Source organism: Pseudomonas putida (assembly GCF_001941965.1).
Classification (GTDB): domain Bacteria; phylum Pseudomonadota; class Gammaproteobacteria; order Pseudomonadales; family Pseudomonadaceae; genus Aquipseudomonas; species Aquipseudomonas putida_L.
Map to the genome: position 1 here is coordinate 57194 of NZ_MKZO01000020.1, position 53968 is coordinate 111161.

Consider the following 53968-nt stretch of genomic DNA (forward strand, 5'->3'; position numbering starts at 1 on the left):
ACACCCATACTCGCGCCGGTTGCGCGGTGGCGGCGCTGGAGTGCGGGTTGTTGCCGGTGAACCAGATGTCCATGGAGTTCTACGGCAAGGTCGCCTACCACGACTACGAAGGTGTGGCGCTGGACATGGCCGAGCAGCAGCGGCTGGTGGCCGACCTGGGCAACAAGCCGGTAATGATCCTGCGCAACCATGGTTTGCTGGCGGTCGGACGCAGCGTGAGCGAGGCGTTCATGCGCATGTATTACCTGGAGAAGGCCTGCGAGATCCAGCTGGCGGCGCAGGCCAGTGGCAAGCTGGTGCTGCCGCCTCACGAGGTGTGCGCGCATACCGAGCGGCAGTTCAATGACCCGGGGCGGCCGCTGGAGGAGGGGCAACTGGCGGACCCGGACGGGATGCAACTGGCGTGGACGGCGCTTTTACGGTTGCTGGAAAAGGTTGCGCCGGGGTATCGCGATTGAACACAGGCCGGTCGCGCAGAGAACCGTTCTTGAGCTCGGCGCGCCACCTGTGGGAGCGAGCTTGTCGGAGCGCCGAACCGTCGCGAAGGACCGCAAAGCGGTCCCAAAGCCATCCACCTAAGTGTGTCAGGAAGGGCGCGTACTCAGGTTTTACGACGGCTTCGCGGCCCTTCGCGAGCAAGCTCAGGGCCGGGGACACTGCCGGATCCGGGGTGGGGCTGAGGGCCTCATCGCTGGCAAGCCAGCTCCCACAGGGTTCTAGGTCAGTCGCAACATTTGTGCCCGGCGTGGACCTTGTGGGAGCTGGCTTGCCAGCGATTGCGGTAGTGAATTCACCATCTCAATCGCAGGTGAACCCGCACACAGGTCCCATGTAAATCAAAAAGTTACGATTTGTTCTATGAGAGCGGGTAACCCCGTTCCCACAAGGACCCTGCTAATGTGTTGTTCCACGAGGGCAGGCCTGTACAGGCTCAGCCGAGCTCTGCCAGTTCCCTGGGCGTATCGAACGCCACGAACAACTGATCCGCCGTAATCGTCCCCAGATCCAGCCGCATGTTCTGCTCCAGCATCGCGAACAGTCGGGTGAACACCTCGTACACCTTGCAGTGATCCTCATGCCCGGCAAACGGATTGTCGATCTTCTCGGCGATCAGCGAACTTTCCTGCACCGCGTCATACACCTCGCGCAGGGTGATCAGCTGCGGCGCGCGCGCCAGCGTCACGCCGCCTTGCGCCCCGCGATAGGAGGTGAGGATGTTCGCCTTGACCATCTGCGACACCAGTCCGCGCACGCGGGTAGGGTGCACCTTGACCCACTTGGCGATGGTTTCGGTACGCAGCTTGTGCGGTGCGTTGGCCGCGACGAACGACAGGATGTACGAAGCCGTGATAAGGCGGGTCGACTGGCTCATGGAGGAAAAAGCTCCCTGCGAAAATGGAAATTCTACACCGTTGAACGCCCGTCATCGGACGCTGGAAAACAGCTTGTCGGGCCGATAATGTATTTGTTACGGTAACAATTACAAATAAGCAGCTTCGACGCAATCCGCTTGACCGAATAACCATTCTTCACGGTTCACAGGGGGCAGTGCAATGAGCGATAAGAACAACAAGAATCCTCAAGCGATGTTCGACAGCGGCCTGCCGCGTCGGGATTTCCTCAAGTACAGTGCCGCCGCTGCGGCCATTGCCGGGGCCTTCTCCCTCGGCCTGCCGTTGCGCGGCCATGCCGTCGAAGCGACGCCGAAACCGGGTGGCAGCCTGCGCCTGGGCCTGGCAGGGGCCAGCACCACCGACTCCAAAGACCCGGGCTCCTGGGTCGACACCTTCACCTTCATTGGCTTTTCGGCGGTCTACAACACTCTCACCGAAATCTCCGTCGAAGGCACCGCCATCCCTGAGCTGGCCGAGCGTTGGGAATCCAGCCCGGACGCCAGGGTCTGGACCTTCACCCTGCGCCAGGGCGTGACCTTCCACAATGGCAAAAGCCTGAGCGCCGACGACGTGGTGGCTTCGATCCAGCACCACCTGGGCGAGAAATCCACCTCAGCAGCCAAGACCGTACTGGGCGACGTCGCCCACGTGCGTGCCTCCGCCCCGGACACCGTGGTATTCGAACTGCACGCAGGTAACGCCGACTTCGCCTACGTGGTCGCCGACTATCACCTGGTGATCATGCCGGCCAAGGACGGCCAGGCCGACTGGCAGGCCGGCGTCGGCACTGGCGGCTACCGCATCAAGTCCTTCGAGCCTGGCGTGCGCATGGACCTGGAGCGCAGCCCTGACTACTGGAAGCCGGGCAGGGCGCATTTCGCCAGCGCCGAGCTGCTGGCCATCAGCGACGGTGCCGCGAGGGTCAACGCGCTGGTTACCGGTAAAGTCGACGTGATCAACAAGGTCGACCTCAAGACCGTGGCCCTGCTCAAGCGCAACCCGAAGCTTGTGATCGAGGAAACCAAGGGCGCCCAGCACTACACCTTCCCGATGCTCTGTGACAGCCAGCAGTTCCGTGACAACAACGTGCGCCTGGCCCTCAAGCATGCAATCAACCGCGAAAACCTGCTGGCTTCGGTGCTCTACGGCTACGGCCAGGTCGGCAACGACCATCCGCTGCAGCCGGCCAACCGCTTCATCAACCCGGCGCTGGAGCAGCGCGCCTACGATCCGGACAAGGCGCGCTTCTACCTGCGCCAGGCCGGTATGGACAGCCTCAAGGTGCGCCTGCAGGCCTCCGATGCCGCCTACAGCGGCGCGGTGGACGCCTCGGTGCTGTTCAAGGAGCAGGCACGCCAGGCCGGAATCGATATCGACGTGGTGCGCGAGCCGGCCGACGGCTTCTTCTCCAATGTCTGGATGAAACAGCCCTTCACCACCTCGTTCTGGTACTCCAGCCTCACCGCCGACCGCATGTTCAGCATCGGCTACGCCAAAGGCGCGGCCTGGAACGAGACCCACTGGGACAACCCGCGTTTCAACCAGTTGCTCAATGCCGCTCGCGGCGAGATGAACGAGCCGCTGCGCCGCGAGATGTACAACGAAATGCAGGCGCTGTGCCGCGACGATGGCGGGGCGATCGTGCCGTTGTTCGCCAGCTCCGTGGCCGCCCGTTCCAGCCGCGTGGCCCATGGTCCGCTCACCGCCCCCTACGGCGAGCTGGACGGCCTGCGGGTGATCGAACGCTGGTGGCAAGCCTGATCCGCGAGCGCATTCAAGGGCTGACCCTGCATCCAGTCGAGGAGTTGTACGGTGAACAATCTTGGCAAACTGCTTGTGCAGCGACTGGCCCTGGGCCTGTTGTCGCTGTTTGCGGTCTCGGTGGTGATCTTCCTGGCAGTCGGCATGCTCCCGGGCGACATCGCCCAGGCCATGCTCGGCCAGTCGGCGACTGCGGAAACCGTGGCAGCGTTCCGCGCCCAACTGGGGCTGGACCTGCCGGCGCTGCAACGTTTCATACAGTGGGCCTGGCGCCTGCTACACGGTGACCTGGGCGTTTCCCTGGCGAACCAGCGGCCGATTGCCGAACTGGTCGGTGCGCGGTTGGGCAACACCTTCAGCCTGGCCTTGCTGGCGGCGCTGGTATCGGTGCCGACCGCGCTGTTGCTGGGCATGCTCGCGGCGTTGTACCGCAACAGCTGGTTCGACCGGCTGCTCAATACCAGCGCCCTCAGCGCCGTGTCGTTCCCCGAGTTCTTCGTCGCCTACATCCTGATCCTGGTGTTCGCGGTGAAGCTGGAATGGTTGCCGGGCATCTCCAGCCTGTCGCCCGACGCCTCGCTGGGCGAGGTGCTGGAAGCCTCGGTGCTGCCGGTCGCGACCCTGAGCCTGGTGGTCATCGCACAGATGATGCGCATGACCCGCGCCTCGCTGATCAACCTCCTAGCCAGCCCTTACATCGAGATGGCCCGGCTCAAGGGCGTAGCGCCGTCGCGCATCATCTTCAAGCATGCACTGCCCAACGCCCTGGCGCCGATCGTCAACGTGGTGGCGCTGAACCTGGCGTACCTGGTGGTGGGCGTGGTGGTGGTGGAGGTGGTGTTCGTCTACCCCGGCCTGGGCCAGTTGCTGGTGGACTCGGTGGCCAAGCGCGACATCCCGGTGGTGCAGGCCTGCAGCCTGATCTTCGCCGGCACCTACATCCTGCTCAATACCGGCGCCGACGTGCTGTCGATTGCCAGCAACCCACGCCTGATGCATCCGAAGGGGTAGACCATGAACCTGATCACACCTTTGCTGCGCGCACCGCTGAGCGCCAAGTTCGGCCTGCTGGTGATTGTTGCCTACGTCGTGGTAGCGCTGTTCGCACCGCTGCTGGCGCCCTACGGCGAAACCCAGGTGGTGGGCGACGGGTTCGCGCCGTGGAGCCCGGAGTTCCTGCTGGGCACCGATAATCTCGGCCGCGACATGTTCAGCCGCCTGCTCTATGGCGCCCGCAATACCCTGGGTATCGCCTTCCTGACCACCACCCTGGCGTTCCTGCTGGGCGGCCTGTGCGGACTGGTGGCGGCGATCAAGGGCGGCTGGATTGACCAGGGGCTATCGCGGGTGGTGGACATCCTGATGGCCATCCCGCAACTGATCTTCGCCTTGCTGCTCCTTAGCGTGGTCGGCACCACGGCCACCTCGCTGGTGCTGGTGATCGCGCTGCTCGATGCCACTCGGGTGTTCCGCCTGGCGCGGGCGGTGGCGATGAGCGTAGTGGTGCAGGACTTCGTCGAGGCCGCGCGGCTGCGCGGGGAAGGGCTATGGTGGCTGGTCAGCCGGGAAGTGCTGCCCAATGCCGCGGCGCCGCTGATCGCCGAGTTCGGCCTGCGCTTCTGCTTCGTCTTCCTGTTCATCAGCGCCCTGTCGTTCCTGGGCCTGGGCATCCAGCCGCCAACCGCCGACTGGGGCAGCATGGTGCGCGACAACGCGGTGCTGATCACCTTCGGTGACGTCAGCCCGCTGCTTCCGGCCCTCGCGGTGGCGTTGATCACGGTGAGCGTGAACTTCGTCGTCGACTGGGTGCTGCACCTGTCCAGCGGCCTGAAGGAGTGCTGAGCATGAGCAATGATACCTTGCTGGAAATCCGTGGCCTGAAGATCGAAGGCCACTATGAAGACGCCTGGCACCCGCTGATCAAGGGGATCGACCTGACCCTGAAGCGCGGCGAAGTGCTGGGCTTGATCGGTGAGTCCGGGGCGGGCAAATCCACCCTGGGCCTGGCATCGATGGGCTATGTGCGCGATGGCTGCCGGATCACTGGCGGTAGCGTGTGTTTCGATGGCATCCAGTTGCTGGAGGCCAGCGCCGAGACCCTGCGCACGCTGCGCGGCCTGCGCATCGCCTATGTCGCGCAAAGCGCCGCAGCGTCGTTCAACCCGGCGCACCGGCTGATCGACCAGCACGTGGAAACGGCGGTGACCAATGGCGGTATCGACCGCGCCAAGGCCAAGGCCGAGGCGGTGGAGCTGTACCGCATCCTGCGTCTGCCAGACCCTGAAAACATAGGTCAGCGTTACCCGCATCAGTTGTCGGGTGGCCAGTTGCAGCGGGTGATGACGGCCATGGCGATGGCCTGCCATCCCGACCTGATCATCTTCGACGAACCGACCACCGCGCTGGACGTCACTACCCAGATCGAGGTGTTGGCAGCGATCCGCGATGCGGTGAAAACCTTTGGCAGTGCAGCGCTGTACATCAGCCATGACCTGGCCGTGGTGGCGCAGATGGCCGACCGCATCATGGTCCTGCGCCACGGCAGCCTGGTGGAGGAAGCGCAGACCCGCACCATGCTCAGTGCGCCGCAGGAGGAATACACCCAGTCGCTGTGGGCGGTGCGTAATTTCCATACCTCGGCCAAGGCGTGCCCGGGCAATGAGAAGCCGCTGCTGGAAGTACGCAATACCGACGCCGGCTACGGCCATCAGCCGGTGCTGCACGATGTGTCGCTCAAGCTATATCGCGGCCAGACCCTGGCGGTGATCGGCGAGTCGGGCAGCGGCAAGAGCACCACGGCGCGGCTGATCAGCGGGTTGCTGCAGCCGACTGCCGGGCAGGTGCTGTATGACGGCGAGCCGCTGCCGGCGGACTATCGCCAGCGCAGCAAGGAGCAGTTGCGGCGCATCCAGATGATTTACCAGATCCCCGACACCGCGCTCAATCCCCGCCAGCGCATCGTCGACATCATTGGCCGGCCGCTGAGTTTCTACCTCGGGCTCAAGGGCAAGGCGCTGCGCGAGCGGGTGGCCGAGCTGCTGCGGATGATCGACCTGGAGCCGGCCAAGTACATGGACCGTCTGCCGCGGGAACTGTCGGGCGGGCAGAAGCAGCGAATCTGCATTGCCCGCGCCCTGGCGGCGGAGCCGCAACTGATCCTCTGCGACGAAGTCACGTCGGCGCTGGACCAGCTGGTGGCCGAGGGCGTACTGAAACTGCTCGACCGCATCCAGCGCGAGCTGGGCGTGGCTTATCTCTTCATTACCCACGATGTGGCCACGGTGCGCGCCATCGCCGACGAGGTGCTGGTGATGCAGCGGGGCAGGGTGGTCGACCACGGCAGCCGCGAAGCGATCTTCCGCCCGCCGTTCCGTGACTACACCGGTTTGCTGTTCTCCTGCGAACCAGAGATGGACCCGGACTGGCTCGACCGGCTGTTGGCGACGCGTGATTCCACTTCCCCTTTGGCGACGGTTTGAGGATTGCCCATGAAAGTGCTGATCGTTCACGCTCATCCCGAGCCTCGATCCTTTACTGCCGCGCTGCGTGACCAGGCGGCGGAGACCTTCCGTGCTCAGGGGCATGACGTGCAGGTGAGCGACCTGTATGCGATGGGATGGAATCCTGTGGCCAGTGCCGACGACTTCAGCCATCGGGAAAACCCCGAATACCTGGTATATGCGCTGGAGCAGCGGCTGGGGGTGAAGGACGGTTCCATCGCCGCCGACATCCAGCAGGAGCTGGACAAGCTGCTATGGGCCGACTTGCTGGTGCTGAATTTCCCGATCTTCTGGTTCTCCGCGCCGGCGATGCTCAAGGGCTGGATCGACCGGGTGCTGGTGTCGGGGGTGTGTTATGGCGGCAAGCGTTTCTATGACCAGGGTGGCCTGGCCGGCAAGCGGGCTCTAGTGACGGTGACGATCGGCGGGCGTGAGCACATGTTCGGCGAGGGCGCGATCCATGGGCCGCTGGAAGACATGCTGCGGCCGATTCTGCGCGGGACGCTGGCGTATGTCGGGCTCGAGGTGCTGGAGCCGTTTGTGGCGTGGCATGTGCCGTATATCAGTGACGAGGCGCGCAAGGCGTTTTTACGCAGTTATCAGCAGCGGCTGGAACGGTTGTCGGATGATTTGCCGATGAGTTTTCCGCGGTTGGAGCAGTTTGATGAGGGGTTGTATCCGTTGGCGCGTTGATGATGGCTTGGCGGTGCCCTGTGGGCAGGTTGAGGCAGACTCGGCCTGCTCACCGGTGTATCAGGACTCGATCAAGGCGTAGTAACCGGCTTGCAGGTTCGAGCGGTCATTCGTGGCGGTGATTGTCGCGTTCGGGTTGTTGGTGGTCAGGGTAGCCGTGGTGACGCCGTTGATCACTGCGTAAATATGGACGGTGTTGCTGATATCCTGCAACTGGCTTTCCGTGGAGCTGTGAACCACTACGCTCTGAAGTGGTTTGCCATCCTTGCGGAGGACAAAGGTGACCGGGCTCAGGCATGTTTTCTGGAATACCAAGCGGTCCGGCACGCTAGAGGAGTGCGGCACAACATCGAACACGTAAGTACCTTGCACACGCTCCTGCCGTACCTGAGCCAGGAAATCTTGGCTGTCGGAAACTAAAAACGGAGCCGAGGTGTAGGTATTGCCCTCGATCAGCGTTGTTGCGATGACTTCGTACAGATTGTCAGTCGGGACGCTCAGGCTTGCGTTCGGGGTGGTGGCGGGCAGATGTGCAATGATTAGCTGGCCCTTGCGCACGAAGTATTCGGCATCGAAGTCGGTGATGTTGTGCAGTGTGATAGTCATGAGAACTCCGTGTAAGGTGAGTTTAATGGTCGTGCTTGAACTGCTGGTGGTCGATCCTGACATGGTTTTCAAACCGGGTAATCAGGGATGAGAGCGCTGGTGACTGATTGTTTGAGTGCCAACCCTGTACTACCTGTCAGAAAGTCGAAATGAGTAAAAATGATCAGAAAAATGTGCTGTGAATTCCGAGGTACCATTTTGGGTTGCAGTATCTACGGTTGGGGGTAAGGTCGGGCTCGGGATAACTTCGTCCCGACCTAGGAGCTTTTATGCAACTGAAGAAATGGTTTTCGGTGGTGCCAGTCGTGATCGGTGTCATGATCACGTTGGCACTTCTGCTCGTGCAAACTCGAGTGTTTGACGTCATCGCGTGGGATTACAACGTCTGCCACTTGGTGTTCGGTTTCACCTCCCCGTTCTTCCTGAGCTACCTGGGGATACCGGCGGGGAAGGTTGAAGTGCTTCCGCTGCGTGAGGTGATCACCCGTATTGCTGAAGTTCCGTTGATCAACTGGCCTCTGCAATCCCTGCTTGCCATCAGTCGTGGTGTGAAGCGTGACTTCATTGAGGGGCTGCCTTGGACTCCTTTGATGGGGGTTGCGCTGACACTTTGCCTTTCGATTGGCAACGAAATGATTGTTGACCCTGCAACGAACGGTATTCCGTTCACGTCTGCGTATAGCAATTTCGTTGCGGACGTCCTCGGTATGGTTCTGTTCCTTTGCGTGGCACAACCGTTCGTGCGTCGCGCCAAGCAAGCGGCATCTGCGCTGGTTTGATTGGAAGGCCGCCCAGGGATGATGGGCCGCATCCGTTCTAGGTTCTCTCTGAAACGGAGAGAAACCGAACTTCAGTGCCGCGAACGCTGAGATTTATGTAAGGTTTTCAGCCATCTATGGAAAGGAATCCTGTGATGGATAAGCGCTACGAACTTTCGGATGAAGCATGGAATCTGGTCGCAGATCTGTTCACCTTAACCACACCAGAGGCAGGCCGCGGTCAAGTGATCGCCTGATGCTCGATGGTGTGCTGTGGTTGCTGCGCTCCGGTGCTCCCTGGCGCGACATGCCCGAGTGCTTTGGGCCTTGGCGAACGGTTTATCACCGCTTCGTGGCTTACGTGGTCTCGTCTGGCGCGCTGAAGAACCTGGGCCTGTCCTGGAAAAACGCCACCTGGCGTACCGACCTGCCGAACACCCGCTCGCAGGATGAAAATCGTGTGACTCTCAGCTACTCGATTCCGATGTTGTAAGTTCAAGAGCGAGCGCTGTCTGGAACGACGCCGGGCGGCGCATTTATCTGGATCAGGTTTTCCGACGGGAGAGTCGGTCGATGGCAGGCCGTCCGGATGATGCGCTCATCACTCGACGAAGAATAATGCCAATCCTCTCTGGAAGTCTCCTTGCAGTTGGCGTGCATGTTCGCGCCCGTCGCGTATCGTTCTGATGGCTTGATCCAGCGATATGAAATGTTCTCCATCCTTTTGCTTACTAGGTTCTGTCTGAAATTGAGAGAAACCGAACTTCAGTGCCGCGAACGCTGAGATTTTTGTAAGGTTTTCAGCCATCTATGGAAAGGAATCCAGTGATGGCTAAGCGCTACGAACCTTCGGATGAAGCATGGAATCTGGTCGCAGATCTGTTCACCTCAACCCACACCAGAGGCAGGCCGCGATCAAGTGATCGCCTGATGCTCGATGGCGTGCTGTGGCTGCTACGCTCCGGTGCTGCCTGGCGCGACATGCCCGAGTGCTTTGGGCCTTGGCGAACGGTTTATCACCGCTTCCGACTTTGGCGAAACCGGGGAACCTTCGAGCAGATGCTCAAGCGATTGCATCTGAAGCTCAATGATCAAGGGCTCATCGACCTACAGACCTGGATGATCGATTCAACTGCTGTTCGTGCCACTCGCGCCTCATCAGGTGCAGGTAAAAAAGGGGGCTTGATGAACCCGCAGATCACGCTTTAGGCCGAAGTCGGGGTGGTCTTACCACCAAGATTCATATGCTTTGCGACGCCAACGGCGTGCCTTTGCGCTTCCTGCTTTCTGGCGGTCAAGCCAGCGATATCAGCTACGCAGAGCCATTGCTGGAAGATGTCTGTATCCCGACGAGCAAACGCGGCCGGCCTCGTAAGCGCTGCCGCTGGCTTCTGGCCGACAAGGGCTACGATGCTGATGCACTACGCCGCTACTGTGACCGGTATCGAATGCAGCCGGTCATTCCTCTGCGTGCGATGAAGCGCAAACCCAAGCCTGGATTGCCCCGCCTGTTTGATCGCCCCAAATACCGTCAACGGAATGTGATCGAGCGCATGTTCGGCTGGCTGAAAGAGAACCGCCGAGTCGTGACACGCTTCGACAAGCTCGCAAAAGGTTATGGCGCGATGGTCTCGCTGGCTTGTGTCATGCGGTGTCTGCGACATCTGTTTTCAGACAGAACCTAGAACGCTGCCAAGGAGGGTAAGGTTTTTACTGCAGCCCTACGATGCCCAAAAGGTCTGATGTGCTCGCAGAAGCACGCACTCACAGATCTGCCCTTCAAATCCTTAAGTGCTTGGTGGAGATCTGGAGCTGTGAGCTTTGGGTGTCGGTGCTTCGTACCTATCTCCGCCATCGATGCTTTCGTGGTATTTACCCACCGAATATGGCATATAGCCGCTATTGGATTTTGGCGCAGCGTCACTGTTGCATCGATTGGATTATTAGCGGTCATTCGCCTGCTCAGCGGGACACGGAAGGCCATTGCATGGGATCGGGTAGATGCTGGGAGCTATCAAAAATCGCTTAGGGCTGGTGTGGGAAGCGGTTGTGGTTGGAGGGAAAGCTGCGTGGGAAGTGCTGTCTACCCGGCGCCAGGGGGACGACGTTGATCCTTTCTTTGAGCCCTTGACCCCCATCATTGTCACAGATGGCCGATCGGCTCGTTATGAACGCGAGCTGCTACGTGCCCTGGAAAACCCCGATGTTCTGAACATCGCGCTCACAGGTAGCTATGGCGCCGGTAAGAGCAGCGTGCTGAAGACGTTCTTCAGCAATCATCCACAGTTCAACCACACCTATGTGTCTCTAGCGACCTTCAGTAAACCCACCTCGGGTTTGACACCTCAGCCGAGTGGTCAACCTTCCGAGCCTGACTCGGAACCTGAGGGCCCGGCTGCTAATGGGGGCGAGCACACACCAGGCGATGTCGACCTCGTCAATCGCATTGAAGAGACCATCGTCCAGCAACTGCTCTACGCGGTGCCTGCAGCGAAAGTACCCAAGACTCGCCTGAAGCGGATTGCCCAGGCCTCAACCTTCAGCATCAGCATGCGCACCCTCGGGCTTACTCTACTTGCCGTCTGCGCCTTGAGGCTCTATGTGCCCAAGCTCGCGATGATAAAAACCGTGTCACTGGAATGGTTGATCAAGGGCTTGATGGTTCTTCCCGAGTCTGCAGCACTGGCTGGCGTGGTCATTGGTGCTGTCTATCTCTTGTACTCGGGGTTGAGGTTCATGTCCCTGTTCACTATCGATGGTCTGACTCTCAAGGGAGGCAAGCTTGAGGCGACTCACCATGGTTCGGTGCTTCATAAGAACGTCGACGAGATCATCTATTGCTTCGAGCGCAGTGATATCAATGTAGTGGTCATTGAAGACCTGGATCGCTTTGACATCCAGGACATCTTCTTCAGGCTGCGAGAGATCAACTTCATCATCCAGCGATCACCTCAGGTCAGGCGTTCTGTCCATTTCGTCTACGCCATCCGTGACGAGCTGTTCACGGTCACGGACAAGACGAAGTTCTTCGACCTCATCATCCCCATCATCCCTGTGATTAACTCCGAGAACTCCAGGGAAAAGCTGGTCGAGCTCATGAAGGCGCGCCAGGTAGCCGGCAAACCACTGGATGATGGCTTGAACCTCAAGCTCATTGAGACGGTTTGCTACTACATCGACGAAATGCGGCTGATCAAGAACATCGTTAACGAGTATGACGTCTACGCAAATGTACTGGCCAAGGACGGACTGGAGCTAGATCCCAACAAGCTTTTTGCCATGGTTGCTATTCGAAACCTACACCCTAATGCCTATGCTGACTTGGTCAAGCGAAGGGGCGCGATCTATGGGGTCATCGAGGGCTATGCGGCGTGGGTAACAGACGAAGTCAAGCTGCTCGAAACGGCAGCTAAAACCCTCAAAGATCAGCGCGCGAGGCGCGAGGACGAGGTGGCTGACAACCTGCAACAACTGCGTACCTGTGTCTGGTACGAGCTTATCAAACTTGGGAATAAACCCTCTGCAAGCCAGGTTCGACTCGATACAGGTGCCACTTTTTCGCTAGTCGACTTTGTTTCTGACTCCGCTTTTTCCCAGGTTGAGGCGTCTAGGACGGCGGTAATGATGACACCATCTCCCTGGAGCGAAGGCGGGCAGGGGTTCCATACTAGAAAGGCGTTACAGCAGGCTCGATACGATGAGCGCCTGAAACGCTTCCAGACCTCGCTTGATGAGCTGGATGAGCAACTTGAAACGAACCGTAGCAAGGTGCAGCGTCTCAAAACAGCGGGTTTCCGACAGATCGTATCCATGGGGTACGGCAGTGAAGTGGCGAAGCGTCTGAAGGGGTTGGAGCTCATCGTCTTCCTGGTTCACCGCGGCTTCTTCGACACTGACTATGTCGATTACCTCGGCTATTTCTACGAAGGCTCACTTACTCAGTCGGACAAGAACCTCATAATGGGAATGGTTCGGGGTGAGGAGTACGACGTAACCACCCCAATACACAATCCGGAGCTCGTGGTCAGGAAGCTGGATCTGGAGTCGGTAGCTAGCGGGCGCGGTATCATGGTCGATCTCATCCATGAGCTACTGCACACGCACAAGGATGACGCGGCTGCCAGGAAGGACAAGCTCCGCTTAATCCTTCGAAGTGGTCGTGACTACACGGAGCGATTCGCCGAGGCCGTTGCGTCGATTATTCCTCGGTGGCAAGCCACGGCACTTATGAGAGCCATGTATGGCGCAGATCGCGACCTCATCCTTTTGCTGCTGAACCATGATCGGTTTAAAACCCCCGTCTTGCGCCAGCAGTACCTCGTTGCTCTTCTGGACGTTCTGACACCCAAGGAGATGCAAACACTCGACGATAAGCCTCGCGTGCTGAGGAAGGCCATCAGTGAGCTTCGTGAGGCATCGGTTGTCGCCGCGAAACTTGCGAGCAACCAGAGCGGATGGAAATGGGTCAGGGAGCTGCCGGCGAAATTCTCCAACCTTGATTCAAGTGCCGCAGCTGCAGATCTACGGCAACTGGTGGAGTGGGGGTGTTTGGCACTGAACCTCAAAATGCTGCATTTGCTCTGCCAGACACTGGATCCGGGTAATCAGAGCGATAGGGTAACGTACCAACGGCTCAGCAAACTGGAAATTACTGGCCTGGACAGCATGATCGAGGAGGATCCGGACGGTTTCGTGGCGCAGCTCGTAAGCCAAGAGAGGGCGCTCGAAGAGACACCGGAATCGCTCGTGGCCTTGTTCGGACTTTGCCAGAGCGAACCCTACACACTTGAGGTATTGCTCGAACAGACATCTTGCAGCGTGACTGACCTTGACGCGGTACCGACCTCGTTATGGTCGAAGATCCTGATGGCGGGACGTGTTCACCCTGTTGGTGATGCGGCTTGGACGTACTTCAATCGTGCGCTTGTAGCTGATAAAGAATCCGAAGACTTCGTCGATTTGGGTGAGTCGGCACTGGCTACATTCGTTGATTTCCTCAAGTACAACGCTCAAGACCTGGCTGAAGAATTATGGCAGGACGCGAGTCGCAACGAGGGTTTGCAGACTTTCCTCATTCGCGCGCCGCAAGTCGACAATGCAACCCTTCGCACGCTTTTCTCGAAGGTCGTGTTGAGCCCAGGCGTTGTCATGGACACCGCGACGCCTCGCAACCGGTGGATCATGTTCGTCAATAGTGACATGGTCGAGTATCGGGCAGATATCAGGGCGTTCATTGCCGAACATGCGTTTACGTATCTAGGCGCCTACCTCATCCGCCGGTGGAGCCTTGCCCGAGAACAGATGGATATGTCGGCATTACCGGTGTCGTTGGCCCTTGAGCTGAGCAACGCAGAAGTGTGCTCGCCAGCTGAAGAGATCGAGATATGGTCGGGCATTCCCGAGGATGCCTACGACACGTGCGAAGGTGCCGTTGAAGCATTGGCTAGAGCGTGTGTTCGCGCGACACGTGATGGATTGCGATTCCCGATGGCTTACCTCCCGACAATGCTGAAGCTGCTCCCGGCCGGGACGCTCTCTAGAGAACAAAGGATCAACATGCTGATCCATGCACTCTCGATGGGCTGCAGTTGGCTGGAGACGGTTGTCGTGTTGCCGCTTGCTGGCGAGGATTATCTGGCGTTACTCAAAAAGCGGCGCGTGAACTTCCCGGCTCATGATGTAGATCGCCGACTGATCGATGCCCTGGCTGCAAGAGGTTTTGTGGGGGCCGTTAAACCTGAAGCCAAGCGGATTGTGGTTTGGAGCAAACGAAACTGAGACCTAGTTTTAGGTTGTCATCTCGTTCCTGGCACAAGACCCCGGCGCCCGGTCAACCAGGGCGGCATGCTGAATCCGCAGCCTGATCGCCCTGTGGGCACCCAGACAGCTCTGCTGGATCCTCGAAGGGCAGCTAAAGTGCGTAATAGCTCACAGTTTTGTGTTGCGGCAGAGTGAGAGTAGAGCAATGGATTGCGATCAACTGTTGGACGACCTGCGGGATTACATGGCTTCGGAGCAAGGGACTGCGGAGGCCGCAATCCAGTTTCTGTTCGAGGGGCTAGCCAGAGATAGTGAGCTGGAGGCTCTTAGTTCGCACCTGCAGTTGTCCGAGCATGCGGCTTTGAAATCTGTGATCAGCAGAATCGCTACACGACAGGACGTACTCCACCAACTTCAGGAGCGGCTTCGTACGCTGCGTATGGGGCGACTTAGCAGCGGGGGATCAGCGGCACGGGTCAGGAACAAGGGCTCGCTTTTGAGAGAGCTCACCGGCCTAGTAGCAACCTCTGACCTTAAAGCTGCTGAGCGTTTGCTCTTGGATGCGCTGGAGGACGGCCAAGACCCTGACTATCTGACACTGTTGGGGCGGGTCTACACACTCCAGCACCGCCCCTTAGAAGGGGCTAGAGCTATGCAATCAGCTGACGCTATTCGGCGTCAGCAAGGCGCGTTCGTCCTTGATCGCACCATGAGTCCAGACCATCACCATCCAAGCGCAGCCGATTTGGATTTCATCCAGGAGAATGCGCGTCAATTTGCCCCTCTGGAAGAAGAGACCGTTGAGCTACGGCATTTTCAAACTGGCAACGCGAGTGTCCGGGTGGATCCGACCATTAGACGGAATGGTAGTGATGTGGGTTACGCCGGCAACGCGGTACAGCCGCACCGAACGACGGGCACAGAGGAACCCAAGCGCCGACTCAGCTTGAACCCAACGAGGGTTAAGACGCCTGATAGCGATGGCAGTACACAAACTGACAACGCCAGCATCCGGGTCGATCCTGCCATTAGACCGAGTGGTCGCGATGTGGGGGGCGTCTGCAGCGGGGAGCAGCCATATCAAGGGGCTGGTGCGAAGGAACCCAAACATAGACTGAGCTTGAACCGAGCGAGGGTTAACACGCGCGATAGCGATAGCTGTACACAAGGTCACAGTGTCGACAGGCCAGATCCTACCCCATGGTCGACTTCATCAGTCGATAGTACTGAAAAAGCACCCTTGGAACTTCCCACTGAGCCAGCTCCCGAGGCTGAAGCAGATGCCTCAACAGAACCATTGAGCCGTTTCTTCACCGACGTGCCTGTGACTGGAGCATTGTCTGATTCCCGTGACCTTGATGCGTTCTGCCTAGACCAGATTGACGGGGGGGATGACTCTGTTGGAATGGGGGCCGACCCGTACTCGGAAGATATCGACTTTGACCCAAACCTCGCAGCGGAATTGGCCGAGCTAGAACTGTATGGCACCACGAAAGGACGGGATGACAAATCCCAAAGAAACAGTGACTACGGGCAGGATTCTGAGGACGAGTTCGCTTTCTATGAATTCGACCCAGACACCGTGTTCGATAACGACAAGTACCAGGTCGAGTCGGCAGGGGGCGAATTAGAGGATCGGATAACGCGTGAGGAGCGTGCGAAGCAAAAGGCCGTAGAGCTCGTGTACAAGTACGATTGGCCGCACGGAACGCTTCCCCTGATTCAACAGATTTACGTCATGAGTGGGTGGGGCGCGACCCGGGTGGCATTGGAGCGAGCAATCGATGAAGGGCTGACTCCTGAGGAGCTCGTGCTCGCTGCGCACATTAAGGTCATATGGGCTGACAACGATCTGTACTGGATCGCATTCGATAGTACCGGCAGCACACGCCTGTCCTACCACGCGTTGTCTTGGCGTACGGCGCTGATGATTGTCCGTTCATTTGAGTCGATACCACAGGTGGAAGAGATCGATGTACTCCTGGAGCAGCTTTTTGAGTACTGGTACGAAAACGTTACGCTGAGACGGGTATTCAAAGCCTTCGCAAGGTACCTGTGGTACCGGTTTGGTGATATCGATGGCGTCCTTCCCGCACGTCAGTTGGGGGATTTTGACTCGCCCTATCAACGCCCCGAAGAAGAGTACAGCGATCTCGGTATTCCTAATGATCTGGGAATGGGAGGTCTCCGGAAGCTTCAGGCATATGGCGTACCGCAGATCAAAGATCCGCAAGAACCGAGCTGCTACTTCAGCGATCTCCCCCTTAAAGTGGAGGAAGGTGAAGACGTCGCGTCGCCTCAAAAACAAAGCGATCTGCCAGCTGAACTGGATGGCAGTGATGCTCGCTCCGATGTCCAGGCAGACACTCCTACCTCGGAGCTTGCAGAGCAGGAGACTCGCGGATGACCAATACAGTAATGGTCAACGCTGCTATTCAAAAAGGCGATACAGGCCTGTCCTCAGTTGGCCAATGCCAAACCACTCGTAAATTGGACTCACAGGGAGTACCTCATGACGCCGCTTAGACTTACTCACGTGCAGGGATGTTGGGTTAAGCGCTTTAGCCCCAGTGGCCAAGAAGAGATTGGCGTTGTCAGGATGGCAATCCCTGAGACTGGCAAGACCCAGGTTCACTGGATTCGAGCGGGGAGTGCGAGCATCGTTGATTCTGATGTCCTGCAGTCGGGATTTGTGAATGGCCAAGACGTTCTCGACGCGACGCCCGGGACAGGTGTTCGTTCGCTAGGCCTGGGAGCGATCATGCAGCTCAGAGACCTAGCTGGCAGCGAGCAAGCGCTCGTGGATTTTCCTGAGAAGGGAGAGCGACACTGGCTGCCGTACCAATACCTACGACAGGTTAAGGGCGTCAAACATCGGTTTGTGACCGCTCAGATGGGCGCAGAGCCGGATGCTGAACGTGTGCGACTGCGATTGCTCGCTCATGCGATCAAGGTTTGGAATGAGAACACGGGATCCTTGTCTCACCTGGAAATTGACCCCCTGCCTCATCAAATCAACCTGGTGCACCACATCCTGGCATCCAACAACCTGAGCTGGTTGATCGCGGATGACGTAGGTCTGGGCAAAACGATTGAAACGGGCATGCTGCTTCACGCACTGCTCCAGCGAAAGCGTGTGAAGCGCATCCTGCTGATCACGCCCGCGGGGTTAACCAAGCAATGGCAAGACGAGCTGTACTACAAATTCAAACTCGAAGACTTTGAGATTTATCATGAGGATTTCTTCGTCAATGAGCCACGCCAGTGGAAGATGCACGATTGCGTGATCGGGTCGTTGGATCGCCTCAAACAGCCTGATCACCTCGAAAGTCTGCTCCAGGCAGAGCCTTGGGATTTGGTCATCTTCGATGAAGGTCACCGACTCAGTCGCCGGCAGTACGGCCTGAAGTTCGACAGCTCCGAGCGCTACGATCTTGCAAAAGCCCTTCGGAGCCGCACAGAGCACATGCTGCTTCTCAGCGCTACTCCTCACCAGGGTATGCAGGACAAGTTCGTAGCATTGCTTGAGTTGCTGCGCCCGGAAAGGCGGGAAGAACTTCAAATGCTCAGCCTCAAGCCCGAGATTCTGCGTGACATGGTTTACCGCAATCACAAGGCAGACGTTACAGATGCAGAGGGACGCTTCATTTTTGAAGGCAAAATTACCTCTGCGCTGCAGGTGTCCAGCAGCCAGGAATCGATTGACTTCGACCAGACCCTGCAGCACTACCTGCGCAAGGGGTATGCCGCAGGCGAGGCTTTAGGTCAGACAGGTAACGCTATTGGTTTTGTGATGACGGTGTATCGCAAACTTGCCGTGTCCAGTGCTGCCGCGATCCACCAGGCTCTTCGGAATCGGCTTCAGCGATTGCTGGACAACTTTGGCGGCGACACGATACCCAGTACACCGGATGATCAGCGCTATGTGGGTGAGTGGGAAGAGCAGGTCAGTGGTGAGGCAGAAGAGTTCTTCGCAGGGGAGATTCAGCTCCTCAAGCAGCTCATCGATGACGCTGCGGTACTCATGACGAATGATTTGAAGCTCACGGAGTTTCTCGACAAGGTCATCGGGCCAATCAATAAGAAAAACCCTGAAGAGAAGGTGCTGATTTTCACAGAGTACCGAACCACACAGCGCTATCTCAGGGATGCATTGGCGGCCCGGTTTGGTGATGACAAAGTAGCGCTCATCAATGGCTCCATGCAGCACGTTGAGCGTCGAGAGGCGATCGCTCAATTCGAGACGCAGGGTCGGTTCCTCATTTCCACCGAGGCGGGTGGTGAGGGTATCAACCTGCAGAGACAGTGCCACATGATGGTGAACTATGACCTGCCCTGGAACCCCATGCGTCTAGTCCAACGGATTGGTAGGTTGTATCGCTACGGGCAGAAGATGAAGGTCGTGGTGTTCAACATCCAGCAGTCCGATAGCCTTGATCAGGAAATCGTTGACCTGATGTATGAGCGTATCGATAGCGTTGTTCATGATTTGGCCGAGGTTCAGCATCATGAGTTCAACGAGGGTCTGAAGGATGAAATCCTCGGTGAATTGGTGGATCTCATCGATGTGGACGATATCCTTCAGCAAGCAACGAAGCTGGGCATCGAACGCACCAGTGAGCGCATTGACGCGGCACTGGAGGAAGCCAAGCGAGCTGCGGAGAAGCAGAGAGAAATCTTCGCCCACGCTGCGACGAATGACATCAACGAATTGGGTGATCAGGTGGCAATCACCATCGATCATCTCCAAAGCTTCGTCACAGGCATGTTCGGCCAGCTCGGTATTGAAATTTCTGTTCCTAACAACGAACCGCGCCTCTTGCGAATTCGCTTGCCTGACCTGGTCATGCAGGAGCTTGGACGCAGCAGAAGAACTTCGTCGCGTATGGATGTCACCGTTGACAGGGAACTCGCTGCTCGTCGTCCAGAGATCCAGATGTTGGATTTGACCTCGCAATTGATGCAATACCTGCTTGCCAAAGCATGTTTGTATGACTTTGATGGCCTGGCAGGATCTGTTTGCGCACCGAGCCTAGGTAAGGAAGATGGCGCATTGTTGGGAGCGATGCTGCGCTGGCAAGGCCCGCAGGGGAATCGTGTGCGTCAGGAGTTTGTAACCATTCTGGCCGGGCAGGGGGGAGTCAAGGTGAACGCTCCAGAGGCTAGTAACTGGCTGATGACGCCCGCGCATTTCAGCTCTCAAATAGCTTCGGTACCTGCGTCCAAGGCTCTTTTCCAAGCTGCCCATGAGGTGGCCAACAAAAGGCTGGCCGAGTTAAGCAATCAGTTCCTGATACCTGAAAACCTCGATTGGGCAGGTGCTGCCTGGACGTTTCCTAGTTGAATGCAGGATTGATGTTCTGCGCAATCCTGTGAACGGGCGGCCGGCGTTTTCACGGTGCCGGCCTCCTGCGCCACCGCCAATAGCCCAACGGATCATGGCAACAAGGTCTTCCTGTTCGACCTGGTCAGTCGGGTCGAGATGTACTGCGTCTCTCCAGAATCTGGATGGCCTGATAGCTACGAAGTGGACAAGGGCAGCCTGACCGTCTTCCTCCGTGGGGTTAGCCGGAGCCAGGCCCGCCAGTTATCTGAGGTTGCAAGATCAGTCTTGAGTGTCTATTTCAACCATCCTCCTTAACGATCCGCCTTGCCGCGCAGCGGTGATGTATTCTGCGCGTAATAGACACGTTTGGGAGATTGAGTGACCTGAGCAACGCTCCTAGAGCCACACTCATACAAGCTCTTTCTGTGCAAGGTAAGCTAAGAGGAGGAGGGAAGCGATGGTGCAATCACTCGCTCACCTAATCGTAAAGGCACGCATCGACCGACGCACTTGGCTGAACGTTAACTGCTCGATTTTCAGGGCGGTTTCTGTGGCCGTATTTGTAATTGGGCTTTTGACCCTTATCGCGTGGCATATCTGCATCCCTAATCCGTCAGCCCAGAAAAAATATTAATTTTGATCGACTCAATAACCAGTAGTGAGTTACTGACGTTATCACACCAGTCCATGATTCGAGCCGCACGCAAGATCCTTTCTTGATCGCCACCCGAAATGTGGATAAATGGAGTCCAACTGGGATTTGGCTGCACACTCATGGCTCCCGCGTCCAGCCTGGCCCGAGAATAATTACCTGTCCAGCTCGCCGGCGGAGCAAGACAAAACGCGTAAAACTCATGCGCATCAAGCGGGGTTAGCGAATAAAAGCTCTTGCATTTTATGTAAATTGACCACAGTAGTAGCTTCTCAAACGCCACCAGCTTTAACCGATCGGCACTGCATGAACGATAAATTCGAAGGATCTCAAGCGACTCCATCGCAATATTGAAAAAACGTCTTGGAAAGCAGCTCTTAACATAGGCCTGTCCTTGAGACTTGGAAAAAACGAGTACTTCCCTACGTCTCATCCCGAATAATGGAGGAGGGCACTCCTGAATGTGATAGCCGGCGTCTAGATCCGCAGGGGCTTGGTGCTGAACGTCCTCACGGGCCATCGAAAACTGCTTACGCTTCCAGCCCAATCGGTACTGGCGCGAGTTTTCGCTCTTCGAGTTAGGAATGGAGGCTGGCGGATCGAGCTGGCTTCGATGAAAACCTACAGCTCGATCAAGCAACCTGCTTGGAGAACACTTCAAGCCAGGCATTTTGGGAAGTCTATACATTAGCTTGTCTAGCAAGGCTTGGGTAAGTATTGGGTCGATTTCTCCCGGAGATGGGATGGCAGTTATGCCCAGGCTCCGCCTGTATCTAACAATCGCATCTACGAGGGCTTGAGGTACGGGGATGTTATAGCCCCGTAGATGACCTCGCATGATAAAGCGCGGATTTTAGTGCATGGTGTCAGGTTGGCGAGATATTGGAGATACTCCACGGCCTGAGAATCGTCAAGATCACTGAAAGGCGCTCTTGGTGGTTTGTAGAGATCTGAGGTCGACAGCCTGGGTTGTATACCCAATTCCGGGCTCAAGAATTTGAAAAACCGGTTAATCACGTACCCCAGTTCAGGCTCTGTAATCGACTGTCCAAATGGTTTCCAGTCCCCGGCATGACACTCGGCGCCTCCATTGGTAACAAATCGAGCTTTACGAACACCAATCCAAGGCTCTGGCGGCGTTGCGCAGAAGGCGCTGAAGTCCCTGATATCTTTTGCTCCTTAGGCCGGACGGAAGGCTCTGGGCGTAGCGGCAAAAATGATCATAGGTTTCGACTGCGGCGATGTTTGCCGGGAACGACGCCAGGTATCCATAAATCAGCGCCGATTGGTATGCGGTGCGCCCATCGGCTTCGATACTGTCGTTGACAGAGTCTTTAGTACGGCATGCTGTTTTACCGCGGTGTGTGAGAATTGATCTCGGGGTCACCTTGACGTCCTTCATGGGGCCGGTTAGGTCGATGCTTCGGCCCAATGTAGCCAAGTCTCTAGCTTTAGCAATTCTGCAAGACAAACGAATGGCGCAACGCGCTATTTTTCCGTTTTGGTTCCAACAGCGATGACCAGGCCAGCGCAATGCGGCTCCGAGAAACTGACAGATTTCAGTTGTTTAAGTTCGCCGGAGATGGAGGTCGTAACATTTTTCCGCTTTGGCTCCGGCAGGCCAGGAGGCAAAAAAACGAGCTCACGCCGCTGGGGCATTCCGTTTTGGATTCGACAGTGGCCAGCCGCAGTTCTTGTTTTACCTGAGCTTAGGCGGGCAATGCATTGGGAAGGTGTTGTTTCCGGTGAAGCGACAGAGTTCCGTTTTGGATTCAACGTCCACAGTGTGAGCGAGGAGGAGGTTTGTCGACTGGAAGCCCTGAGGGTTGGAGTCTGAGTGATATGATTTAACATAATATACATTATACGAACCATCATACTAACTCTCGGCCCCCAGTGGAGGCTAGAATTCAGCCTCCATACCTCGCCAAGGATTGCCCTCCATGCCCCATCACCCGTCCGCCAACCACATCATCGATCTCTACGACCGCCACGCCAGCACCTGGGATCGCCTGCGCAGCACGCATTTCACCGACCGCAAATGGATCGAGCGCTTCTGTTCATCGTTGCCGGCATCTTCACGCGTGCTGGACCTGGGCTGCGGTGCCGGCCAGCCCGTTGCGGGCTTTCTGATCGAAGCGGATCATGCTGTTACCGGCGTGGATTCCTCAGCGCAAATGATCGCTCTGTGTCGCGAACGCTTCACCGGGCACACCTGGGTGCATGCCGGCATGCGCACCCTGGAATTGGGCCGTCAGTTCGCAGGCATCCTGGCCTGGAACAGCTTTTTCCATCTGCACCCCGACGATCAGCGCGGGATGTTCGGGGTGTTCCAGCGCCATGCGGCTCCTGGTGCGCTGCTGACGTTCACCAGCGGTACCGGACTGGGCGAAGCCCTCGGTCAATTCGAGGGCGAGACCTTGTATCACGCCAGTCTCGACCCGCAGGAATACGTGAGTCTGCTGCAGCAGCACGGGTTCGAGGTACTGGAGCATGTCGTCGAGGATCCACAGAGCGGCGGCCTGACGGTCTGGCTGTGCCGCGCCCTCCTGCCCTGAATTATCACTAATATATATAACTACACTAAATGACTATTTAGTATAGTTATATATGAGTCGCCTGGAAACGGCTCCCGGAGCCCTGCTTTTTCAAGCGGTTACAACCCCGTCTCGTCATACCGCAACAACCGCCCCGCATTCCCCAACACCAGCAAGGTGCTCAGGTTATGTAGCAGCGCCGCGATCATCGCCCCCGCCGCACCCAGCAAGCCAAACGCCGCCGCTATCACGATCGCCAGGGTCCAGCCGAGCCCTATTACCACGTTCCACTGCAAGGTCCGGCGACATTCTCTGCTCAACCGGACGCAAGTCCCCAACCGCCGCAAATCGCCATTGATCAGCACGATATCCGCCGCTGCCAGGGCAATGTCCGCGCCCCCTGCCCCCATCGCCACGCCAACCGCGCCGGCCTTGAGTGCCAGGGAGTCGTTGATGCCGTCGCCTACCACCATGGGCCTGAAACCCGCCTGCAGCTCCTGGTTCACATGATGCAGCTTGTCTTCCGGCAACGCCTGGGCGACCACGCTGGTGATGCCGGTCTGCTCCGCTACTGCGTCGGCAACGCTTTGCCGGTCGCCGGTCAGCAGCAATTGCCGGTGCAGGCCCAGCTCGCGCAGTTGTGCCAAGGCCTGCGGAGCTTCATGACGCAGCGTGTCGGCCAGCAGCAGCCAGGCGACGAAACGCTGGTTCAGCGCCAGGCCGGCGATCGGGCCGTCATGCTCGGGAACCGCCGGAATGGCAATGCCCAGTCGCTCGAACAACTCCGGACGCCCCAATGCAGCCTCCCCTCGCTCGGTCATAGCCACCACGCCGAACCCCTGGCGCTCGTGCATATCACGCAACACCATCAACTGATCGTGCGGCACCAATCGCGCCAATGCACGGCTGACCGGGTGGCTGCTGGCCGCGCCGAGGCCGGCAGCGAGTCGGGTGATTTCCTGTTCCGTGAGTTCCGTGTCTGGCGCAACGATCTGCCGCAGATGCAACGAGCCATGGGTCAGGGTCCCGGTCTTGTCGATCACCAGCGACGACAGGTCCGCCAGTTCTTCGAGGAAAGCCGAGCCGCGAATCAGGATGCCATGCCGCGCCGCCACGGCGATGCCGGCAATCGCCGTAGCCGGGGCCGACAGCACCAGGGCGCAAGGACAGGCCGCCAACAGTACCGCGAGCATGGCCTGGGCATCGCTGGTGACGAACCAGGTCGCCGCGGCGATCAGCAATACCAGCAACAGATAGCGCCCGGCATAACGCTCCAGCAGTCGGGTGATCGGCGGCTTGGCCTGCTCCGCGCGCTGCATCAGGGCGATGACCTTGCCCAGGGTCGAGTCGTCGCCGACCCGGCTGATACGCACCTTCAGCAGACCGTCGAGGTTGATTGCGCCGCCATGGATATCCGTACCCGGGCCGACTTCCTGGGGCAGTGCTTCACCGGTGATCGGCGCGGTATCGAGGCTGGCCTGGCCCTCCTCCACCCGGCCGTCCGCCGGCACCCGGTCGCCGGCGCGCACTTCCACCAGGTTGCCCGGTACCAGGCTGGCGTTGTCGACCTCACGCACCTGGCCGTCGGCATCGAGCAGGCGCGCCTGGCTGCGGGTCAAGCGGCCAAGCGCCTCGATGGCTTCCTGGGAACCCAGCACGCTGCGCTCTTCCAGCACGTGTCCGAGGATCATGATGATCGGCAGCAGCGCCGCGGTGGCCAGGTCGCCAGTGGCCCAGGCACCGAGCATGGCCAGGGCGATCAGTTGGTCGGTGATGCCGTGCAGGCTCGGGTGCAGCAGGCTGTGCCAGGCTGACCGCAGAACCGGCACCGCCACCAGCAGCGAGGCCACGCCGAGCAGGACCTGGGCCACGCTGTCCTGACCCGGGGCCAGCCAGCGCCAGACCAGCCCGAGACCGAGCAGGCCCAGGGCAATCATGGCCAGGCTCAGTTGCCGGGCGGCCTGGCGGCGCTCGTCGCCGGACAGCAGGCCGGTGCCGAGGTGCAGGTGGCCATGGCCATGGTGATGATGATCGTGGCCATGGTGGTGGTGATGGGCGCTCATGGGAGTCCTTCAATCAAGGTTTTGGGCCGTCGAGGATCAGACGACCGCTGTCCTGCGGATTGACCGTGGTCACCGAGCCGGCGCGGGCGAGGATCGCCGGCACCCGCTCGCGGTACAGACGCAGCATCAGGCCGGGATCGTCCTGGCGACCGAGGCCGACGATGGTTGCCGTGTCGGCCTGGGCCCGGGACAACCGCTCGCGTGCCTCGGCTTCTGCCACCTGGACGGTGCGGTCGGCGTTCTGCGTGGCCTGTTGCAGTTGCCGGGCCGCATCGGTACGCGCGCTGGCTACGGCCTGTTCGGCCAACTGGCTGGCGGTAAGCACCGCGTTGAAGGCGTTGACCGCCGGCTGCGGCAGCGCCGATTGCACGTCGACCCGGACCACTTCGATCCCCAGGTCGGTACCGGCCGTCTTCAGCGCGGCCAGGCTGCGGTTGATGCCCTGTTGCAGATCACCTCGCAGGCGTTCGCGGCGCTCGGCCAGCTGGCTGTCGGCACCGACCAGCTCGGGCCGGGCGACGAGGATGGTGTCCATGTCCCGTGAGGCACAGATCTGCACGGCATTGCGCTCCACCAGGCGATCGAGTGCCGCCTCGACATGACTGCCCTGGCGGGTAAAGGCGTAAGGCTCGCTGACCTGGTAGAACACCCGCACATCGAGCTGCACGATGCCGGCGTCCCCGGTCAGCAGATAGCCGGAGCCGGCGGTGGCATCGCCGGCCAGCTTCACGTCGTGGTCGGCCTTGATCGCTGCTTCCGAACGCAGCAGCAGTTCGACCCGGCGCTCCGTCACCCGGCCCGCCGAGGGCAACATCACGACCTGCTCGAACGGCCGCGGCCAGGCCAGCAGCAGGCCGGCATTCTGGATGCGCTGCTCGGCGCCCAGGCGCAGTACCACCGCACGGCTTTCCGGGCCGATTTCACGGACGTTGCCGAACAGCCAGCCCAGCGCCGCCAGCAGGGTCACCGCGTACAGCGCGACAAAGCCGATGCGCCCGGCCTGCAGCCAAGGGGCGCTAGCGCCCTGCCCGTCCTTACTCATGGGCTCGTCCCGCAGCCGCCGGGCCATCCACCAGCACCCGGAACGGCGCGGCATCGGTGCGCAGGACCAGGCGCGTGCCGGGGTTGACCAGATTGTCGAGGGTGTCCAGCGAGCGCAGCAGGTTGTACAGCTCGGGCGCACCGGCGTAGGCCTTGCCGTAGATCTGCGCGGCCTGGACCTGGGACTGGGCCTGGATGTCCGCTGCCTTGACGCTGGCATCCGCTTCTAGAATGCGCGCATCGCGCTCGGCCGCGGAACGGATCTCGGCGGCCTTGCGCTTGCCTTCGGCGGTGCGCTCGGTGGCGATGGTTTCGCGCTCGGCGCGCATGCGATCGACGGTGGCTTCAAGGGTCACCTTGGGCAGGGTCAGACGCTCGATGCCGACCTGGACGACCTTGACCCCATAGGTGTCGCGCAACTGCCGGGTGATCTGCTCACCAAGACGTTGCTCGAACGCTTCGATACGCACCTTGCTCGCATCGACATTGACCAGGTCGGCCAGTTCGAAGCCGCTGGCGCTGGTTTCCAGGGCCGAACCGACCAGGGTGCGGATCTGTCGGGCCGCTTCGTCGGGCTGATTCTGCACCGCGCGCATGAAGCGCTGGATACTCTCCGGCGTCGCCTCCACCTGCCAGGCGATATAAGCCTGGACAATGATCCGCAGGCCGTCCTTGGTGCCGACATCCTGCAGGCCACTGGAGGTGGTGCGCAGGCGCAGGTCCACCGGCACCGTGGCTTCGAACGGCAACGGCCAGCGCCAGGCCAGGCCGGGGTCGAGCAGGACCCGGGCCGGATTGCCGAAGCGGGTCACCACCGTGGCTTCGCCGGTACGCACCTGGACCAGGCTGGCGGTAGCGAGCATGGCCAGGACCAGCAGGCCGGCCACCAGCACCCGGCGCCAGGCGGGACGAGCGGCGGCTTGCTCATGGGCGTGGTGACGAGGCTCGTGGGCATGATCATGGCCGCAGTCATGGCCGTGCAAATGATCGGGGTGATCGTGACTCAATGGGCACGCTCCTGGTCAGGTCGGCTGGCGGACTTGGCCGCGTCCAAGGGGAATGAATAGCTGCGCAGGTCCAGGGTCGGGGCCTGCTCTGCCGTGAGACGGTGGTCGATGACCAGGCTGTTGGCCTTGCCCAGGCCCTTGCCCAGGTGATCCAGGTATTGCTCGAGGATGAAGGCCTGCCCGGCCTGCTGCCAGGCGCTGCGTTCGGCGTTGAAGCGCAGTTCGGCGATTCGTGCCCTGGTTTCGGTTTCATGGGCACTGGCGGTGGCCTGGTGATCAAGACTGGTGGCCTGCAGGCGCGCCTGGCTGTGCTGCTCGGCGGCCTTGCCACGATCCCGGGCGATCAGGGCCTGGGCGGTGATCTGCGCGGCCTGCACGCCGTGATAGGCATTCGCCGCGCCGGCTGGCGGGTGGATCGCTTCCACCGAGGTGACGAGGATCTCCACCCCGCTGTCCAGGCGGTCGAGATCGGCCTGCACAGCCGTGCCGATATCCTTGCCGATGGCTTCGCGCTCGGCGCCGAGCACGCCGTCAAGGCTGCGACTGGCGAAATCCCGGACCAGCACGCGGTTGGCGATGTTGCGCAGGAGTACAGCGACATCGGTGCTGTGGTAGGTCGCGGCAAGGGCCGCGGTATCGCTCAGGCCGATGCGATAGATGAAGCGCACATCCATATTGACGATCTGGAAGTTCTGCCGGCCGCCATCGTCGCCGGCAATCACCTGGGCGTTTTCGCTGATATGGCTGGCATCCCACAAACGGTTCGCAGCCGCTGGTGCCGGGCCTTCCGCAGCGGCCAGCGGGTCGGCCAATGCGGCATCGCCGGTGGTGGCCAGCTCATGGACCTGGCCATTGTCGACGACGAGGACCTTGCCCAGCGGCCAGGGCAAGCCGACATGCAGGCCGGGCTGCCAGACCTCCAGCGGATTACCGAAGCGCTCGTAGATTCCGCGATTGTTCATCGCCACTTCCGTCACGCCGGTCAACAACCAGCCGACCAGGGCGACCAGGCCCAGCACCGGCAAGGCGGCGCGGCGCATGAAATCGAAGGCCCAGACCTGACGCAGGTCGATGCCGAAGCGCTGGTGCAGTTCATGTCGCAGGAACGCCAGCGGTCGCGGCGGCCATTGCAGCAGGCCGCAGAGCATGCTGTGGGCCAGCAAGGCGGGTTCCTGTGCGGGGCGCCGGGGGCTGAAGACCGAGAAAATGGCGCGCAGCAGCAGTTCAATGGCCAGCGCCGCCGGCAGCAGGCCGGTCAGCACCGCCAGGCGTGCCGGCCAGAGTCGCTCGCCATCGGCAAACACCAGGCAGGCGATCGACAGCAACTGGACGGCCACCAGCAGACGGGTCTGCGCCGCCAGGGCAGCGGCCTCCGGCCAGACAGCCGGGTTTTCGTTGACCTGATGACGCTCCACCACCAACAGGCCAAACGCCACGAAGGCCAGCACGCCTGCGGCGAACCAGTGCAACTGCCCTGCCGCCGTCGGTGCCGGCAGGTCGAAACGCCAGGCGCTGGCGACGATCAGCAGCGCCAGGCTGGCAAGGCTCGCCAGCCACAGCGCTTCGCTGCCGAGGCGCTGCAATTGGCGCTGCCCGGCCAGGCCGATGCGCAACAGACCACGCTCCAGAACGCTCAAGGGCGGGTCTTCGGGATCTCGCGTAGCGGTCCATAGGGCCAGGCGCTGTACACCATGGCCAATGCGTTCGGCCCGCCATTTGGCCACGGCCCAGGCGGAGCGCCCTGCGGCAGCCAGCAACAACAGCGCCGCTGCGTTCATCGCCAGCAGCACAACCCACTGGCTCGTCGGATTGAATACACCGATGAACAGCGCCCCCAGCCAAAGCACGGCTGCGCCCATGGCCGCGCCCTGGACCAGACGGGCCAGACGCCGGGTATGCAGGGCGGCCTGTTGAAAACGGGGCGTTTCGTGGAGGTCCGGATTCGTGTTGGCTGGGTTGACGCTCATGGCAATGCGGAAACTCCGGAAGGCTTGTTTGACGGGGCCTGAAGGCGGATACACGGAGCCGTAATGTTATAGCGGAGCTTGTGAAAAAGTCGTGTGAATGTAACCGGGTATTTCAAATTTCATCCAATGGCTCAATCAGCGTAGATCCATAAATCGCTGGTGAGCCAGCCGCGCCGAAAATCCTGGTTACAACTCTTTTTTGACATCTCCTTCACCGCTCTGGAACACACCGCTCCCTAAAGTGCAGCCATTCCCGTAGTGCTTGTCTCGGAGTGACAGCCATGCTGCAAGGCGTTTTACAAAATCCCGCTCTCCCTTCCCGTCCCAAGCGACGTCCGTCCCTGTCACGAAAACTGCTGGTCCCGGGCCTGTGCGCCCTTCTGCTTCTGGCCGCGTTCGCCACGTGGCTTTCCACGAGGACACACGTCATGAGCCTGGGTAGTGAGCAGCAACTGCTCGACAGTGGGGTTTATGCCGATTGGGCCAAGGGCAAGGTGATCGTGCTGATCCGCCATGCCGAGCGCTGCGACCGTTCCGATAATCCCTGCCTCGGCGACCCGAGCGGCATCACCATCGAAGGCAGCAAGGCCGCCGTCGACGTGGGTACCGGCTTGCAACACCTGGGCCTGGACAACAGCGAAATACTGACCAGCCCCGAGTACCGTACCCGGCAGACCGCACACTTTATCTTCGGCAAGGAGATCGCCAGCCGCGACTGGATCGGTGAGTGCGATCACGATTTCCCCCATGCCGCCCTGCAAAGCAAGCGACCCGGGGTCAACCTGGTACTGGTGACCCACAGCGGTTGCATCGACCACGTCGAGCGCCAGCTCAAGGTCCCCGGCGGTGAGCGCTCCAGCGAGTACGCCAGTGCCCTGTTCGTGTCGATGAATCGTGACGGCAAGGCACGGATCCTCGGCCAGATGAATGCCAACGAATGGCGCAAAGTCGTCGCCAGTGCGGGGAAATAAGAATGGGGACGGCTTCGCGAAAGGATTTCTACCTGATCAACCTGGGCGTGCCGCTGCTGCTGGCGGCCGCGACCTTCCTGCTCTTCGACCTGACCCGCCTGGACCGGATGATCAATGACCTGTTCTACAACCCGGTGACCCAGCAATACGTGCTGCAGCACAGCGAGCTGTTCGAGAAGGTCACCCACAAGTGGCCGCGGATCCTGCCGGACTGGACCGGTGAGGCGGCGATCATCGGTACCCTGCTGTCTTTCCTCTGGCCGTTGCTGGCCAGGCGTCCACGGGCCGTCCGCCTGCTGGACATGGCCCGGATCGCCCCGCTCCTGCGCTTCACCGCACAGCAGCGTCGCGACCTGCTGTACGTGGTGACTGCCTTCGCCTTGAGCACCACGCTCATCCACTACCTGAAGAGCCATACCGGCGTGTATTGCCCGGTCGAGACCACCCTGTACGGCGGCGATCAACCGCACCTGGAGTGGTTCAGCCACTTCTCCCTGGTCGACAAGGCCGGGCCCGGTCGTTGCTGGCCAGGTGGCCATGCGTCCAGCGGCTTCACCTTGCTGGCGCTGTATTTTGTCGCCCTGCGCCACCGCTGGCCCCATGCACGCAAGCTGCTGCTGGCGATCCTGCTGATCGGCACGGTCTACGGCAGCACCCGGGTACTGCAGGGCTGGCACTACATGTCGCACACCTTCTGGGCCGGGATCGTGGTCTGGCTGGCGAGCTGGGTCACCGCCCTGTTCTTCTATGGACGCCTGGCCTTGCAGGGACAACAGGGTTTAAACCGTCATCCGCTACCGGTAAGCTCTGCTGCTCTAGTGCAAGCTTTCCAGGGCAGCGACCATGACCAGGCCCCTACTACTGCTGCTGGCCGCCACGGCCTTCAGCCCGATCGCGCAGGCCCAGCAGATCCAGCGCCAGCTGGGTGATTTCGACTTTCGCCTGGGCACCTCCAGTTCCCGCAGCATGGCCCAGGGCCTGATTTCCCCCAGCCCCCTGGGCGCCTTCCATGGCGGCCTGGATGTCAGCCATGCCAGCGGCTGGTACTTCGGCCAGTACGCGCCGAGCATGGGCTTCACGGAAAACTCCACCCTGCGCCTGGACAGCTACCTCGGCACCCAGCAACGCTTCAACGACAGCCTTGGCTACGAGGTCGGGCTGATCCACTACAGCCAGCCGAACGTTGCCGGCAACGACAGCTTCGCCTTGTATGGCGGCCTGTCGATCTTCGGCAGCCGTATCGGCGGCGCCCTGCGCAACAACCCGGACAACCGCACCGGCACCCTGTTCGCCGATTTCGGTCAGTTGCCGCTGCTGGATGCCGGGATCACCCTCAAGGTTGCCCACCATCAACTGGGCACACCGTTCACCATCGGCGACGGCAGCCAGGTCCAGGGTTTCAGCGACTGGTCATTGCAACTGTCGCGGCCCTGGCTGGGCATGGACCTGGACCTGATCTACAGCAGTTCGGACCTGAGCGGTGGCGGTTGCGAGGCCTATTCGGGGATCAATACCTACTGCGACAGCATGATCACCTTCAAGGCCCAGCGCAGTTTCTTTTGAGTCAACCGGCCACGGTGTCATAGGACACCACGCGATCCCGTCCACCCTGCTTGGCCTGGTACATCGCCTGGTCGGCCTGGCGCAGCAGGTGCTGGTAGTCCGGATGGCCGCTGTAGGTCGCCACGCCGATACTCACGCTGACCCGGTGCTTGCGCCCCTCGGTGAGGTTGAGCGGTTCCTCGCCGATCTTGCGCCGCAGTTTTTCCGCGACTTTCAACGCGTTGGCATTGTTGATATCCACCAGGATCATCAGGAACTCCTCGCCGCCCATGCGGAACACATAGTCCCCGGCACGGCTGTGGCTGCTGAGGATTTCCGCGGTCTGCTGGAGAACCAGGTCGCCGGCATCGTGGCCGAAGGTGTCGTTGATGGTCTTGAAGTGGTCGATATCCACCGACAGCACCGAGAAGCTCTGCCCGGTCTTCTGCGCGATGGTGATCTCGTTGCCGATCACCACCGGGAGGAATTTGCGATTGAGCATGCGAGTCAACACGTCGCGCCCGCTTTCCAGTTCATTGGCGCTGTTGAACAGGCTGTCGAGGTTGAACATCAGGCTCTTGGTCTGGTCGCGTATCTCCCGCAGCAGGCCCATGCGCGCCGCTTCGTCGCCCTTGGCGGCGAGGAATTGCGGGAGCAACTGGTCATCCATATGGCGGATGATCGCCAGGATCTGCTCGCTTTCCTTGGTGTTCTGGAAGGCGTAGGCGCCCTTGTGGCGGAACCACAGGCCGAAGTCAGACGCGGCCAGGCGCGGCAGGTTGACTCCGCTGGAGCCCATGGCCAGGTCGAACATCAGGCTGTTTTCCCAGTCGAGCAAGGCGCCGCGCTGGCGTTCGCGCTCGGTGGTGATGTTCTGCAGCACCGAAAACAGCCGATAGCCTTCCTCGTTGCGCGAGTTGCGGTCGTGGGAGCGGCTGTAGGCGTGGCTCATGATCTCCATGGCCAGGTCCATGGTCTCGCTGGACAGGCGCAGGATCTGCGCATGTTCCTCGGCGGCCCAACCCTGCTCGACGATCAGCTGGAACAGCTGCTTTTTCAGGTAGCGCGCACCGCTGAGGACCAGGTGCAGCGGTACGTCGATCCGCGCATGCACCTCGCCGACCTGCTTCTGCAGGGCGACCAGAGGCAGGAAGTCGTCGCCGGCGCCGGCCGCATAGACCTTCACCAGCCAGGCCTGCATCGAGCGGCCCAGGCGGCTTTTGACTTCGTCATGGGAGAGGATCAGCGAGGCGTTGGGGTCCGCCAGCATCTGTTCGTAGAAGCGTGCGGCAAGCATGACCTTGTGGGTCTCGACCAACTGCTTCAAGGCTTGAGTCAACGCAGGCGGGAACTGCGCGACCATGGAATGCCATTCCCTGGCTTGTACTTCTGGAGAAACGCTTGGCATGTCTGGCCTATTTTCAGTTCAGCAGAAAGCGTGACGCCCCTTCGGACCTGAAGGGGCGTTCAGTTGCTGGCGGGGCTTGCTGCACTCGCCAGGGGCGCATTCTATTGCACGTTGAACATGAAAGTCTTTGAACCAGGGGCGGATAGCGGATTAACGACCTTCATGCAGGCAGCAACGACGCGGGCCTGCCTTCGCTTCCCGCTGTTCCTCGGCGACCGATTCGCGCCACCAGCGCTTGCCAGGGTGTGGCGCGTACATGTCGAAGCGTTCGCCCATGCCCGGCGTGGTCACGCTCACGCCCTGCTCGGCGGCGTGCGCCAGCACGGTTTCAAACGGCTCGTACCAGGCGTGCATGGCCAGGTCGAAGGTACCGTTGTGGATCGGCAGCAGCCAGCGCCCGCCCAGGTCGACATGGGCCTGCACGGTTTGCCGGGGATGCATGTGCACGTAGGGCCAGTGTTCGTTCCAGGCACCGGTCTCCATCAAGGTCAGGTCGAACGGGCCAAAGCGCCGACCGATCTCGGCGAAGCCATCGAAGTAGCCGGTGTCGCCACTGAAGAACACCGTTATCTGCGGCGCTTCGATCACCCACGAGCACCACAGGGTGCGATTGCCGTCGCGCAGGCCGCGGCCGGAGAAATGCTGGGCCGGGGTGGCGGTCAGGCGCAGGCCGCCGGCCTCGGTGCCCTGCCACCAGTCGAACTGACGCACCTTGTGCGCCGGTACGCCCCAGGCCAGCAGGCGGTCGCCGACGCCCAGCGGGGTGACGAACACCTCCACCTTGGGCGCAAGGACCTTGATGGTGGCGCGGTCGAGATGGTCGTAGTGGTCGTGGGAGAGGATCACGCCACGAATCGCCGGCAGTTCGGCAAGGCTAATGGGCGGTGCATGGAACCGCTTGGGGCCGGCGAAGGTGAAGGGTGAAGCGCGCTTGGAAAACACCGGATCGGTCAGCCACCAGCCACCTTCGAGCTTGAACAGCAAGGTCGAGTGGCCGAGGCGGTAAAGGCTGCCATCGGTGGCCTGGTCCAGGTCCTGGCGGGTCACGGGCTGTACCGGCAGTGCGACCCGCGGCACGGTGGCGCGCGGTTTGTTGAACAGCAGGTTCCACAGCACTTTGGCGTTGGGCTCCGGCGAATTGGCCGGACGCGGGGTCAGGTTGTGAAAGCGTCCCTGCCGGGCCTGGGGCGATTGGGCATGCTCGGGTTTCAAGGGCGGAATCCTCCGGGGGCAAGGTTTCCAATCTACCCGGGCTACCGACGGATTCAAGTGAAGGAAGATTAACCGGCGGGGATCAGGCAAAGAGCCTGGAGAAACAGGCAAGTCACAATGGCGCTGAAGGTGCCAGCGACGAGGTCATCAACAGCGACACCCCAACCGGGGTAATATCCCCCCATGCAAATCGACCTGTTCACCCCTGCACCCTCCAGCGATCCCCAATGGCTTGGCCAGCAGGTGGCCCTGTTGCCCGGCTTCGCCCTGAGCCAGGTCGAACGCCTGCTCCCTGCCCTGCGCCAGATCGTCCTCGCCGCCCCCTTCCGCAACATGACCACCCCGGGGGGGCGGACCATCTCGGTACGCGTCACCAATTGCGGCGACCTTGGCTGGATCAGCGATCAGCGCGGCTACCGCTACAGCCCTGTCGATCCCCTCAGCGGCCAGCCCTGGCCTGCGCTGCCGGAGGTGTTCATCGACCTGGCCCGGTGCGCCGCGCAAGCCGCCGGCTTTGCCGATTTCACCCCGGACGCCTGCCTGATCAACAGCTACCTCCCCGGCAACCGCCTGACCCTGCACCAGGACCGCAACGAACGGGATTTCAGCCAACCAATCGTTTCGGTGTCCCTCGGCCTGCCGGCGATCTTCCTGCTCGGTGGCCATGAGCGCGCCGAGCGCACCCGGAAAGTCGGATTGCAGCATGGCGACGTGATGGTCTGGGGCGGTGAGGACCGCCTGCGGTTTCACGGCGTCCTGCCGCTGCAGGACGGTCGTCATCCCTTGCTCGGTGCGCGGCGCATCAACTTTACCCTGCGCAAGGCAGGGTGAGGCTGGGTCTTGATCGAGGCAGCGAGCCTGACGCACTACCTCCGCTCATCCGACAAAGGCGTCGGCTTATCCGGCTCCGGTACGATGCGCCCCTGCTCTGGCTCGTAGGGTTCACGCTTGATGTCCTGCTGCCGCTTGGGGTCACCGTTGACATTTGGATCGGTCACCGGGTCATGCTCGCGCTGCGGGTTGGCCAGTGGGTCTTTCCACAGTGGATCGTCATGGGGTTGCGGGGTGTTCATGCTGTCATCCTCCATTGTCGGGCCTGTTCATTCGAGAGAGGCCCCGCAGGTGAAGTGCCCGACAGCCGATCAACGGAGCAATCCTGCTAAGGTGTGCCCCACCGCCCGATTTGCGAGGTACCGATGCGCATCCGCCCTGCCCGCCCCGACGACGCCACCTTGCTTCCCGCCATCGAGCGTTCGGCAGCGCAGTCGTTCACGGTGATCGACTGCCTGGCGTGGCTGGCCAGGCATGACGTGCTGAGCCTCGAGCAGCACCTGGGCTTCATCGCCAGTGGTCTGCTCTGGGTAGCGGTGGATGGCGACGACCAGCCCTGCGGCTTTCTCTGTGCGAGCGCCCAAGGCGGTGATCTCTATATAGAGGAGCTGTCAGTGGCTCGGCCCCATCAAGGTCGGGGGCTGGGACGACAGTTATTGAAGCATGCAGAACACCGGGCACGCGCCTCCGGCTACAAAGCCTTGAGCCTGACCACCTTCGCCGCGGTGCCCTGGAACGCGCCCTTCTATGCCCGACTGGGCTTCCAGCGCCTGGAAGCCCGGCAAGCGAGCGCCTTCCTTCATGAACAACTGCGCCATGAACAGGCGCTCGGCCTCCCGGACCGTTGCGCCATGCGCAAGGTGCTGTAGCCGTTACTCCGCAGCCGGCTTCTGCTGTGCCGCCTGCAAGGTGGCAACGCTGGCTTCCAGCGCCTTGACCTGCTTGGTCAATTGCCGCCGTTCGCCATTGACCTGCTCCAGTTGCGCCGTCTGCGCCTGCATCTGCCGCTGCAGCTCCTCCCGCGCGCCCTGGGACTGGGCCAGGTTGGCGCTGAGGGTGCGGCCTTCGAGGACATGCTGCTCGCACTGATCCTTGAGCTGCTGGGATTCACGCTGGATATGCCGTGCCTCCACCAGCAGGCGCTCGTTGTCGCGGTTGAGCCGGGTGGTTTCGTCCTGTTTGACGATCAGGGTCTGCTGCAATTGGCGCAGCTCGACCTGGAGTTGCTGCACCTGTGCCTCGTGCCGGCGCTGATCCTGCTCGCGCTGCTCGCGACTGGCGGCACGGTAGTGCTCCAGGGCATCGCGGGCGTGCTGGTGCTTGTCTTCCAGCGAGGCGATCTGCTCGTCCTTGTCGGCCAGACGCACGTTCAGTTCGCCGACCGCCTGGCTCAGCGTGGCATTGCGCGTGTGTTCGCTCTGCAGGGTGCTGCGGGTGGTGGCCAGCTCGGCGGACTCGGCTGCCAGCGCCGCACCCTGGATCTGCAACTGCTGCTGCGCGGCGGCCAGGGCTTGCTGGCTTTCCTGGAATTGCGCTTTGAGCGCGGCGTTCTCCAGATCGAAGGACTTCTGTGCTTCGTCGATCTTCGTGTCGCTTTCTTCCTTCAACTGCTCGGCCAGTTGCCGGACCAGTCCGCTGATGGATTCGCTGAGGTCCGGCACGCTGGTGGTAACCGGCGGCTTCTGGATCTCCAGCTCTTTCAGATAGCGATGAATGGTGGTTTTCGAGCCGGTGTTTCCGAGTTCAATACGCACCGCGTCGATGCTCGGGTTGTCACCCCGGGCAAGGATCGCCTGACGGGCCTTGTGCACGACCGCCTTGTTGATACCACCACGCGCCATGTTGCTTTTTCCTGCAATTTCATAATGTGGTACGTATTCTGTATTTACATACCAAAATGGTCAATGGAAAAGCGTGAAATCGCTGAAATATAAGATTAAATAATCACGACTTATCAAATCTAAAGGCTGTTCTGGACGAATTAAAAGGCAAAAAAGGTGTACAGACGCCCTCACCCGGCCACAAAAGTGGTCAGGGGCGTGATGAGCAATCAGGGGGTATTGAGAGGGATGGCCCGGCAGCCATTGCGGTAGCCGGGCGAGGAGCCGTATCAGCCAGAGGGAGGGTCAACCGTGATAGCGGCTCAACGCACGCCCATCAGCGCTGTGCGCACGGGCAGGCCGGTGTAGCCTGGATGCTCCTTGAGGAAAACCCGCATGGCCTGTTTTTGTCGGTCGACGACACACAGGCCAATGCTCGGTCGTGGTACCGAGCAGGTGCCCAGCGCCAGAGCGCCGCAGTTCTTCAGCCCATAGCGCGCGGTCGGTACCGCCGGGTACGGACAACCATTCACCAATTCGCCCAGGTAATTGACCTTGCCCTGCTCTACGGTAAAGCGCAGCGGGTCGCCAAAAGCCCCCAACGCGCCGGCCCGAGAGCCGAGCCCACTGACCTCGTAGTCACCGGCGGGCAACCAGGCCGAGTAATAGCCCTTGGCAGCCCAGCCAAAGGACTTGCCAGTCCGCACGTCACGAAACTCCAGCCAGGTCCCGTATGGGCCGGTGTCGGCCAGCGCACCCGTCACAAGCCCGGCGTTATTTGCCGAATAGACCTTCGAGTCCAGCGCCATTTCTTCCGGCATCTGCGCGCAGCTGGCAATCAGCAGCACGGAACACAACATCAGTGCGCGATGCATCTTCAACATTCATGACCTCAAGCGGTGTCGGGTGGATGGCAGGGTTGATAGCTAATGGCTACTATACCCGCCTCCCGCACTCCCTGGCAGAAAGGATTCCAGCGCATCATGTCCACTCTTCTCCCCTTGCGTACGTTGCCAATGATGGTCGTGGCCTCGATGTTGCTGAGCGGCTGCAGCATCACGGGTAACTATCCCGAAGTTGCCGAGCCCGACGCGGCGAAACTTCGCTTCATCAGCAAAATGCAAAGCGCCACGCTCAACGTGTTCGATGCTCAACACTGCATGGGGCGCAATACCGGCCTGCTTAACAACGCACTCACCGCCAACACCAAGCGACGCGTTGGCATGGCCGTGCCCCCTCCCGATGATGCCAAGGCGTATATCGAGATCCGTATGACGCCGGGGCGCGAGCAGTACCTGGCCACCAACTCGCTGGGTTACGGTTCGGTCTGCGGTACAGGATTCAACCTGACACCACAGCCTGGCGCGGAATACGAGGTCACCTTCAACTGGTCCGGCAATCATTGTGTGACGACGCTTTCCAGCCTGAACAAGGTCAATGGCGAGGTTTCGAGATTCCCGTTGCCGGTGGTTCGCGACGGCCTGCCGAGCTGCGCAGGTAGCAATGCCATGTTCCCCGTGACACCCCAAGGCCAACCCGACACCCCGCAACGCACGGCGATGATCGACCAGATCATCGCCGACAGCCTGATCGACGCCATGCAGCCCAAACCCAGCGACAACAACCAGGTGCTACGCGCCTTGCTGGAGAAAGTGTCGGTCGACGAGCGCAAGAAACGGCTGGGTTTCACATTGCCGCAAGCCTATTGGGATGAGTACACGCGCAACCTCAAGCAAACCGCCGACGAGTCGACCGACCGCAAGGCGCGCATTCTGCAGCGCTACAAGGAGGAGTACCGTTCGCGCCTGAGCCAACTCGATACCGAGCACCTGCGCAAGCGTCTGCCGGAGGGTGACGATACCGATGCGAAGACTACGCTCAGTGACAACGCGGCCATGCTGGGCTACTACAACGAGCTGGCGAACGACATCCTCAAGCGGGACCTGAACATGCATATCGCGCGCATGGCCGATCTTGATCGCCGCTATGATGTGTGCGCTCGCTTCGCCAAGTGCTGGAAGAACTGAGGGTTTCAGGGCTTTCTTGACAATAAAAGACAGAAATCCCGAAAGGCCTGCAGCCGCCTTTCGGGATGCTCACTCAATGAGTGCGTGCGATCGAAGCCCGAATCTCGCGAACCTGCTCAGCCGTTACCACCGAGGCATTGTTCGACCAGCCCTGTCGCAGGAAGGTCGCCAGTTCCGCCACTTCGGCATCGTCCATGCGCTCGGCAAAGCCAGGCATCGGCAGCACCGACGGTGCTCGCTCGGTGGACGGCGTCGCGGCGCCGGCGAGGATCACGTGCAGCAACGCATCGGCGTTGGCCGCGTTGACCACCGAAGCCCCGTCCAGACGCGGGAACACGCGCTGTGCACCTTCGCCCGAGACGAAGTGGCAAGCACCGCAGTTGTCGATGTACAACCGCTCACCCAGGGTGAGGTCCTTTGCGGCGGTCAACTTGGCGGTGGTCGCAGCACTGCGTTCGGCCAACTGCTGGTACGCCGGGCCTTTCGCCGGTGTCAGCGACTTCAGGTAGGCCGCCATGGCCTGCAGGTCGGCGTCGCTCATGTGCGAGGTGCTGTTGGCGATCACGTCGGTCATCTCGCCAGCCACCGAGGCCTTGGCATTACGTCCGCTGCCCAGGTACTCGACCAGTTCTTCTTCGCTCCAGTGCGGCATGCCACGCAGGGCCGGCACGTTCCAGCCGTTGAGCTCGGTACCGGTAAGGTAGGTAGCTGCGGACTGGTCCAGGCCTTTTTCCTGCAGGGTCAGCGCACGCGGAGTGTGGCACGAGCCGCAGTGACCAAGGCCTTGCACCAGGTAGGCGCCGCGGCCGATCGGGGTGTCTGCGGCGCTGGCCACGACCGCTTCCGGGGCAGGCGAGAACAGCGCACGCCAGTAGGCCAGCGGCATGCGGATCGACAGCGGCCAGGGGATGTCGTTGGCCTTGTTCGGCTGTTCGACCTCCGCCACGCCCTGCATGAAGTACGCATAGAGCGCCTCGGTGTCTGCATCGCTGACCCTGGCATAGGACGGAAACGGCATCGCCGGGTACAGCGCGCTGCCATCGTGGCCGATGCCGCGACGTACCGCACGCTCGAACTCGCCGTAGGTCCAGTTGCCGATGCCGGTCTGCTTGTCCGGGGTGATGTTGGTCGAGTAGATAGTGCCGATTGGTGAGGCGATGCCCAGCCCGCCGGCGAACGGCTTGCCGCCGTCGTGGCTGGTGTGGCAGGCCACGCAGTCACCGGCACGGGCCAGATAGGCGCCCTTCTCGATCAATGCCGGGGTGATGGCCTGGGTCAGCCTGGCCTCGGCGTCGCCGGAGCGGTTGAGCAGGCTGGCGACGATCCACGCCAGCACCGCAGCCAACACAGCGAGACCCAGCACTACCGGGAGGATGGAACGGGATTTGTTTGTCATGCTCTCGCTCCTTACGCCTGCACCAGCGGGCCCGGGTTTTTCAGATACAGGTCCTTGATGGCCTGGGCCGCGAACAGGGTCAGTGCGCCGATCATCGAGGTCGGGTTGGCCTGGAAGTTCTGCGGGAAGGCGTTGCCGCCCGGCACGAACACGTTGTGCACGTCCCAGCTCTGCAGGTAGCGGTTGAGCGCGCTGGTTTCCGGCGAGTCACCCATGATCGCGCCGCCGACGTTGTGGGTGGACACGTACTTGGTGATGTCCCAGTGCGAATCCATGCCCAGGAAGCTTTCGCTGTAGCTGTCCGGGTTCAACTCCCTGGTGATGTCCAGGACGATCTTGCGCAGGTGCTGCTGGAGCTTGAGCTCGTTCTCCTTCCAGTCGAAGGTGATGCGCAGCAGCGGCTGGCCCCACGGGTCCTTGTAGGTGGGATCGAGGTCGACATAGTGGTCGCGGTACGACATGCAGCCGGTGGAGATGCTGATCTTCATCGAGTGGCCGTACCAGTCCTGCATGCCCTCCTTCCAGCCCTGGCCCCACTCCGGGGTGCCGGACGGCAACGCGGTGCCGATTGGCGTGCCGGTGGCTTGCGAGCTGTGGATCTTGGCGCCGCCGATAAAGCCCAGCGATGGGCCGTCGTAGTTGCCAGGCGAGACGTCGTTGAACATCTGCCCGGTGGCACCGGCCGTGGCGAACGGGTTGAAGTGCTTGTCCTTGAAGAACAGCGTGGCACCGCCGTTGCTGAGGAACGCGTAGTTACGGCCAATGGTGCCCTTGCGGGTGACCGGGTTGTACGGCTGGCCGATGCCCGACAACAACATCAGGCGCACATTGACGAACTGGAACGCCGCCAGCACGACGATCTTCGCCGGCTGGAACACTTCGTTGCCCTGGCCATCGATGTAGGTGATGCCTTTGGCGGTCTTGCCGTCCGCGTGCAGCTCGACGCGCAATACGTTGGCATTGACCCGGTAGTCGAAGTTGTCCATGCGCTTGAGCGCATCCATCACTGCGGTCTGCGGCGAGGCCTTCGAGTAGTTCAGGCACGGGTACTTGCTGCAGTAGCCGCAGTAGTTGCAGGGCGCGATCTGGTTGCCGTACGGGTTTTTCCAGGCCCGCGACACATTGGCCGACGGGTTGGGGAACGGGTGGTAGCCGAGCTTGCGCGCGGCATCGGCGAACAGCTTGTTGTTCAGCGTGTCTTCCAGCGCTGGCAACGGGTACGGGTTGGAGCGCGGGCCTTCGAACGGATCGCCGCCGACCAGGATCTGGCCGTTGAGGTTGCCGGTGTTGCCCGACAGGCCGCAGATCTTGTCGAACTTGTCCAGGTACGGCTCGATCTCGTCCCAGGTGAACGGGAAGTCGCCGATGGTCATGTCACTTTGCAGGACGCCCGGGGCATACGCCTGGTCGGCGTAGGTCTTGAGCTTGATGTCGGTCGGTGTCGGGCGGATCAGCACGCCGGTCCAGTGCAGGCCCGAACCACCCACGCCCGTGCCGGGCACGAAGGCGCCCCACTGGCGGGTCGGCAAGGCCGTGCCGTTGAGGTTATGGCGAACGGTGAGTGCGCCATCCTTTGGTGTGACCATGATCTTGTTGCGCACGCCGTAGGCGTATTGGTCGGCCGGCTTCGGATAGGCGAAATCGGCGTTGCTGCGGTCTTCACCGCGCTCGAAGGCGCGCACTTTCAAGCCTGCCTGGGCAAGCTCGATGCTCATCAGCGAGCCGGCCCAGCCCAGGCCGACGACGGCGACGTCGACTTCGTCATTGGTAATGTGTGGCATAAGAAACCTTGAATGCTGTAACGCGAAGCGAAAGGATCAACCGCGCTGGCCGGTCAGGCTGACCGGGCCGAGGGGGTACGGGACGTTGTGCTGGGCAACCCATTCCAGGTAGCTGGCCCGGGCACCGGGGAAGCCGATGGCGATCCACGCCTTCATGCCCTTGTTGCCACCGTAGATAGGGTCGGCGAGCCAGCCCTGGCGGGTGTGGTTGAGCAGTTCACCAAAGAACAGCCTGGCCTTGAGGACTTCCTCGCCATGCGCGGCGAAGTCGACCTGGCCGGCTTGCAGTTTCTTCAGCACGTCATCGCGCTTGCCCAGTTCGAGCAGGGCGAAGTGCTGGCCATGGGTGGCCTGGCACCAGCTTTCCAGTGCGGCAATGCCTTTGCGGTAGATCTGCTGCGGGGTATACGGCAGCTGATAGCCAAGCGTGGCCGGCGCATTCAGGTCGAACGGCCCTTCCAGATAGATCTCGCTGCCCAGGTCACCGGCCAGTTGCTGGTCGATGAAGATCGGCACGTTGGTCTCCAGTGCACCAGGGCCACGGCCATCCGCAGGGATCAGGCGATCGCAGGCGGCGAGGATGAAGGTCCATTCCGCCGGGGTGAAGAAGATCGGGGTGTAGCTGTCGAGGCTCGGCGCCGCCATTTCCGCCGCCATCGCGGCACTGAGGCCGTTGACGGTGATGCCCATCGCGGGCAAGGCGATCAGCGACGAAAGCAGGAACTTCCGTCGCGAAGTCGGTTTGGTTAACAACATGCAGGTCTACCTATGGCTAATCACTCAAACCCGTGAAATCCAGGGGACGGCAGGTTGTGCCCTGCTCTACTGCGACGGCTTGGAATGCATTGCAAGCACTCATCCGCGCATACGCATATCAGTTGTCGTACCTCACGGGAAAGGGAATGGTAGCAGCCTATCGATTAGGTAACAAATTATTTCATGGGTCGTGTCAAGGGTACGAGTGTCGCAGGGGCGTGATGTCCTTCAGGTTTCAGGCCCTGTCTGAAAACAGTTGTGGTAGACACTTCGCCGTTGGCTAGACCGGCAATTCCGTGGTGAGCTTGATCTTCTCCATGGGCACTTCGGTTTTCACGTTCTGCACCATGCTCAGGCTTTTCAGGTGGCTGATCTGAAAATCGAAACGGGCCGCATAGCGGCCCGTTATGGCAACGAATCGTCGGCTCACACGCTCATCGCGGGATAGTCGGTATAACCGACCGGACCGTTGGCATAGTCATACTCAGGGCGATGGGCGTTCAATTCAGCGCCGGATTGAAGACGCTCGGCAAGGTCCGGGTTGGCGATGTACATCCGGCCGAATGCAACCGCATCGATCAGCCCGCTGGCGATCAGCTTCTCTGCCTTTTCAGGGGTGTAGCCGCCGGCGGCGACGATGATGCCCGGGTAGATTGCCCGGATAGCCTGGCGGAACTCATTGCGCAGCGACTTGCCCCCCGCCCAATCCGGCTCGGAGATGTGCAGGTAAGCGAGCTTGCGCTTGGCCAATTCCCCTATCAGATAAAGAGCGGCCTCCTCCTGGTCTTCGCCGTTGTCCACGCCATTGAACGGCCCCAACGGGAAGATACGAATTGCCACACGGTCCGCGCTCCAGGCGGCGATGGCGGCATCGACAGCCTCGAGTACGATCCGGGCCCGATTTTCATCGCTGCCGCCATATTCGTCGGTACGGATGTTGGAGCCCGGCGAAAGGAACTGGTGCAGCAGGTAGCCATGAGCCGCATGCAACTCGATCAGATCGAAGCCTGCTTCTCCGGCATTCCGAGCCGCTTGTGCAAAGTCAGCGATGATCTGCTGAATTTCGTCGCGCGTGAGCTCTCGTGGTGTCGAAGTCTCGACTCGGACAACCTCACCCTTTTCATTGCGGATAGAGGTCCGTGTCTGCGCAGCAAGTGGTGAAGGTGCGACGGGCTGTTGATTTCCAGGCTGCAGCGAGCTGTGCGAGACCCGTCCGGTGTGCCACACCTGAACGGCGCTGTGACCACCGTGATCATGAATGCGCTTGTTGACCGATTGCCAACCACGAATTTGCTCCGGGGTATGAATGCCCGGCGCGCCAGAGTAGCCCTTGGCCTGGAACGAGATCTGGGTCGCCTCGCTGATGATCAGGCCTGCGCTGGCACGTTGGCCGTAGTACTCAGCCATCAGCGCCGTTGGGATATCACCTGGCTCGGTGCTGCGCAAACGGGTAAGCGGTGCCATGAAAACCCGATTTCGAAGGGTGAGCGGCCCAATCGCGAGAGGTTGAAAAAGCTGTTGCAGTGACATCGTGAAATCCCCGATCTGTGGGTGCCAATAAATTTCGAATGGGCACCTTACAGAAGCGATTCGGGAATGGGCCGCTACAGTCATGGGCTCATTAGTCCCCGCGTCGCTGACGATCTTGATCCTGAGGGTGGGGAGGTTTTGGTCAATTGTCGCCCCTCATAGGGGAAGCACATTCCCCTTTCCTGTCGATATCCTTCTCATATGTTGCACGCGCGACCAAATCGCCATTCCCTGATTCAAGGAGCATTTCATGACTGCATTATCCGTCCTCGACCTGGTCATGATCGGTCAGGACAAAACCTTTGCCACTGCTCTCGACGAGACCAGACGGCTGGCTCAATACGTCGAGCAGGAGGGCTACACCCGTTACTGGATCGCAGAGCATCATGACCTTCCCGGCATCGGCTCGGCGGCAACTGCGCTGATCATCAGCCAGATTGCTTCAGCCACCCAGACGCTGCGAGTGGGGGCTGGTGGCATCATGCTGCCGAACCACTCACCCCTGGCCATCGCCGAGCAGTTCGGCACGCTGGACACACTGTTCCCCGGGCGTATCGATCTTGGCCTGGGCCGGGCGGCCGGTAGCGCTGGGGCCGCAGTGCAGGCGCTTAGGCGTGGTGCACCCGAGCGTGACTTCGAGCAGGATGTTCTGGAGCTGACTGACTATTTACAGGACAACGGCCAGCGACCTGCTCGAGCGCTCTCCGAGCCACGCGCCGTACCGCTGTGGATTCTGGGATCAAGCCTGATGGGTGCAGACCTGGCGGCTCGCCTCGGCCTCCCCTACTCGTTCGCCTCGCACTTCGCCCCGCGTTATTTACATCAGGCTATCGCCCACTATCGCAAGCATTTCACGCCGTCCAGGTACCTGGCCAAGCCCTACGTGATGATAGGCGTCAACGTGTTTGCTGCGGACACCGACGAGGAAGCGAACTACCTGGCAAGCTCTCATCGCCGCTGGATGCTCGATCTGCACATGGGGCGTCCAGGCCTGCTGCAGAAACCCGTCGAAGGTTTCATGGAAGGCTTGTCAGCGCACGAGCGGGAAATCGTCAATGCGGTACTCGCGTGCACCGTGGCCGGCGAGAAGGCCGTCGTGGGGGATTGGATGCGAGCCCTTGTCCGGGAAACGGGTGCGGATGAGTTGGTGATCGATGCGCGGATCTACGATGTGCAAGCGCGCATGCGCTCTCACGGTTATGCCGCACAAGCGCTTGGTGAGGAACTGGAGATGAACCGATAAAAGTAGGGTCATCCAGATCCGAGCAGTGGATCGAGCAAATAGCTAAGATTCGCCAACAATCAGGGAACGGTATTCCCGCTTACAGTAATCGTCCACACCTACTCCGCTACGGCCCGGAACACCCTATGGAACCCAACCGCCTCGGTGACATCTCCGCTTTTCTTGCCTCGGCCAAAACCGGGAGTTTCACCGCAGCTGCAACGTCGCTGGGCCTGACGCGTTCGGCCGTCGGCAAAAGTATCGTGCGGCTCGAGTCTCGCATGGGCTTGCGTTTGCTCAACCGTACGACCCGCAAACTCAGCCTCACCGATGAAGGTGCGGTGGTCTACGATCGCTGGCGGCAAATCCTCGACGATCTGGAGGAAGTGGACGCGGCCATGGCTCAGCGCAAAAACCAGCCCACCGGGACTTTGCGCCTGACCGCACCACTGTCGTTTGGGCAACGACACATCCTGCCGGTGATCGACCACTTCCTGAAACAATGGCCGGCGCTGCGTGCAGATATCCTGTTCAATGACCGTTTCGTCGACCTGATCGAGGAAGGGATCGACGTCGCTATCCGGATCGGCGGCCTCAAGGATGACTCGCTGATCCTGTCGCGGACCATTGGCTGGCAGCAGTTCGTGACCTGTGCTTCACCGGCTTATCTTGAGCAGCGTGGGATACCTCTGGCGCCAAGGGACCTTGCCGAACACGACACGATTCTGGTTTCTGGTAGCCAGCGCCCTACTCCCTGGCGGTTTCAGACTGACGATGGTCTCTACCTCCATGAAGGTCCGGGGCGTTTGCACATCGACAGTTCAGAAGCGCTGCGGGAAGCGGCACTATCAGGCTTCGGGTTGATCCACCTGCCGACCTACATCACGGGTGAGGACTTGCGGGCAGGAAAGTTGGTAGAAGTGTTGCAGCCCTACCGTGCCGAGCCCGATCCGATTCGCCTGATCTATCCAAGCAAGCGCCATCTCTCGCCACGCACCCGAGCGTTCATTGATTTGTTGGTAGAGCGCTGGTCCGCCGGTGTTCCCTGGGTGTGTGATTGATCGTAACGCTTACAGATAGCTCAGTACTAAAACACAACGCGGACTATGTGAAACCGCTCCCACATAGTCCGCGTCATGTCCTCTCAACCGGCCGGAATCACCAGCGTCAACTCCTGCGCCTTGCGCGCCCGCCACACATTCACCTTCGCCGCATACCCCGCACGCATCTTGCCGCTGATCGCCATCACCTCGTCAGGCCCGGCCACCATCTGCCCGGAGATATCCAGGATCACATCCATCGGCTTGATCCCCGCCTTCGCCGCCGCGCTGCCTGGCGTAACCGCAACCACCCAGGCACCCCTCCCCTTTCAATAAACCGCAAGTGCCCTGTTTATCGGGCTTTGCGCGGAAAGCTAAAGCAAGCATAGGCGTTTTGCTACTACCTGTTTTCTGGCGCCTGAAAACCGCTGTGCAGATCCTCCAGGGCAACATCCACCGCCTGGATGAGCAGGTCCGCATGTTCCTGGGTAAAGGTCAGCAGTGGGCGGATCTTCAGGACGTTTTCCAGCGGGCCGGCAGCACTGATCAGCACGCCGTTCTCGCGCATGCTGTTGACCACCCTGCGCGCCTCCAGGGCTGCCGGCTGGCGGGTCGTGCGATCACTGACCAGTTCGACCCCGAGGAACATCCCGGCACCTCGCACATCGCCGATCAGTTCATGGCGCCCGGCTAGCCGGGACAGGCCCTCAAGCAAGTAACCGCCGATATCGTGGGAACGCTGTTGCAGATTGTCTCCCTGGATAACGTCGAGCACTGCCTTGCCCGCCGCACAGGACACCGGGTTGCCGCCATAGGTATTGAAGTAGCGCATGCTCCGGCCGAAGTGATCGACCACCTCGGAGCGCCCGACGATGCCGGCAATGGGCTGGCCGTTGCCCATGGGCTTGCCGAGGGTGACGATATCGGGGCGCACGTCGTGCCGCGAGAAGCCCCACATGTTCAGGCCGGTGCGGGCAAAGCCCGGCTGGACCTCGTCGGCGATGTACAGCAGGCCTTCTGCCTGGGCCACCTTGATGCCCTCGGCAATGCAACCGGCGGGCCCGGGTAGTACGCCGTCGCTGGAGAAGATACCGTCAAGCAGGATCGCCGCAGGCTTGATGCCATGCGCCTTCATGTCCTCGATCGCCGCCCGCACATCGGCGGCGAACACCGACGACACGTTCTCCGCGCCAAGTCGGTAGGCATCCGGGGGCCGGACGGTGCGCACATGCTCGGGCAAGACGATGCCAGCCCCAAGCGATGGCGAAAGCTCGGCGATATCCCCGGTGACGCCGTGATAGGCGAAGCGCGTGATGATCACCCCGGTACCGCCCGTGTACTGCCGGGCAATCCGCAGCGCCAGGTCATTGGCCTCGCTGCCGGTGCAGGTGAACATGACCCGGTCCAGGTCGCTGCTGAAGGTGTCCAGCAGTTGCTCGGCGTAATCGAGAATGCCTTCCTGCAGGTAGCGGGTGTGAGTATTCAACTGTTTGGACTGCTGGTACATCGCCTCCACCACCCGCGGATGGCAGTGCCCGATGGACGCCACATTGTTGTAGGCATCCAGGTAGCGCCGGCCCTGCTCATCGAAAAGCCAGACATCCTCGCCGCGCACGGTGTGCAGCGGACGCTCGTAGAACAGGCGGTAGGCCGGGCCGAGCAGGCGCTCGCGGCGCTCGATCAGGCGGCGCTCGGTATCCGAGAGCCGCGCTGCGTCATCTGAAGTGAAGCCATTGATCATGCTCATGCGTTCAGCTCCCGGGTGCAGGCTTCGGCAATCCGCTCCTGGATGTCCGATCGTGAAAGAGAGGCCATCGCCCTCAGGTTGGCCCAGGCGCGCTGGGAGTTGCGATGGATGTACTGGCGATTGTCCGGATGCAGTACTGCACGCCAGGAGTTGATGCACAGGGCCAGCGCCAGGCGCGTGGTCAGCAGCTCCGGCAGCAGTTCGATTTCGTCGTGGGTCAAGGGATTGAGCTGGTGATACGCGCCGATCACATCCAGCGCCGGCTCCAGCACATCGCCCTCCTGCCCAAGGTGGTAGGACGCCGCGACCGCCACTTCATTGACCAGCGGCGCCTGCACCATGTCGCCGAAGTCGAGGATATTGCGCAGCACATCGGGATTGTCGGCATCGACGATGATGTTGTGGGGGTTCATGTCGTTATGGATCACCTGCTTGCGCAATAGCGGCATCCTTGGCAGGACTTGCGACTCGAATCGCTCGAGCCCCTGCTCGACCAGATTGCGCCCGTCCTCCTCGGCGATATGGACCAGCAACGGCCGCAGGCGCTCGGCGTGCTGCATGTCCCAGAGCAGGGTATGACCGGCAGCCGGGTGCGCAAAGCCTTCGAGCGCCACGTCGAGACGAGCCAGGGCGCGCCCGATCTCCCGACGCAACGGCTGGCTGGTGTATTTCACGCGGTACAGGGGCAGGCCGTCGACGAAGGACAGCAAGCGGGCCAGCATCCGCTGCCCGTCGATCTCCACCCAGGTTGTGTAGGCCCCGCCTAGCGCCGGATGCACGCGCTGCACCGGCAAGCCCGGATCACGCACCTCGATCCGGCGCATGGCCTGGTTGTGGAAGTCCACGACCTGCGGGTTTTCCAGCGGATGGGAGAGTTTCAACAGCCGGGACGAACCGTCGGGCAGGATCACGCGGAAATTCAGGTCGCGCTCGCCACCCATCCTTTCGAGCTTGCCGCTTAAACCAAAGAACTGCCGGAGCACCGCCTCCGCCTGCAGGTCACTGACCTGGGCGGGTGCGACTTTCAGCAAGCTGTCGTCGATAGCTGAACGTTCATGCGGCATAAATCAGGTTCCTCAGACTCGCAATGAGCGCCCGCGACCCCGCGGGCGCCCGGTATCACTTGTTTACCCAGGCATTGAAGCGTTCTTCCAGGTCCTCACCATGGTCGATCCAGAACTCGGCATCGGTGGCGCGGGCGTTCTGCAGGTTTTCCGGGGCCGTCGGCAGTTTCTCGCCCACCGCCTTGTCGACCAGCCCCATCGCCTGCTTGTTGCTCGGCCCGTAGGGAATGGCTTCGACGAAGTTCTTCTGCTGCACCGGCTCGCTGGCGAAGGCGATAAAGGACTCGGCCAGCTCCTTTTTCTTGCTGCCCTTCACGATTGCCCAGTGGTCGAGATCATAGAGGCTGCCGTTCCACTGCATAGCGAAGGACTGGCCTTCTGTCTGCGCCGAGGTGACACGACCGTTGTACGCCGAGGTCATGACCACATCGCCGGCCGCCAGCCATTGCAGCGGCTGCGCCCCGGAGTCCCACCACTGTACGCTGGACTTGATCTCGTCGAGCTTCCTGAAGGCCCGCTGGATACCGGCTTCGGTGCCGAGCACCTTGTAGACGTCCTGGTTGGCGACACCGTCGGCCAGCAGGGCGAACTCCATGGTGAACTTGGCACCGCGACGCAGGCCACGCTTGCCCGGAAATTTCTTCACATCCCAGAAGTCGGCCCAGCCTTGCGGGACCGAGGCGACCTTTTTCGGGTCGTAGGTGAGCACGGTCGACCAGATGAAAATGCCGACCCCGCAATCACTCACGGCGGCCGGAATGAAATCCTCCTTTTTGCCGATCCGCGACCAGTCCAGGGGTTCGAACAGCCCTTCGCTGCAGCCGCGGATCAGTTCCGGCGATTCGACTTCCACCACATCCCAACTGGTCTTGCCGGTATCGGCCATGACTTTGATCTTGGCCATCTCGCCGTTGTAGTCATCGGCGGTGATGTTGGTGGCGGTTTTCGCGGTGAAGGGTTGGTAGAAGGCCTTTTCCTGGGCCTGGCGGTTGTTGCCGCCAAAGGACACCACGGTGAGTTTTTCTGCGGCGTTCAACGAGCCAGCGAGTGTTCCAAGTATCAGTACCGCTGCGATTTTCTTGTTCATGCGTCTCTCCAGGTGAGCCACGGTTAAGGGGCAGCTTCAAGGGATGGCAGTTTTCTTGTAGTGGCAGCAAACAGATCGAACGTGACGCTTCCTGTCGGCGGAAGTCGGTCAAACCCTCTGCGGGGTGGAGGCATTTAAACACATTAGAGATATGATGCATCATATTTCTCAGGCTATGCTCCTTCCACCAGATGAAAGGGATCGCACCATGACCGACCAACGTACCCTCCTCCTCACCGGCGCCAGCCGCGGTATTGGCCACGCCACGGTGAAACACTTCAATGCCGCCGGATGGCGTGTTTTCACTGCTTCCCGGCAGGACCTGGGCGAAGGCTGCCCGTGGTCCGAAGGGTTGGCGAACCACATTCACCTCGACCTGGGCAATATCGAAGAGGTGCAGGCGCGACTGCCGGAAATACGCGAGAAACTCGGCGGGCGCCTGGATGCGCTGGTGAACAATGCCGGGGTTTCCCCCAAGGGCCGGGATGGCGAGCGCCTCGGGGTGCTCGAGTCGGACTACGCCACCTGGCTCAACGTGTTCAACGTCAACCTGTTCTCCACGGCCCTGCTCGCCCGGGGGTTGTTCGAGGAGTTGAAGACGGCGAAGGGCTCGGTGATCAACGTCACCTCCATTGCCGGCTCCAAGGTCCACCCCTTCGCCGGCGTGGCCTATGCCTGTTCCAAGGCAGCGCTATCGGCGTTGACCCGGGAGATGGCCCATGATTTCGGCGCCCATGGCGTGCGGGTCAATGCCATCGCGCCAGGTGAGATCGATACCTCGATTCTCTCGGCCGGTACCGAGTTGATCGTCGAGCGCTCAATCCCGATGAAACGCATGGGCAAGCCGGAGGAAGTCGCCGCCCTGGTGCACTTTCTCTGTACCCAGGGCGCGTCGTACGTCAACGGCGCGGAGATTCATGTCAATGGTGGGCAACATGTCTGAGTTGATCGATAATCCCGCGCGGACGGAACCTCCGCGCACACGAGCACGCCATGAACTACCCCATCGACAACCTCAAGCACTCCTACCTGGGCAGCGGCATCTACGGCCTGTTGCGTGAAGCGCTGATTACCGGGCGCTTCCAGCCCAACGACCGGCTGCGCATCCGCGACCTGGCCGAGCAACTGGGCACCAGCGTCACGCCGGTGCGCGATGCCATCCTCCAGTTGGCCAAGGAACAGGCGCTGGTGCTGCAGACACCGCGGGATATCCGCGTGCCCATGCTCACCTCGCGGCAATACCTGGAGATCCGCAGCATCCGCCTGGCGCTGGAAGGCCTGGCGGCGGAGACGGCGGCGGCGCTGGTCACGCCGCAGCAGTTGGAACGCCTGGAGGCCTGCATCCGCAACAACCTGGCGGCGATCCAGGACAACAACCTCGCCGCCGCCCTCACCCACAACCATGAATTCCACTACGCATTGACGGAGATTGCCGCCATGCCGGTGCTGTCCGGGCTGCTGGATGGCTTGTGGATGCGTACCGGGCCGTTGATTGCCCGGGCCTACAGCAGCTTCAACGAGCGCATGGCGATCGACCATCACTGGGATGTGCTGGCTGCGCTGAAGAATGGGGATGGAGCGGCGGCTCGTGAGGCTATCTGCGCCGATATCCTCGATGGCAGCCAGAAGATGCTGGAGTATGTGCAGCTGGAGCATGACTGAAGCCTGCCCGCGAAAATGGTGTTGAATTAGCCATCGCAATCGCTGGCAACGCCAGCTCCCACAAGATCCGCGCCGGGCACGAATTCTGCGGTCGACTCAGGAACCTGTGGGAGCCGGCGTTGCCGGCGATGAGGCCATCAGCAACAACAGACTTCTGTTGCTTCCCTACCAGATGCGCTGTTTATACAAGCGCCCTCACCCGCCCCAGGCCGACACTCGTGGCTCCCGCTATCCAGGAGCCACGAAATGCGCGTTATCTACGCCCCGCTGTTTTTCTCCGCCTTCATCGGCACCGCCGTCCTGATCGTCGCCGCAGGCAATAGCTTTGCCTGGCTACTCCCCCTGTTGCTGGCAGCGATTGGTATCAGCACCTTCTGCGAATGGCGCTGGCCCTACCGCCACCTGTGGAATCACAGCCAGGGCGACCGCCTGCGGGACATCCTGCATGCCAGCGTCAACGAATCCCTCAACATCCTCAGCATCGCCGCCATTCCCCTCATCGCCCCCTGGCTCCCCACTCTCGGCATCTGGCCCGGGCACTGGCCGCTGGGTCTGCAATTGCTGCTGGCCATCCCCCTCGCCGACCTTGGCATCACCCTGGTCCACTACGCCAGTCACCGCTCGGCACTGCTCTGGCGCCTGCATGCGGTGCACCACAGCGTCACCCGCATGTACGGCTTCAACGGCCTGATGAAACACCCGCTGCACCAATTGCTGGAAGCACTGGGCGGCACCCTGCCCTTGCTGCTTTGCGGCTTGCCCCAGGACGTCACCGCGCTGCTGGCCTTCAGCATCGCCATCCAGTTGTTGTTGCAGCACAGCAACGTGGACATGCACATCGGCCCGCTGCGCCATGTCTTCGCCTGGGCACCGCTGCATCGCCTGCATCACCTGAAGTATGGCCGTCACGGCGATGTGAATTTCGCCCTGTTCTTTCCGGTCTGGGACCGCTTGTTAGGTACGGCGTTGTACCTGCCGGACTATGAACTGGCGGACGACGACCTGGGCATCGGTGACTGTCCGAATTACCCCGTGGACTATGCGGCGCAACTGCTCCAGCCGTTTCATGGCGCCCAGGCAACCCACCCGCCAGCCGTTGTGCCCGCCGGACTGCGCGATGCGCTAGCCGAGTACGCGAAGGTCTAGATGGCGCAGGTTGCGGTCGGCGCGGATGCCGAAGTGCTGGCGGATGCTACGCGACAGGTGGGCGGAGTCGGAAAAGCCTGCGGTCGCCGCAGCATCGGTCAGGCTGTAGCCGGACAGCGCCAGTTGCAGGGCGAAGCGCAGGCGCTGCCAGAGCACCAGGCGGCGCACGGAAAGGCCCAGTTCGCCGCTGAACAGGCGTTCCAGCTGGCTGAGGGATAGCGCGGCTGCGCTGGCGATCTCGGCGGCGGATAGCGCGTCGGCGTCGAGTTGACGGATGCGTTGCAGGGCCTTGGACAGGCGGGGTTGCAAGGGGCGGCGTGGCATTGCGGACAGTGCTGCGATCAGCTGTTCGCTATCCGGGTTCGTTTGCGCACAGAGCTGGCGTAATTCGGGCAGGTCGAAGGCCAGTGGCTCGGCGTACAGGGTCAGGGTGGGTTGGCCGGTCGCAATGATTGCGTGGGACTGGCCGGAGGCGATGGACAGCACCGGGCCACGCGCCGGGACGCCGTCGATCAGTGCCTCGACTTCGCCGGTGGAGGCGATCAGCAGTTGGTGCGGATAGTGGGCGTGGATTCCGGTCTCGCCTGCCTTGCCGGCGATCAGGCAGTAGTCGGTGGCCAGCCAGAGCTGACCTTGCCAGGGTTGGGGCATGGGGGCTCCG

Annotated in this window: 45 protein-coding genes and 3 pseudogenes (1 of these 48 only partly in view); 25 read left to right on the forward strand and 23 right to left on the reverse strand. The window is 61.0% G+C overall.

Going from position 1 to position 53968, the window contains the following annotated elements:
• Positions 1-458, forward strand: partial view of a class II aldolase/adducin family protein gene (locus tag PSEMO_RS12340; protein ID WP_075803348.1) — the 3' portion only. The gene continues 295 nt to the left of window position 1, outside the view; only the last 458 of its 753 coding nucleotides appear in the window; the start codon falls outside the window, past its left edge; its stop codon occupies positions 456-458.
• A gap of 473 nt (positions 459-931) precedes the next feature.
• Here PSEMO_RS12340 and PSEMO_RS12345 read toward each other — a convergent pair whose 3' ends face one another.
• Positions 932-1372: an RrF2 family transcriptional regulator gene (locus PSEMO_RS12345; protein WP_075803349.1), complete on the reverse strand. Its 441-nt coding sequence runs from the start codon at positions 1370-1372 to the stop codon at positions 932-934.
• Positions 1373-1553: 181 nt separating this feature from the next.
• On the opposite strand from PSEMO_RS12345, the gene PSEMO_RS12350 reads away from it, so the two are divergent.
• The 5 genes from PSEMO_RS12350 to PSEMO_RS12370 are packed head-to-tail and all read left to right on the forward strand — an operon-like array spanning position 1554 to position 7348.
• Entirely contained in the window at positions 1554-3155 is a 1602-nt protein-coding gene (locus tag PSEMO_RS12350) for an ABC transporter substrate-binding protein (RefSeq protein WP_075803350.1), read from the forward strand.
• Positions 3156-3206: 51 nt separating this feature from the next.
• Positions 3207-4166, forward strand: coding sequence for an ABC transporter permease (locus PSEMO_RS12355; RefSeq protein ID WP_075803351.1), 960 nt, complete (start codon positions 3207-3209; stop codon positions 4164-4166).
• Positions 4167-4169: 3 nt separating this feature from the next.
• Positions 4170-4997 (forward strand): ABC transporter permease, encoded by an 828-nt coding sequence (locus tag PSEMO_RS12360; protein WP_075803352.1) that lies wholly within the window; start codon positions 4170-4172, stop codon positions 4995-4997.
• A gap of 2 nt (positions 4998-4999) precedes the next feature.
• The gene (locus tag PSEMO_RS12365; protein ID WP_075803353.1) at positions 5000-6634 is read left to right on the forward strand and encodes an ABC transporter ATP-binding protein; all 1635 of its coding nucleotides are present in this window, start codon (positions 5000-5002) and stop codon (positions 6632-6634) included.
• 9 nt (positions 6635-6643) lie between these two features.
• On the forward strand, positions 6644-7348 hold the full coding sequence (locus tag PSEMO_RS12370) for an NAD(P)H-dependent oxidoreductase (protein WP_075803354.1): 705 nt from the start codon (positions 6644-6646) through the stop codon (positions 7346-7348).
• Positions 7349-7408: 60 nt separating this feature from the next.
• Here PSEMO_RS12370 and PSEMO_RS12375 read toward each other — a convergent pair whose 3' ends face one another.
• A complete protein-coding gene (locus tag PSEMO_RS12375) occupies positions 7409-7954 on the reverse strand; it encodes a hypothetical protein (protein WP_075803355.1) in 546 nt (181 codons plus the stop codon).
• A gap of 269 nt (positions 7955-8223) precedes the next feature.
• Here PSEMO_RS12375 and PSEMO_RS12380 point away from each other — a divergent pair, with 269 nt between their 5' ends.
• The 3 genes and pseudogenes from PSEMO_RS12380 to PSEMO_RS34270 all read left to right on the forward strand — a co-directional run.
• Positions 8224-8733 (forward strand): hypothetical protein, encoded by a 510-nt coding sequence (locus tag PSEMO_RS12380; RefSeq protein WP_075803356.1) that lies wholly within the window; start codon positions 8224-8226, stop codon positions 8731-8733.
• 134 nt (positions 8734-8867) lie between these two features.
• A pseudogene (locus tag PSEMO_RS34265) lies at positions 8868-9064 on the forward strand (transposase); the annotation flags it as partial.
• Positions 9065-9205: pseudogene (locus tag PSEMO_RS34270) on the forward strand (OprD family outer membrane porin); the annotation flags it as partial.
• A gap of 108 nt (positions 9206-9313) precedes the next feature.
• Here the strand turns inward: PSEMO_RS34270 and PSEMO_RS34275 are convergent.
• Positions 9314-9433, reverse strand: a pseudogene (locus tag PSEMO_RS34275) (hypothetical protein); the annotation flags it as partial.
• A 107-nt stretch (positions 9434-9540) separates the two neighbouring features.
• On the opposite strand from PSEMO_RS34275, the gene PSEMO_RS32240 reads away from it, so the two are divergent.
• From PSEMO_RS32240 to PSEMO_RS12415, 4 genes are all read left to right on the forward strand, one after another.
• Positions 9541-10397 (forward strand): IS5 family transposase gene (locus PSEMO_RS32240; RefSeq protein WP_086937222.1). Its coding sequence is split into 2 segments (ribosomal slippage): positions 9541-9895 and positions 9895-10397, totalling 858 coding nucleotides; the frame shifts between segments, so codons are not numbered across the junction.
• A gap of 316 nt (positions 10398-10713) precedes the next feature.
• On the forward strand, positions 10714-14490 hold the full coding sequence (locus PSEMO_RS12405) for a YobI family P-loop NTPase (RefSeq protein WP_075803360.1): 3777 nt from the start codon (positions 10714-10716) through the stop codon (positions 14488-14490).
• Between the two features lie 187 nt (positions 14491-14677).
• Entirely contained in the window at positions 14678-16879 is a 2202-nt protein-coding gene (locus PSEMO_RS12410) for a hypothetical protein (RefSeq protein ID WP_075803361.1), read from the forward strand.
• A gap of 105 nt (positions 16880-16984) precedes the next feature.
• A complete protein-coding gene (locus tag PSEMO_RS12415; protein WP_256721109.1) occupies positions 16985-19816 on the forward strand; it encodes a DEAD/DEAH box helicase in 2832 nt (943 codons plus the stop codon).
• 587 nt (positions 19817-20403) lie between these two features.
• On the opposite strand, the gene PSEMO_RS32870 is transcribed toward PSEMO_RS12415, so the two are convergent.
• Complete coding sequence (locus PSEMO_RS32870; protein ID WP_144443571.1) at positions 20404-20970, reverse strand: hypothetical protein; 567 nt, start codon at positions 20968-20970, stop codon at positions 20404-20406.
• Between the two features lie 1423 nt (positions 20971-22393).
• Here PSEMO_RS32870 and PSEMO_RS12420 point away from each other — a divergent pair.
• Positions 22394-23008, forward strand: coding sequence for a class I SAM-dependent DNA methyltransferase (locus PSEMO_RS12420; protein WP_075803362.1), 615 nt, complete (start codon positions 22394-22396; stop codon positions 23006-23008).
• A gap of 98 nt (positions 23009-23106) precedes the next feature.
• Here PSEMO_RS12420 and PSEMO_RS12425 read toward each other — a convergent pair whose 3' ends face one another.
• From PSEMO_RS12425 to hflK (PSEMO_RS12440), 4 genes are read right to left on the reverse strand one after another with little or no spacing between them, the layout of a single operon-like run.
• A complete protein-coding gene (locus tag PSEMO_RS12425; protein ID WP_075803363.1) occupies positions 23107-25050 on the reverse strand; it encodes a heavy metal translocating P-type ATPase in 1944 nt (647 codons plus the stop codon).
• Positions 25051-25063: 13 nt separating this feature from the next.
• The gene (gene hflK, locus PSEMO_RS12430) at positions 25064-26092 is read right to left on the reverse strand and encodes a protease modulator HflK (RefSeq protein WP_075803400.1); all 1029 of its coding nucleotides are present in this window, start codon (positions 26090-26092) and stop codon (positions 25064-25066) included.
• On the reverse strand, positions 26085-27098 hold the full coding sequence (locus PSEMO_RS12435) for a protease modulator HflC (protein ID WP_075803364.1): 1014 nt from the start codon (positions 27096-27098) through the stop codon (positions 26085-26087). The genes hflK (PSEMO_RS12430) and PSEMO_RS12435 overlap by 8 nt, the downstream gene beginning before the upstream one ends.
• Positions 27095-29065 (reverse strand): protease modulator HflK, encoded by a 1971-nt coding sequence (hflK, locus tag PSEMO_RS12440; RefSeq protein WP_075803365.1) that lies wholly within the window; start codon positions 29063-29065, stop codon positions 27095-27097. The genes PSEMO_RS12435 and hflK (PSEMO_RS12440) overlap by 4 nt, the downstream gene beginning before the upstream one ends.
• A gap of 281 nt (positions 29066-29346) precedes the next feature.
• On the opposite strand from hflK (PSEMO_RS12440), the gene PSEMO_RS12445 reads away from it, so the two are divergent.
• From PSEMO_RS12445 to PSEMO_RS12455, 3 genes are read left to right on the forward strand one after another with little or no spacing between them, the layout of a single operon-like run.
• Positions 29347-30036: a lipopolysaccharide core heptose(II)-phosphate phosphatase PmrG gene (locus tag PSEMO_RS12445; protein WP_075803366.1), complete on the forward strand. Its 690-nt coding sequence runs from the start codon at positions 29347-29349 to the stop codon at positions 30034-30036.
• Positions 30037-30038: 2 nt separating this feature from the next.
• The gene (locus PSEMO_RS12450; protein ID WP_075803367.1) at positions 30039-30965 is read left to right on the forward strand and encodes a phosphatase PAP2 family protein; all 927 of its coding nucleotides are present in this window, start codon (positions 30039-30041) and stop codon (positions 30963-30965) included.
• Positions 30880-31599, forward strand: a complete 720-nt coding sequence (locus tag PSEMO_RS12455) for a TorF family putative porin (RefSeq protein WP_075803368.1) — start codon at positions 30880-30882, stop codon at positions 31597-31599. The genes PSEMO_RS12450 and PSEMO_RS12455 overlap by 86 nt, the downstream gene beginning before the upstream one ends.
• 1 nt (position 31600) lies before the next feature.
• Here PSEMO_RS12455 and PSEMO_RS12460 read toward each other — a convergent pair whose 3' ends face one another.
• Both PSEMO_RS12460 and PSEMO_RS12465 read right to left on the reverse strand, forming a co-directional pair.
• Positions 31601-32941 carry a diguanylate cyclase gene (locus PSEMO_RS12460; RefSeq protein WP_178391992.1) on the reverse strand — a complete coding sequence of 447 codons (1341 nt, stop codon included), beginning with the start codon at positions 32939-32941 and terminating at the stop codon, positions 31601-31603.
• A gap of 195 nt (positions 32942-33136) precedes the next feature.
• Positions 33137-34198 (reverse strand): MBL fold metallo-hydrolase, encoded by a 1062-nt coding sequence (locus tag PSEMO_RS12465; protein WP_081430244.1) that lies wholly within the window; start codon positions 34196-34198, stop codon positions 33137-33139.
• A 183-nt stretch (positions 34199-34381) separates the two neighbouring features.
• On the opposite strand from PSEMO_RS12465, the gene alkB reads away from it, so the two are divergent.
• Positions 34382-35029: a DNA oxidative demethylase AlkB gene (gene alkB, locus PSEMO_RS12470; RefSeq protein ID WP_075803370.1), complete on the forward strand. Its 648-nt coding sequence runs from the start codon at positions 34382-34384 to the stop codon at positions 35027-35029.
• Between the two features lie 35 nt (positions 35030-35064).
• Here alkB and PSEMO_RS12475 read toward each other — a convergent pair whose 3' ends face one another.
• A complete protein-coding gene (locus PSEMO_RS12475; RefSeq protein WP_086937223.1) occupies positions 35065-35271 on the reverse strand; it encodes a hypothetical protein in 207 nt (68 codons plus the stop codon).
• 123 nt (positions 35272-35394) lie between these two features.
• Here PSEMO_RS12475 and PSEMO_RS12480 point away from each other — a divergent pair, with 123 nt between their 5' ends.
• Entirely contained in the window at positions 35395-35898 is a 504-nt protein-coding gene (locus PSEMO_RS12480; protein WP_075803372.1) for a GNAT family N-acetyltransferase, read from the forward strand.
• A 3-nt stretch (positions 35899-35901) separates the two neighbouring features.
• Here the strand turns inward: PSEMO_RS12480 and PSEMO_RS12485 are convergent, their stop codons facing one another.
• Complete coding sequence (locus PSEMO_RS12485; protein WP_075803373.1) at positions 35902-36870, reverse strand: DNA-binding protein; 969 nt, start codon at positions 36868-36870, stop codon at positions 35902-35904.
• A gap of 302 nt (positions 36871-37172) precedes the next feature.
• Positions 37173-37733: a hypothetical protein gene (locus PSEMO_RS12490; RefSeq protein WP_075803374.1), complete on the reverse strand. Its 561-nt coding sequence runs from the start codon at positions 37731-37733 to the stop codon at positions 37173-37175.
• A gap of 99 nt (positions 37734-37832) precedes the next feature.
• Here PSEMO_RS12490 and PSEMO_RS12495 point away from each other — a divergent pair, with 99 nt between their 5' ends.
• Positions 37833-38876: a hypothetical protein gene (locus tag PSEMO_RS12495; protein WP_075803375.1), complete on the forward strand. Its 1044-nt coding sequence runs from the start codon at positions 37833-37835 to the stop codon at positions 38874-38876.
• 73 nt (positions 38877-38949) lie between these two features.
• Here the strand turns inward: PSEMO_RS12495 and PSEMO_RS12500 are convergent, their stop codons facing one another.
• The 5 genes from PSEMO_RS12500 to PSEMO_RS12520 all read right to left on the reverse strand — a co-directional run bounded on the left by PSEMO_RS12500 (position 38950) and on the right by PSEMO_RS12520 (position 44339).
• On the reverse strand, positions 38950-40272 hold the full coding sequence (locus PSEMO_RS12500) for a c-type cytochrome (protein ID WP_075803376.1): 1323 nt from the start codon (positions 40270-40272) through the stop codon (positions 38950-38952).
• 11 nt (positions 40273-40283) lie between these two features.
• Positions 40284-42053, reverse strand: a complete 1770-nt coding sequence (locus PSEMO_RS12505) for a GMC family oxidoreductase (RefSeq protein WP_075803377.1) — start codon at positions 42051-42053, stop codon at positions 40284-40286.
• Positions 42054-42089: 36 nt separating this feature from the next.
• Positions 42090-42809: a gluconate 2-dehydrogenase subunit 3 family protein gene (locus tag PSEMO_RS12510; RefSeq protein WP_075803378.1), complete on the reverse strand. Its 720-nt coding sequence runs from the start codon at positions 42807-42809 to the stop codon at positions 42090-42092.
• 280 nt (positions 42810-43089) lie between these two features.
• Positions 43090-43239: a hypothetical protein gene (locus PSEMO_RS33480; protein ID WP_178391991.1), complete on the reverse strand. Its 150-nt coding sequence runs from the start codon at positions 43237-43239 to the stop codon at positions 43090-43092.
• The gene (locus PSEMO_RS12520; RefSeq protein WP_075803402.1) at positions 43236-44339 is read right to left on the reverse strand and encodes an alkene reductase; all 1104 of its coding nucleotides are present in this window, start codon (positions 44337-44339) and stop codon (positions 43236-43238) included. Before PSEMO_RS12520 ends, PSEMO_RS33480 begins: the two co-directional genes overlap by 4 nt.
• A gap of 250 nt (positions 44340-44589) precedes the next feature.
• Here PSEMO_RS12520 and PSEMO_RS12525 point away from each other — a divergent pair, with 250 nt between their 5' ends.
• Both PSEMO_RS12525 and PSEMO_RS12530 read left to right on the forward strand, forming a co-directional pair.
• Positions 44590-45582, forward strand: coding sequence for an LLM class flavin-dependent oxidoreductase (locus PSEMO_RS12525; protein ID WP_075803379.1), 993 nt, complete (start codon positions 44590-44592; stop codon positions 45580-45582).
• Between the two features lie 125 nt (positions 45583-45707).
• Complete coding sequence (locus PSEMO_RS12530) at positions 45708-46622, forward strand: LysR family transcriptional regulator (protein ID WP_075803380.1); 915 nt, start codon at positions 45708-45710, stop codon at positions 46620-46622.
• A gap of 83 nt (positions 46623-46705) precedes the next feature.
• On the opposite strand, the gene PSEMO_RS12535 is transcribed toward PSEMO_RS12530, so the two are convergent.
• The 4 genes from PSEMO_RS12535 to PSEMO_RS12550 all read right to left on the reverse strand — a co-directional run bounded on the left by PSEMO_RS12535 (position 46706) and on the right by PSEMO_RS12550 (position 50499).
• Positions 46706-46912 (reverse strand): PDZ domain-containing protein, encoded by a 207-nt coding sequence (locus PSEMO_RS12535; protein ID WP_075803381.1) that lies wholly within the window; start codon positions 46910-46912, stop codon positions 46706-46708.
• Between the two features lie 89 nt (positions 46913-47001).
• Entirely contained in the window at positions 47002-48348 is a 1347-nt protein-coding gene (locus tag PSEMO_RS12540) for an aspartate aminotransferase family protein (protein ID WP_075803382.1), read from the reverse strand.
• Positions 48345-49412 carry a phosphotransferase gene (locus PSEMO_RS12545; protein ID WP_075803383.1) on the reverse strand — a complete coding sequence of 356 codons (1068 nt, stop codon included), beginning with the start codon at positions 49410-49412 and terminating at the stop codon, positions 48345-48347. Before PSEMO_RS12545 ends, PSEMO_RS12540 begins: the two co-directional genes overlap by 4 nt.
• A gap of 55 nt (positions 49413-49467) precedes the next feature.
• The gene (locus tag PSEMO_RS12550) at positions 49468-50499 is read right to left on the reverse strand and encodes a polyamine ABC transporter substrate-binding protein (protein WP_075803384.1); all 1032 of its coding nucleotides are present in this window, start codon (positions 50497-50499) and stop codon (positions 49468-49470) included.
• Between the two features lie 208 nt (positions 50500-50707).
• On the opposite strand from PSEMO_RS12550, the gene PSEMO_RS12555 reads away from it, so the two are divergent.
• From PSEMO_RS12555 to PSEMO_RS12565, 3 genes are all read left to right on the forward strand, one after another.
• The gene (locus PSEMO_RS12555) at positions 50708-51442 is read left to right on the forward strand and encodes an SDR family NAD(P)-dependent oxidoreductase (RefSeq protein ID WP_075803385.1); all 735 of its coding nucleotides are present in this window, start codon (positions 50708-50710) and stop codon (positions 51440-51442) included.
• A 50-nt stretch (positions 51443-51492) separates the two neighbouring features.
• Positions 51493-52161, forward strand: coding sequence for a GntR family transcriptional regulator (locus tag PSEMO_RS12560; RefSeq protein WP_075803386.1), 669 nt, complete (start codon positions 51493-51495; stop codon positions 52159-52161).
• A 246-nt stretch (positions 52162-52407) separates the two neighbouring features.
• Entirely contained in the window at positions 52408-53307 is a 900-nt protein-coding gene (locus PSEMO_RS12565; RefSeq protein WP_075803387.1) for a sterol desaturase family protein, read from the forward strand.
• Here the strand turns inward: PSEMO_RS12565 and PSEMO_RS12570 are convergent.
• The gene (locus tag PSEMO_RS12570; protein ID WP_075803388.1) at positions 53284-53958 is read right to left on the reverse strand and encodes a helix-turn-helix domain-containing protein; all 675 of its coding nucleotides are present in this window, start codon (positions 53956-53958) and stop codon (positions 53284-53286) included. The genes PSEMO_RS12565 and PSEMO_RS12570 overlap by 24 nt on opposite strands.
• Positions 53959-53968 lie beyond the last annotated feature (10 nt).

What these genes read in the sequence shown, in the direction of transcription:
- PSEMO_RS12345 (WP_075803349.1), bottom strand. Translation starts at nt 1,372, where the DNA reads ATGAGCCAGTCGACCCGCCTTATCACGGCTTCGTACATCCTGTCGTTC.
- PSEMO_RS12350 (WP_075803350.1), top strand. Translation starts at nt 1,554, where the DNA reads ATGAGCGATAAGAACAACAAGAATCCTCAAGCGATGTTCGACAGCGGC.
- PSEMO_RS12360 (WP_075803352.1), top strand. Translation starts at nt 4,170, where the DNA reads ATGAACCTGATCACACCTTTGCTGCGCGCACCGCTGAGCGCCAAGTTC.
- PSEMO_RS12365 (WP_075803353.1), top strand. Translation starts at nt 5,000, where the DNA reads ATGAGCAATGATACCTTGCTGGAAATCCGTGGCCTGAAGATCGAAGGC.
- PSEMO_RS12370 (WP_075803354.1), top strand. Translation starts at nt 6,644, where the DNA reads ATGAAAGTGCTGATCGTTCACGCTCATCCCGAGCCTCGATCCTTTACT.
- PSEMO_RS12375 (WP_075803355.1), bottom strand. Translation starts at nt 7,954, where the DNA reads ATGACTATCACACTGCACAACATCACCGACTTCGATGCCGAATACTTC.
- PSEMO_RS12380 (WP_075803356.1), top strand. Translation starts at nt 8,224, where the DNA reads ATGCAACTGAAGAAATGGTTTTCGGTGGTGCCAGTCGTGATCGGTGTC.
- PSEMO_RS12405 (WP_075803360.1), top strand. Translation starts at nt 10,714, where the DNA reads ATGCTGGGAGCTATCAAAAATCGCTTAGGGCTGGTGTGGGAAGCGGTT.
- PSEMO_RS12410 (WP_075803361.1), top strand. Translation starts at nt 14,678, where the DNA reads ATGGATTGCGATCAACTGTTGGACGACCTGCGGGATTACATGGCTTCG.
- PSEMO_RS12415 (WP_256721109.1), top strand. Translation starts at nt 16,985, where the DNA reads ATGACGCCGCTTAGACTTACTCACGTGCAGGGATGTTGGGTTAAGCGC.
- PSEMO_RS32870 (WP_144443571.1), bottom strand. Translation starts at nt 20,970, where the DNA reads ATGGCCCGTGAGGACGTTCAGCACCAAGCCCCTGCGGATCTAGACGCC.
- PSEMO_RS12420 (WP_075803362.1), top strand. Translation starts at nt 22,394, where the DNA reads ATGCCCCATCACCCGTCCGCCAACCACATCATCGATCTCTACGACCGC.
- PSEMO_RS12425 (WP_075803363.1), bottom strand. Translation starts at nt 25,050, where the DNA reads ATGAGCGCCCATCACCACCACCATGGCCACGATCATCATCACCATGGC.
- hflK (WP_075803400.1), bottom strand. Translation starts at nt 26,092, where the DNA reads ATGAGTAAGGACGGGCAGGGCGCTAGCGCCCCTTGGCTGCAGGCCGGG.
- hflK (WP_075803365.1), bottom strand. Translation starts at nt 29,065, where the DNA reads ATGAGCGTCAACCCAGCCAACACGAATCCGGACCTCCACGAAACGCCC.
- PSEMO_RS12445 (WP_075803366.1), top strand. Translation starts at nt 29,347, where the DNA reads ATGCTGCAAGGCGTTTTACAAAATCCCGCTCTCCCTTCCCGTCCCAAG.
- PSEMO_RS12450 (WP_075803367.1), top strand. Translation starts at nt 30,039, where the DNA reads ATGGGGACGGCTTCGCGAAAGGATTTCTACCTGATCAACCTGGGCGTG.
- PSEMO_RS12455 (WP_075803368.1), top strand. Translation starts at nt 30,880, where the DNA reads ATGACCAGGCCCCTACTACTGCTGCTGGCCGCCACGGCCTTCAGCCCG.
- PSEMO_RS12460 (WP_178391992.1), bottom strand. Translation starts at nt 32,941, where the DNA reads ATGGTCGCGCAGTTCCCGCCTGCGTTGACTCAAGCCTTGAAGCAGTTG.
- alkB (WP_075803370.1), top strand. Translation starts at nt 34,382, where the DNA reads ATGCAAATCGACCTGTTCACCCCTGCACCCTCCAGCGATCCCCAATGG.
- PSEMO_RS12475 (WP_086937223.1), bottom strand. Translation starts at nt 35,271, where the DNA reads ATGAACACCCCGCAACCCCATGACGATCCACTGTGGAAAGACCCACTG.
- PSEMO_RS12480 (WP_075803372.1), top strand. Translation starts at nt 35,395, where the DNA reads ATGCGCATCCGCCCTGCCCGCCCCGACGACGCCACCTTGCTTCCCGCC.
- PSEMO_RS12485 (WP_075803373.1), bottom strand. Translation starts at nt 36,870, where the DNA reads ATGGCGCGTGGTGGTATCAACAAGGCGGTCGTGCACAAGGCCCGTCAG.
- PSEMO_RS12490 (WP_075803374.1), bottom strand. Translation starts at nt 37,733, where the DNA reads ATGTTGAAGATGCATCGCGCACTGATGTTGTGTTCCGTGCTGCTGATT.
- PSEMO_RS12495 (WP_075803375.1), top strand. Translation starts at nt 37,833, where the DNA reads ATGTCCACTCTTCTCCCCTTGCGTACGTTGCCAATGATGGTCGTGGCC.
- PSEMO_RS12500 (WP_075803376.1), bottom strand. Translation starts at nt 40,272, where the DNA reads ATGACAAACAAATCCCGTTCCATCCTCCCGGTAGTGCTGGGTCTCGCT.
- PSEMO_RS12505 (WP_075803377.1), bottom strand. Translation starts at nt 42,053, where the DNA reads ATGCCACACATTACCAATGACGAAGTCGACGTCGCCGTCGTCGGCCTG.
- PSEMO_RS12510 (WP_075803378.1), bottom strand. Translation starts at nt 42,809, where the DNA reads ATGTTGTTAACCAAACCGACTTCGCGACGGAAGTTCCTGCTTTCGTCG.
- PSEMO_RS12520 (WP_075803402.1), bottom strand. Translation starts at nt 44,339, where the DNA reads ATGTCACTGCAACAGCTTTTTCAACCTCTCGCGATTGGGCCGCTCACC.
- PSEMO_RS12525 (WP_075803379.1), top strand. Translation starts at nt 44,590, where the DNA reads ATGACTGCATTATCCGTCCTCGACCTGGTCATGATCGGTCAGGACAAA.
- PSEMO_RS12530 (WP_075803380.1), top strand. Translation starts at nt 45,708, where the DNA reads ATGGAACCCAACCGCCTCGGTGACATCTCCGCTTTTCTTGCCTCGGCC.
- PSEMO_RS12540 (WP_075803382.1), bottom strand. Translation starts at nt 48,348, where the DNA reads ATGAGCATGATCAATGGCTTCACTTCAGATGACGCAGCGCGGCTCTCG.
- PSEMO_RS12545 (WP_075803383.1), bottom strand. Translation starts at nt 49,412, where the DNA reads ATGCCGCATGAACGTTCAGCTATCGACGACAGCTTGCTGAAAGTCGCA.
- PSEMO_RS12550 (WP_075803384.1), bottom strand. Translation starts at nt 50,499, where the DNA reads ATGAACAAGAAAATCGCAGCGGTACTGATACTTGGAACACTCGCTGGC.
- PSEMO_RS12555 (WP_075803385.1), top strand. Translation starts at nt 50,708, where the DNA reads ATGACCGACCAACGTACCCTCCTCCTCACCGGCGCCAGCCGCGGTATT.
- PSEMO_RS12560 (WP_075803386.1), top strand. Translation starts at nt 51,493, where the DNA reads ATGAACTACCCCATCGACAACCTCAAGCACTCCTACCTGGGCAGCGGC.
- PSEMO_RS12565 (WP_075803387.1), top strand. Translation starts at nt 52,408, where the DNA reads ATGCGCGTTATCTACGCCCCGCTGTTTTTCTCCGCCTTCATCGGCACC.
- PSEMO_RS12570 (WP_075803388.1), bottom strand. Translation starts at nt 53,958, where the DNA reads ATGCCCCAACCCTGGCAAGGTCAGCTCTGGCTGGCCACCGACTACTGC.